The sequence below is a fragment of the Leucobacter sp. NPDC077196 genome, from assembly GCF_040687075.1.
Lineage (GTDB): Bacteria > Actinomycetota > Actinomycetes > Actinomycetales > Microbacteriaceae > Leucobacter.
The window spans coordinates 1-56,409 of the sequence record NZ_JBFBML010000009.1 but is presented as its reverse complement, the minus strand read 5'-3'; the positions used below and the strand labels follow the sequence as shown (position 1 = coordinate 56,409).

Annotated in this window: 49 protein-coding genes; 14 read left to right on the top strand and 35 right to left on the bottom strand. The window is 67.4% G+C overall.

What is annotated here, in order from left to right; all coding sequences use genetic code 11:
- Positions 1–40: 40 nt before the first annotated feature.
- The 3 genes from AB0O71_RS10375 to AB0O71_RS10365 form a co-directional block, all read right to left on the bottom strand.
- On the bottom strand, positions 41–1,642 hold the full coding sequence (locus AB0O71_RS10375; RefSeq protein WP_363744986.1) for an alpha/beta hydrolase: 1,602 nt from the start codon (positions 1,640–1,642) through the stop codon (positions 41–43).
- Positions 1,639–2,808: a DNA polymerase III subunit delta' gene (locus AB0O71_RS10370; RefSeq protein WP_363744984.1), complete on the bottom strand. Its 1,170-nt coding sequence runs from the start codon at positions 2,806–2,808 to the stop codon at positions 1,639–1,641. The genes AB0O71_RS10375 and AB0O71_RS10370 overlap by 4 nt, the downstream gene beginning before the upstream one ends.
- Before the next feature lie 253 nt (positions 2,809–3,061).
- Complete coding sequence (locus AB0O71_RS10365) at positions 3,062–3,688, bottom strand: YigZ family protein (protein ID WP_363744982.1); 627 nt, start codon at positions 3,686–3,688, stop codon at positions 3,062–3,064.
- A gap of 52 nt (positions 3,689–3,740) precedes the next feature.
- On the opposite strand from AB0O71_RS10365, the gene AB0O71_RS10360 reads away from it, so the two are divergent.
- Positions 3,741–4,121, top strand: a complete 381-nt coding sequence (locus AB0O71_RS10360) for an RNA-binding S4 domain-containing protein (protein WP_363744980.1) — start codon at positions 3,741–3,743, stop codon at positions 4,119–4,121.
- On the opposite strand, the gene AB0O71_RS10355 is transcribed toward AB0O71_RS10360, so the two are convergent.
- A complete protein-coding gene (locus AB0O71_RS10355) occupies positions 4,118–16,015 on the bottom strand; it encodes an isopeptide-forming domain-containing fimbrial protein (protein WP_363744978.1) in 11,898 nt (3,965 codons plus the stop codon). The two genes, AB0O71_RS10360 and AB0O71_RS10355, sit on opposite strands and share 4 nt — an antisense overlap.
- A 238-nt stretch (positions 16,016–16,253) precedes the next feature.
- Between AB0O71_RS10355 and AB0O71_RS10350 the strand changes: the two genes are divergently transcribed.
- Positions 16,254–17,270 (top strand): 3-methyladenine DNA glycosylase, encoded by a 1,017-nt coding sequence (locus tag AB0O71_RS10350; RefSeq protein WP_363744976.1) that lies wholly within the window; start codon positions 16,254–16,256, stop codon positions 17,268–17,270.
- Between the two features lie 74 nt (positions 17,271–17,344).
- On the opposite strand, the gene AB0O71_RS10345 is transcribed toward AB0O71_RS10350, so the two are convergent.
- Together AB0O71_RS10345 and AB0O71_RS10340 are read right to left on the bottom strand one after the other, a co-directional pair.
- On the bottom strand, positions 17,345–18,394 hold the full coding sequence (locus AB0O71_RS10345) for an Rv2578c family radical SAM protein (RefSeq protein WP_363744974.1): 1,050 nt from the start codon (positions 18,392–18,394) through the stop codon (positions 17,345–17,347).
- A 54-nt stretch (positions 18,395–18,448) separates the two neighbouring features.
- Positions 18,449–19,381, bottom strand: a complete 933-nt coding sequence (locus AB0O71_RS10340; protein WP_363744972.1) for an AraC family transcriptional regulator — start codon at positions 19,379–19,381, stop codon at positions 18,449–18,451.
- A 212-nt stretch (positions 19,382–19,593) separates the two neighbouring features.
- On the opposite strand from AB0O71_RS10340, the gene fdhA reads away from it, so the two are divergent.
- The gene (fdhA, locus tag AB0O71_RS10335; RefSeq protein ID WP_363744970.1) at positions 19,594–20,805 is read left to right on the top strand and encodes a formaldehyde dehydrogenase, glutathione-independent; all 1,212 of its coding nucleotides are present in this window, start codon (positions 19,594–19,596) and stop codon (positions 20,803–20,805) included.
- A 74-nt stretch (positions 20,806–20,879) separates the two neighbouring features.
- Here the strand turns inward: fdhA and AB0O71_RS10330 are convergent, their stop codons facing one another.
- The 5 genes from AB0O71_RS10330 to AB0O71_RS10310 form a co-directional block, all read right to left on the bottom strand.
- Entirely contained in the window at positions 20,880–21,182 is a 303-nt protein-coding gene (locus AB0O71_RS10330; RefSeq protein ID WP_363744968.1) for a chorismate mutase, read from the bottom strand.
- A 14-nt stretch (positions 21,183–21,196) separates the two neighbouring features.
- Complete coding sequence (locus AB0O71_RS10325; protein WP_363744966.1) at positions 21,197–22,483, bottom strand: adenylosuccinate synthase; 1,287 nt, start codon at positions 22,481–22,483, stop codon at positions 21,197–21,199.
- 106 nt (positions 22,484–22,589) lie between these two features.
- On the bottom strand, positions 22,590–23,006 hold the full coding sequence (locus AB0O71_RS10320; RefSeq protein ID WP_363744964.1) for a DUF3151 domain-containing protein: 417 nt from the start codon (positions 23,004–23,006) through the stop codon (positions 22,590–22,592).
- A 39-nt stretch (positions 23,007–23,045) separates the two neighbouring features.
- Entirely contained in the window at positions 23,046–23,795 is a 750-nt protein-coding gene (locus tag AB0O71_RS10315; RefSeq protein WP_363744962.1) for a hypothetical protein, read from the bottom strand.
- 40 nt (positions 23,796–23,835) lie between these two features.
- Positions 23,836–24,324, bottom strand: coding sequence for a YajQ family cyclic di-GMP-binding protein (locus AB0O71_RS10310; RefSeq protein ID WP_090153057.1), 489 nt, complete (start codon positions 24,322–24,324; stop codon positions 23,836–23,838).
- A 265-nt stretch (positions 24,325–24,589) separates the two neighbouring features.
- Between AB0O71_RS10310 and AB0O71_RS10305 the strand changes: the two genes are divergently transcribed.
- Positions 24,590–26,005 carry a dicarboxylate/amino acid:cation symporter gene (locus AB0O71_RS10305; RefSeq protein ID WP_363745064.1) on the top strand — a complete coding sequence of 472 codons (1,416 nt, stop codon included), beginning with the start codon at positions 24,590–24,592 and terminating at the stop codon, positions 26,003–26,005.
- Positions 26,006–26,123: 118 nt separating this feature from the next.
- Here the strand turns inward: AB0O71_RS10305 and AB0O71_RS10300 are convergent, their stop codons facing one another.
- Genes AB0O71_RS10300 through AB0O71_RS10290 form a run of 3 tightly spaced genes read right to left on the bottom strand, consistent with a single transcriptional unit; the run spans position 26,124 to position 28,101 of the window.
- The gene (locus AB0O71_RS10300; RefSeq protein ID WP_363744960.1) at positions 26,124–26,834 is read right to left on the bottom strand and encodes a hypothetical protein; all 711 of its coding nucleotides are present in this window, start codon (positions 26,832–26,834) and stop codon (positions 26,124–26,126) included.
- Entirely contained in the window at positions 26,831–27,745 is a 915-nt protein-coding gene (locus AB0O71_RS10295) for an ABC transporter ATP-binding protein (protein ID WP_363744958.1), read from the bottom strand. The genes AB0O71_RS10300 and AB0O71_RS10295 overlap by 4 nt, the downstream gene beginning before the upstream one ends.
- Complete coding sequence (locus AB0O71_RS10290) at positions 27,742–28,101, bottom strand: GntR family transcriptional regulator (protein ID WP_363744955.1); 360 nt, start codon at positions 28,099–28,101, stop codon at positions 27,742–27,744. Before AB0O71_RS10290 ends, AB0O71_RS10295 begins: the two co-directional genes overlap by 4 nt.
- Positions 28,102–28,296: 195 nt before the next feature.
- Between AB0O71_RS10290 and AB0O71_RS10285 the strand changes: the two genes are divergently transcribed.
- Positions 28,297–29,115 carry a siderophore-interacting protein gene (locus AB0O71_RS10285; protein WP_363744953.1) on the top strand — a complete coding sequence of 273 codons (819 nt, stop codon included), beginning with the start codon at positions 28,297–28,299 and terminating at the stop codon, positions 29,113–29,115.
- Positions 29,116–29,282: 167 nt separating this feature from the next.
- Here the strand turns inward: AB0O71_RS10285 and AB0O71_RS10280 are convergent, their stop codons facing one another.
- The 4 genes from AB0O71_RS10280 to AB0O71_RS10265 all read right to left on the bottom strand — a co-directional run bounded on the left by AB0O71_RS10280 (position 29,283) and on the right by AB0O71_RS10265 (position 33,179).
- Positions 29,283–29,921 (bottom strand): response regulator transcription factor, encoded by a 639-nt coding sequence (locus tag AB0O71_RS10280; protein ID WP_363744951.1) that lies wholly within the window; start codon positions 29,919–29,921, stop codon positions 29,283–29,285.
- Positions 29,921–31,192 (bottom strand): sensor histidine kinase, encoded by a 1,272-nt coding sequence (locus tag AB0O71_RS10275; RefSeq protein WP_363744949.1) that lies wholly within the window; start codon positions 31,190–31,192, stop codon positions 29,921–29,923. Before AB0O71_RS10275 ends, AB0O71_RS10280 begins: the two co-directional genes overlap by 1 nt.
- Positions 31,193–31,410: 218 nt before the next feature.
- Positions 31,411–32,295 carry an ABC transporter permease gene (locus AB0O71_RS10270; RefSeq protein ID WP_363745062.1) on the bottom strand — a complete coding sequence of 295 codons (885 nt, stop codon included), beginning with the start codon at positions 32,293–32,295 and terminating at the stop codon, positions 31,411–31,413.
- Positions 32,295–33,179 carry an ABC transporter ATP-binding protein gene (locus AB0O71_RS10265; protein WP_363744947.1) on the bottom strand — a complete coding sequence of 295 codons (885 nt, stop codon included), beginning with the start codon at positions 33,177–33,179 and terminating at the stop codon, positions 32,295–32,297. Before AB0O71_RS10265 ends, AB0O71_RS10270 begins: the two co-directional genes overlap by 1 nt.
- 138 nt (positions 33,180–33,317) lie before the next feature.
- Here AB0O71_RS10265 and AB0O71_RS10260 point away from each other — a divergent pair, with 138 nt between their 5' ends.
- Positions 33,318–34,388 carry a beta-eliminating lyase-related protein gene (locus tag AB0O71_RS10260; RefSeq protein WP_363744945.1) on the top strand — a complete coding sequence of 357 codons (1,071 nt, stop codon included), beginning with the start codon at positions 33,318–33,320 and terminating at the stop codon, positions 34,386–34,388.
- Positions 34,389–34,410: 22 nt separating this feature from the next.
- Here AB0O71_RS10260 and codB read toward each other — a convergent pair whose 3' ends face one another.
- From codB to AB0O71_RS10235, 5 genes are all read right to left on the bottom strand, one after another.
- Positions 34,411–35,700: a cytosine permease gene (codB, locus tag AB0O71_RS10255; protein WP_363744943.1), complete on the bottom strand. Its 1,290-nt coding sequence runs from the start codon at positions 35,698–35,700 to the stop codon at positions 34,411–34,413.
- On the bottom strand, positions 35,697–36,203 hold the full coding sequence (locus AB0O71_RS10250; RefSeq protein WP_363744941.1) for a nucleoside deaminase: 507 nt from the start codon (positions 36,201–36,203) through the stop codon (positions 35,697–35,699). Before AB0O71_RS10250 ends, codB begins: the two co-directional genes overlap by 4 nt.
- Before the next feature lie 119 nt (positions 36,204–36,322).
- On the bottom strand, positions 36,323–37,870 hold the full coding sequence (locus tag AB0O71_RS10245; RefSeq protein WP_363744939.1) for a tripartite tricarboxylate transporter permease: 1,548 nt from the start codon (positions 37,868–37,870) through the stop codon (positions 36,323–36,325).
- Positions 37,871–37,872: 2 nt separating this feature from the next.
- The gene (locus AB0O71_RS10240; RefSeq protein ID WP_363744936.1) at positions 37,873–38,532 is read right to left on the bottom strand and encodes a tripartite tricarboxylate transporter TctB family protein; all 660 of its coding nucleotides are present in this window, start codon (positions 38,530–38,532) and stop codon (positions 37,873–37,875) included.
- Entirely contained in the window at positions 38,529–39,530 is a 1,002-nt protein-coding gene (locus AB0O71_RS10235) for a tripartite tricarboxylate transporter substrate-binding protein (RefSeq protein ID WP_363744934.1), read from the bottom strand. The genes AB0O71_RS10240 and AB0O71_RS10235 overlap by 4 nt, the downstream gene beginning before the upstream one ends.
- A 167-nt stretch (positions 39,531–39,697) precedes the next feature.
- On the opposite strand from AB0O71_RS10235, the gene AB0O71_RS10230 reads away from it, so the two are divergent.
- Both AB0O71_RS10230 and AB0O71_RS10225 read left to right on the top strand, forming a co-directional pair.
- Entirely contained in the window at positions 39,698–40,933 is a 1,236-nt protein-coding gene (locus tag AB0O71_RS10230) for an ATP-binding protein (protein ID WP_363744932.1), read from the top strand.
- Positions 40,930–41,676 (top strand): response regulator, encoded by a 747-nt coding sequence (locus AB0O71_RS10225; protein WP_363744930.1) that lies wholly within the window; start codon positions 40,930–40,932, stop codon positions 41,674–41,676. Before AB0O71_RS10230 ends, AB0O71_RS10225 begins: the two co-directional genes overlap by 4 nt.
- 20 nt (positions 41,677–41,696) lie before the next feature.
- Here AB0O71_RS10225 and AB0O71_RS10220 read toward each other — a convergent pair whose 3' ends face one another.
- Entirely contained in the window at positions 41,697–42,311 is a 615-nt protein-coding gene (locus tag AB0O71_RS10220; protein ID WP_363744928.1) for a LysE/ArgO family amino acid transporter, read from the bottom strand.
- Between the two features lie 90 nt (positions 42,312–42,401).
- On the opposite strand from AB0O71_RS10220, the gene AB0O71_RS10215 reads away from it, so the two are divergent.
- The 3 genes from AB0O71_RS10215 (at position 42,402) to AB0O71_RS10205 (ending at position 44,959) form a co-directional block, all read left to right on the top strand.
- Entirely contained in the window at positions 42,402–43,283 is an 882-nt protein-coding gene (locus AB0O71_RS10215) for a LysR family transcriptional regulator ArgP (RefSeq protein ID WP_363744926.1), read from the top strand.
- A gap of 44 nt (positions 43,284–43,327) precedes the next feature.
- On the top strand, positions 43,328–44,302 hold the full coding sequence (locus tag AB0O71_RS10210; protein WP_363744924.1) for an AEC family transporter: 975 nt from the start codon (positions 43,328–43,330) through the stop codon (positions 44,300–44,302).
- A gap of 81 nt (positions 44,303–44,383) precedes the next feature.
- Complete coding sequence (locus tag AB0O71_RS10205; RefSeq protein ID WP_363744922.1) at positions 44,384–44,959, top strand: nitroreductase family protein; 576 nt, start codon at positions 44,384–44,386, stop codon at positions 44,957–44,959.
- A 54-nt stretch (positions 44,960–45,013) separates the two neighbouring features.
- Here AB0O71_RS10205 and AB0O71_RS10200 read toward each other — a convergent pair whose 3' ends face one another.
- From AB0O71_RS10200 to AB0O71_RS10160, 9 genes are all read right to left on the bottom strand, one after another.
- On the bottom strand, positions 45,014–45,433 hold the full coding sequence (locus AB0O71_RS10200) for a hypothetical protein (RefSeq protein ID WP_363744920.1): 420 nt from the start codon (positions 45,431–45,433) through the stop codon (positions 45,014–45,016).
- A gap of 3 nt (positions 45,434–45,436) precedes the next feature.
- Complete coding sequence (locus tag AB0O71_RS10195) at positions 45,437–46,228, bottom strand: uroporphyrinogen-III synthase (RefSeq protein WP_363744918.1); 792 nt, start codon at positions 46,226–46,228, stop codon at positions 45,437–45,439.
- A 170-nt stretch (positions 46,229–46,398) separates the two neighbouring features.
- Positions 46,399–46,659, bottom strand: a complete 261-nt coding sequence (locus AB0O71_RS10190) for a DUF3618 domain-containing protein (RefSeq protein ID WP_363744916.1) — start codon at positions 46,657–46,659, stop codon at positions 46,399–46,401.
- Entirely contained in the window at positions 46,656–47,120 is a 465-nt protein-coding gene (locus AB0O71_RS10185) for a phage holin family protein (RefSeq protein ID WP_363744914.1), read from the bottom strand. The genes AB0O71_RS10190 and AB0O71_RS10185 overlap by 4 nt, the downstream gene beginning before the upstream one ends.
- On the bottom strand, positions 47,117–47,530 hold the full coding sequence (locus tag AB0O71_RS10180) for a YtxH domain-containing protein (RefSeq protein ID WP_363744912.1): 414 nt from the start codon (positions 47,528–47,530) through the stop codon (positions 47,117–47,119). Before AB0O71_RS10180 ends, AB0O71_RS10185 begins: the two co-directional genes overlap by 4 nt.
- 109 nt (positions 47,531–47,639) lie before the next feature.
- Complete coding sequence (locus AB0O71_RS10175; protein WP_363744910.1) at positions 47,640–49,139, bottom strand: hypothetical protein; 1,500 nt, start codon at positions 49,137–49,139, stop codon at positions 47,640–47,642.
- Complete coding sequence (locus tag AB0O71_RS10170) at positions 49,132–50,295, bottom strand: type II CAAX endopeptidase family protein (RefSeq protein WP_363744908.1); 1,164 nt, start codon at positions 50,293–50,295, stop codon at positions 49,132–49,134. Before AB0O71_RS10170 ends, AB0O71_RS10175 begins: the two co-directional genes overlap by 8 nt.
- 315 nt (positions 50,296–50,610) lie before the next feature.
- A complete protein-coding gene (locus tag AB0O71_RS10165) occupies positions 50,611–51,996 on the bottom strand; it encodes a glycine--tRNA ligase (RefSeq protein WP_363744906.1) in 1,386 nt (461 codons plus the stop codon).
- Positions 51,997–52,131: 135 nt separating this feature from the next.
- Positions 52,132–52,593: a hypothetical protein gene (locus AB0O71_RS10160; RefSeq protein WP_363744904.1), complete on the bottom strand. Its 462-nt coding sequence runs from the start codon at positions 52,591–52,593 to the stop codon at positions 52,132–52,134.
- A 152-nt stretch (positions 52,594–52,745) separates the two neighbouring features.
- Between AB0O71_RS10160 and AB0O71_RS10155 the strand changes: the two genes are divergently transcribed.
- On the top strand, positions 52,746–53,675 hold the full coding sequence (locus AB0O71_RS10155; RefSeq protein WP_363744902.1) for a LysR family transcriptional regulator: 930 nt from the start codon (positions 52,746–52,748) through the stop codon (positions 53,673–53,675).
- 21 nt (positions 53,676–53,696) lie between these two features.
- Here AB0O71_RS10155 and AB0O71_RS10150 read toward each other — a convergent pair whose 3' ends face one another.
- On the bottom strand, positions 53,697–54,638 hold the full coding sequence (locus AB0O71_RS10150; protein WP_363744900.1) for an NAD(P)-dependent oxidoreductase: 942 nt from the start codon (positions 54,636–54,638) through the stop codon (positions 53,697–53,699).
- Positions 54,639–54,742: 104 nt separating this feature from the next.
- On the opposite strand from AB0O71_RS10150, the gene AB0O71_RS10145 reads away from it, so the two are divergent.
- Positions 54,743–55,525, top strand: coding sequence for an endo alpha-1,4 polygalactosaminidase (locus AB0O71_RS10145; protein ID WP_363744898.1), 783 nt, complete (start codon positions 54,743–54,745; stop codon positions 55,523–55,525).
- A 133-nt stretch (positions 55,526–55,658) separates the two neighbouring features.
- Positions 55,659–56,036 carry a hypothetical protein gene (locus AB0O71_RS10140; RefSeq protein ID WP_363744896.1) on the top strand — a complete coding sequence of 126 codons (378 nt, stop codon included), beginning with the start codon at positions 55,659–55,661 and terminating at the stop codon, positions 56,034–56,036.
- Positions 56,037–56,046: 10 nt separating this feature from the next.
- Here AB0O71_RS10140 and AB0O71_RS10135 read toward each other — a convergent pair whose 3' ends face one another.
- Positions 56,047–56,313 carry a helix-turn-helix transcriptional regulator gene (locus tag AB0O71_RS10135; RefSeq protein WP_363744894.1) on the bottom strand — a complete coding sequence of 89 codons (267 nt, stop codon included), beginning with the start codon at positions 56,311–56,313 and terminating at the stop codon, positions 56,047–56,049.
- Between the last annotated feature and the right edge of the window lie 96 nt (positions 56,314–56,409).

Genomic DNA, 56,409 nt, shown 5'->3' with positions numbered 1-56,409 from the left:
TCACTTTAGCACGTTCTGGCGACCGACTCGCGCACGCCGTTCACGAGCACTGCGGATCGGCACTCGGCACCGCACCGGTGAGCAGATAGTCGTCGACGACCTCGTTGACGCAGGCGCTTTCGCCGTACGCGGTGTGGCCCTCGCCGTTATAAGTGACGAGCACGCCGCTCTCGAGCTGCTCGGAGAGGGACTCGGCCCAGCGATACGGTGTCGCGGGATCGCCGGTGGTGCCGACGACGAGAATCGGATCGGCCCCCGCTCCGGTGACGGGCCCGCGTTCTGCGGTCGGCTGCTCGGGCCACGCCGCGCAGGCGAGGTCTCCGTACCCTTGGAACCGGCCGATCGTCGGTGCGATCTCCGCAAGCTCAGCGGCGTCGGCGCGCATCTGCTCGCGATCGAGATCGCCCGCGGGGTAATCGAGGCAGTTGATCGCCGAGAACGCCTCGGTCGAGTTGCTGAGGTACGTGCCGTTCTGCCGGTCGTAGTAAGAGTCTGCGAGGGCGAATCCGATGTCGGGATCCCGATTCGCGACCGCTGAGAAGAGCTCGTCGAGGTATCCCCAGTTACTCTCGGCGTAGAGCGGGGTGATGATCGCGGTGAGCATCGTCGACGCGGTGAAGGTGCGACCGTCTGACCCGGTCAACGGTGCATCGTCCACCTGGTCGAGCAGCGCGCTGATCTGCGCCATTCCGACGTCGGCCGGTGCGCTCAACGGGCAGTCGTCTCGGGAGAGGCAGTCGGTGACGTACGCGCGAAGCGCGGTCTCGAAACCGCGGGTCTGCTCGCGCACGACCTCCGAGAGGCTGGCCGAGGGATCCATCGCGCCGTCGAGCACCAGCCGGCCGACGCGGTCGGGGTACGCATCCGCGTACCGGGCCCCGATGTACGTTCCGTACGAGTACCCCAGGTAGGAGAGCTTCGGGTCACCGACGATCGCGCGCAGCATGTCGAGATCGCGCACCGTTTCAGCGGTGCTCACGTGCGCCAGCAGGTCGCCGGTCTGCTCGAGGCAGGCCACGCCGAACTCGCGCTCGTTCGCGAGCGCCGCCTCCATCCACGCGTCGCTGCCCACTTCGAGGTCTTCTTCGGCGGGGTCAACACCGAAGAGATACTCGTCCATTGCAGCAGCATTGAGACAGGTGATGGGCGAAGACGCCCCCACCCCTCGCGGGTCCCACGCGATCACGTCGTACGCCTCTTGCACCTCCGGCTGCACCGCGCCGCCGACACCGCCCGCGAGATAGTTGACGCCCGACGCACCCGGTCCGCCGGGATTCACGAAGAGCGTGCCGACCGCGTCGCCACCGAGGGCCTCCTGCTTCACGATACGGAGCGTGATGGTCTCCTCCGAGGGCTCCTCCCAGTCGAGCGGAGCGTGGACGACGGCGCATTTCAGGCCGTTCTCGCAGGCGGTCCAGTCGGGCTGCTGCGCGCCGAAACCCGCGACCGTGCCGTCGGGGAGCGGAGGGAGCTCCGGTTCACGAGAGGTCATCTGCTCCACGAGCGCAGCGATCGGCGCGCAACCGGTGAGCGCCAGGGCGGCGACGGTCGCGAGCGCGACTCCGGCGAGCAGGCGGCGTGCGCGTGCGGGGGCCGAGGTGCTCGCCGGCCGGATCACAGTGGGGCGCGGCAGATCACTCATCGGCGCGCTCCGTCGGCGAGAGCGTCGAGTTCGAGTGCGTCGGCGGTGCTCTGAGTGGCGAACAGTGCTTCGAGCACGAGCGCCGGCGTGATGCCGCGACCGAGGCGCTCCCGAGCGACCTCGACGGCCGCAACGACGGCCAGCGCGCGCTCGGGCCCCCAGCGTTCGGCGAGATCGATGATCGCCGTCTCGCGTTCGCGGTTGATGAGTTCAGGAGAGGCGTGCAGCGCGGTGAGGAGCACGTCTCGGAAGAGCGAGAGCAGGTCGGTGAGGATCCGGTCGATGCCATCGCGCAGGCTCCGCGTCGCGCGACGCTTCTGGTCTTCTTCGAGGGCGCGGATCTGGCTGCGCATTTGCGGAGGGATCGCCGCGCCGGCCGGCAGGCCGAGGCTGCGCAGCGCGTCGTCCCGCTCGCGCTGGTCGAGGGCCTCGGTGAGAGCGGCAGCATCGGCCTCCGCAACCTTGACGAGTGTTGCGGCAGCGCGCATACCGTCCCCGAGCGTCTGGACGCCGAGTGCGACGTCCATGGTGCGCTCGCGTCGCGCCAGTGCTTCGGCATCACTCGCGAGTCGCCGCGCCATGCCGATGTGATTCTGTGCAAGGCGCGCTGCCCGCTCAGCGACTTCGGCGTCGATGCCGTCCCGCTCGTGCAGCAAGTGCGCGATATCGTCTGCACTGGGCGTGACCAGCCGCAGTGATCGCGCGCGCGAACGAATGGTGGGCAGCAGGTCGGCCTCACTCGGCGCGCAGAGGATCCAGATGGTGCGCTCAGGCGGTTCTTCGAGCGCCTTCAGCAGCACGTTGGAGGTGCGCTCGGGCATGCGGTCTGCGTCCTCGATCACGATGACCCGGTATCGCCCCTCGGCCGGCGAGTAGTGGGCCGTGGTGACGATGTCGCGAGCAGCCCTGATGTCGATCAGCAGCTTCTGCGTCGTGAGTACACCGAGGTCGGGATGCGTGCGGGCGCGCACCTGGGCGAACACGGCTTCGCGATCCTGCCCGCGCGAAATGAGGGCTGCGGCAAATCGGAAGGCGAGATTCGAGCGCCCGGAACCGGGCGGGCCGGTGATGAGCCAGGCGTGCGAGGGCGACGCCTCGAGCGCTGCGGCAGCGTCGAGGGTGCGCACCGCCTCCGGTTGACCCACGATTTCTGCCCAGTACTCCACCCCGGAATCGTATCGCGCTCCACCGACACTGTGATGGACGCGAGTCAGCCCACCTCGCGCATCACTAGGGGGTGAAACCGCGGGTGAATAGTGCTCTTCAGCCTCCCGTGAGCAGCTTTCCCGGCATATGCTGTTCAGCGGTTGAAGATTCGTTCCCCCGAGTTCAAACCATCCTCTCGCGCGGTATTCCCCTATGGCGCGGGAGACACGCCCCCGGTCCTGTCCCCCAGGATTCCGGGGGCTTTTTCGTGCACTATCGGCGAAGGTCGACGTACCCCGCACTCCCCGTCTCGAACTCGGCCGACCCAGCGCTCAGCTCGGCCGCGAGCGATGCGAGCGCGGCGACCTCCGGCTCGGCGAGGGCGAAGTGCTGTGCGACCCTGTCGGTGTATTCGGCCGCGCCCACGGCGTACCCGCGACGGCGCGCTTCAGCCTCGATCTGGGGCGCGACGTCGTAGGCGCAGCGCACAGTCACGGATCGCCGCAGCCCGCGCGGCTGTCGCACCGCCCGCTGAGTCGCGCTCGCCACACTCGACCGGTAGGCGCGCGTCAACCCTCCAGCCCCGAGCAGCACGCCGCCGAAGTAGCGGGTGACCACCGCGACCACGTCGCTGAGACCTGCTGACACGAGCGCGTCGAGCATCGGGGCGCCGGCAGTGCCGCTCGGTTCGCCGTCGTCGTTCGACCGCTGCACGCGCCCATCGGGGCCGAGCACGAACGCCGAGCAGTGGTGCCGCGCCCTCGGGTGCTCCGCGCGAACGCGAGCGATCACATCGCGCGCTGCGGGCTCAGTCTCGACGCGCTCGAGCCGCACGAGAAAGCGTGACCGCGAGATCTCCTGCTCGGCCTCGACCGCAGCTGCGATCGTCTCGTACTCCATCGCCCTCACCTCGACTGGGGGCGCGCATCGCGCCCCGGCTACCATCGAGTCTATGGGCGGCGAAAGCGTACGGATAGACACGTGGGTGTGGGGCGTTCGCCTCGCGAAAACGCGGAGCCAGGCCACCACGGCCTGCCGCGCGGGCCACGTTCGCGTGAACGGCGCGACCGCGAAGGCGTCTCAGGCGGTGCGCCTCGGAGACGAGGTGCGGGTGCGCCAGCACGGCTTCGACAAGGTGTACCGCGTCACGGGTCTGCCTGTACGTCGCGGCAGCGCGGTCGAAGCGGCGAAGCACTTCGACGACCTCACCCCGCCCCCGCTGCCGCGCGTGGAGCGCCCGGCCGAGATCGTGCGCGATCGCGGCGCTGGCCGGCCGACGAAGCGCGAACGGCGCGACATCGACCGGCTCCGGGGCCGCGACAGCGAGGCCTAGCCTGCAGCCGCGGCCGCAGTCGCCTCACGGCGACGGCGCGCGAGCAGCAGGGCTCCTGCGCCGCCGAGCAGCAGGAGCAGCGCCGCCAGAGCTGCGAATGCCGCGGCGTCGGCACCCGTCGTCGGCAGTCCATCAGCCGCTGAAACCACCGCGGTGGCCGAGCTCGTGAGCTGCGCACCATCGGTCTGCGTGGTCGGCGTCTCCACAGTCACCGTGTTGGTGACCGAGGGGTACGCAGCCTGATCGACATGCACGAAGAGCGTGAACTCCGCGCGCTCACCGACCGCGAGCCCCTGCGGCAGAGTCCAGGTGACGGTCGATCCGGAGACCTGTGCGCCGTCGTCGGGCGATGATGCGAAGCGCAGCCCATCGGGAAGCGCGTCGGTCACCGTGATGGGGCCCGGGTCGAGCGTCGGCCCCTGGTTCTCGATTGCGATACGGTACTCGCCGATCTGCCCGACCTGGAAGTCGCCGACGGCGGTCTTCTCGGTCGTCAGAGTGGCCACCGGGTCGACCAACACCGCAGCGTTCGAGGCGTTGTTGACCGGGTTCTCATCGTCGGCGGCCGTCACCGAGGCGACGTTCGTCAGCCCATCGGCCGACACCACCGAATCGGCTACCACTGCTTCCAGCGTGATCTCGACGGTGTCGCCCACGGCGAGGCTCGCGCCCTCTGCGATCGGGGTCCAGGTGAGCTGCTGCGCACCCGATACCGAAGCGACCACAGGCTCCCCGGCTTCCGCGACGGCTCCAAGCTGCACGACCTGAGCAGTGCCAGGCGCGTAGGTCATACCGATCGGCAGCGCATCGGTGACCGTGATCGGACCTCGCGCGATACTCGGGCCCTCGTTGGTGACGAGCAGCCGGTACCCGACGGTGCCGCCGGCGTTCACGCGATCCTGCTCGCTCGTCTTCACGATCGAGAGATCGGCGCTCGCCTGCTCGGCGCTCGAATCACTGGCCGGCGGCCGGTTCATCGAGTTGGTTGCTGAAGCCTCCGCGACGTTCACGAGCGGCTCGCTCACATCGAGCGCCGGATCGGTGCCGTAGGTGACGATGAACGAGCGCAGCTGCTCGGGGCCGACCTGCTGCGTGCCCGAGAGCGCGAAGGTGTCCCATCCCTCGTTCGCCGCCCCGTCGGCATCGAGAGCACCGGCCGACCGGTTCCACTCGCCCGATTCGCTCGCGAAAGCGACGAAAGTGAGACCGGCGGGTACCTGATCCACGACGCTCACGTCGCGGGCATCGGCCGGCCCGTCGTTGCGCACCGTGACGCGATACGACACGTCGGTGCCCGGCACAACCTGCGGCACGGGCTCGAGCGAGGTCGCCGGCACCCAGACACCCTCGGACTGCACGACGCGCGTCTTCCAGAGCGTGAGGTTCGTGCGGTCATCCGGCGAGATCGACACTCCGTCGGAGTTGTTCTCGGGCTCGGGGTCGCTCGTCGCTCCGGGGTGCACCGCTGCGGTATTGACGATCTCTCCGCCGGTCCAGGCCGGGTCGATCACGCCGGTCACCGAGATGCTCGGCTCGCCGCCCACCAGGATCGAGGCTCCGGTGTACGTCCAGGTGATGGTGTCACCCGCGGTCGCCGAGTTCCAGCCGCCCGCATTCGAGAAGCTCGCCCGCCACAGGTCGCTCGACGGATCCTCAGCGAGCGCTGTGACGCCCTCGGGGATCGTATCCGTGATGGTGATGGGCTGCGCCTCGGTGCTGCGCGCGGTCGACGGGCCGAGGTTGCGCGGTTCGATGCTCCACGTGACCGCGGAGCCGGCCGTGATGTCCTCCGACGTCGTCACCACGCGCTTCGAGAGCGCGAGATCGGCTGATCCCACGACGTCGATGAGATCGGTATCGCGGTCGTTGAGCGGATTGTTGTCGTTCGGTCCGTCGACGAGCGCGACGTTCTCCACGCCTTCCGCTGGCACGAGATCCGCGTCGATCGACACCGTGAAGGTGACCACGACGGTGGCGTCCGGTGCGAGCGTCGCGCCCGAGGTCGCATCTGCCCAGGTGAGCGCATTGCCCGCGACCGTCGGTTCCAGCGCCGTCGCCTCGTCCCCGGCGACTGAGACCGCTGCGGACTCTGCAACGTAGGTGAAGCCGCTCGGCAACTCGTCAGTCACGGCGATGGGAGCGTCGGAGATGCTCGGCCCATGATTGGTGACGAGCAGCCGGTACTCGGCCGTTTCACCTGGAATCGCCGCCGCGTCGCCGGCCGGAGCGGTGTGCGACTTCTCGATTTCAAGATCCGCGCTGCGCGTCGAGGCGACACCCTCGGTGTCGCTCGCCGAGGCCGACTCTCCGCCGGCCGTCTTCCAGTTCACGGCGGTGACATCGACCGTGTTCACGAACGACTCGCCATTCGGCATCGCGGGGTCGGTGCCGTAGGTCACGACGAAGGATCGCGCACTCGCTGCGCCGGCCTGCTGCGTGCCGGCGAGCGCGAACGTGTCCCAGTCGTCGCTCTGGCCGGATGCCGTCGTTCCGCCCGCAGTACGGGCCCACTGGGCCGCACCCTCCGACTCGTGCGAGTCGTAGCTCAACCCCATCGGCACTTCGTCGACCACGCTGACTTCGCGCGCATCGGCCGGGCCGTCGTTGACGACGGTGACCCGATAGCTCACGTCGTCTCCGGGGAGGAACGTGGGAATCGGATCCTGCTCTGCAGCCACGACCCACTCACCATCGACCAGCACCACTCGGGTCTTGGCGATGCGCAGGGAGGTGGCGTCGCCCGGAGTGGCGGACACAGCGCTTTCGTTGTTGGACTCGCGGGGATCGCGGGTAGCTCCGGGGACGACCTCGGCCACGTTCTCGATCGCACCGCTCGTCCACGCGGCCTCGATGACGCCGGTGAGCGAGATGTCGTAGGCGCTGCCGTCGAAGTCCTCGCCCGAGCCGACCGGGTACTCCTCGCCCGTGAAGGTCCATGTAATGGTGTCGCCGGCTCGCGCCGGGAATTCGACGGACTCGCCGTCGCGTTCGACCGTCGCCGACCACAGTTCAGTCGAGGGATCCTCGACATTCGCGATTCCGGCGGGCAGCGTGTCGGTGACGGTGATGGGCGCCGACTCCGTGCTCACCGAGATCGAGGGTCCGACGTTGCGCGGCGCGATCGTCCAGGTGATGGGCTCGCCCGCAGTGATGCTCGCCACCGGGGTGGCGCTCTCGTCGAGAGACTTTGTCACCTCGAGATCGGCCAACGGCACGACCGTGATCGATTCGTCGTCGCACGCCGCCGCGAGTGCAACGGGCGACGTCTCTTCTGGCGACGCCGCGCACGCCTCGTTCGTCACCGACGTCTGCGTACCGATGCCGACCGTGACGAGCGCCGACAGTCGCAGTTGCGGGGCCGAAGCGCCCGGAAGCACCGTACCCGCATAGTTGGCGACGACCGTGGTCGTGCCATCGTCGTTGACCGTCGCCCGTGTCACGCTCCAGGCGTCGCCGGCGATGCTGCCCTCGACGTAGCTGAGGCCCGCCGGGAAGGTATCGGTCACCGTCAGCGTGTTCGACGACGACGGCCCGCTGTTGCTCGCGTCGAAGGTGAATGTGACGGTATCGCCGATCACGAATTCATCGGGATCGGCCGCCACGTGGCCCTTCTCGATGCCGACCTCCGCTGAACGGCTGACCGCCACATCGGCGGAGTCCTCGTTCGGGTGCGGATCGACTGCGGGTTCGGGGGTCTCGGATTCGACCGAGGCCGTGTTTGCGAGCGTGCCCGCACCGAGGGTCGGCGCGAACTGCGCCTCGAACTCGATGACGGGCGCGACGCCGCGATCCTCGTCGGATGCGGTGTCGGCCAGCAGGCCGCTCGCGAGGGTGAAGGTGACCACCTGCGGGGTCTCCCCGTCGGCTGCGGTCGCGCTGACCGCCCAGGGACCGACCGCGGTGAGCGACTCGGCGACTGTCACTCCGAGCGGAAGCGTGTCGGTCACCACGATCGGGCCAACGGCGTCGCTCGGGCCGAAGTTGCGCACCTGCAGGCGATACCAGACCGACTCGCCGGCGAGCACCCCTCCGTCAGCGACGACGTCGCCCTCAGGTGCGTCGATCACGTCTTTCACGATGCCCAGATCGGCAGCGGTGACGACCGTGATGGTCGCCTCGTCATCATCGGTCCGCGTGCCCGCGCTATCGCTCCAGGTGAGCGTGGCGGTGTTCTCCAGCTCGGTGCCCGCGGTGACCGTGGGGGCGATCGCAGCCGTCACCTGCAGGGTGCTGGTGCCGACCGGAAGGAGTCCATCGTTCTCGGCGTACTCGCACGTCGCGCTCTGCGCACCCGCGACGGATGCGTCGCAGTCCCAGCCGGTGCCCGATATCTCCACGAGCGTCAGCCCTGCGGGCAGTGCGTCGGCGATCTGGGCCGGAGCCGCTGATGGCCCGGCGTTCGTGACCTGCAGCGTGTACGTCGCCTCGCCGCCCGCGACGAAGGTCGCGCTGTCAGCGGTCTTCTCCACAGTCATAGATGCGGACCGCTCGATGTCGACGAGATCTTCGGCGTGGTTGTTGCCGGGATCCGTGTCGTTCGGCGCCGAGACATCGGCGGAGTTCAGCACGGCGGTCTGCGGCGCGAGGTCGGCGTCGACGTTTGCGATGAACGTGATCACCGAGGTTGCGCCCAGGGGCAGGTCGGCACCGGCGGTGACGTCGGCCCAGGTGAGCACGTTGTCTGCCGAAGTCGGCTCGAGTGCAGCCGCGGCCGCACCGTTGACCGCAACCGTGGCGCTGCCTGCACGGTAGGCGAACCCGTCGGGGAGCGTATCGGTGACGGCGATCGGGGCGTCCGAGTCGCTCGGGCCCTCATTGGTGACGACCAGCTGGTAGGTCACCGAGGCGCCCGCCTGAGCGGCCGCGCCGACTGCCGGTGCCGTGTGCGACTTCTCGATCGACACATCCGCGCGGCGGCTCGATCCCGTGCTGTCCGTCGCCTCTGGCTCGTTGGTCGCGTTGTCTGCTGAGGCGACGACCGTGTTGCTGATGGTGTTCAGCACCGACGGCGCCGAGGTGTAGGTCACCACGAACGAGCGCGTCGTCTGCGGGGCCTGAGCGCTCTGCAGTGTGAAGGTGTCGGTGGTGGCCGTGTGAGTGTCGCTCCAGGCGGTGGCGTCGAGCCCGACGTGGCTCGCGTAGCTCAAGCCTGCCGGTCGCGTGTCGACCACGCTCACGGCGCGCGCGTCAGCGGGGCCGTTGTTCGCGACGTCGACGCGGTAGCTCACTGGAGTGCCGGGCACGAACGGCTCGGCCGCCGTCGCCGGGCGCCAGGTGCCCTCGTCGTTGACTACGCGCGTCTTGGTCACCCCGAGCGCGGTGCTGTCGTCGGGTGTGACGCCGACCTCGGCGGTGTTGTTCGCCGTACCGTTCGCGGGTTCCGCCGTGGCACCGGGGGTCACGGTCGCCGAGTTCAGCAGCTCGCCGGTCTGCGAGGTCAGGATCGTGCCCGAGAGCGTCACCTGGGCCGTTGCGCCTACTGCCATCGATGCGCCCTGATAGGTCCAGACGATCTCCGTGCCCGCATCTACCCCGTCTTCGGGAATTGCGCTGCCATCGGCGAGAGTCGCCACCCAGTCGGTGTTGCTCGATGCGGTGACACCGGTCACGCCGGCAGGCACCGTATCCGTGATGGTGATCGGCGCGTCATCGCTCGCGACCGAGACCGACGGGCCGAGATTGCGTGCGGTGATCCCCCAGGAGATCGGGGAGCCCACGACGGGGGTCGCCGTATTGACGACCTTCTGGATCGCGAGATCGGCGATCGGGGTCAGCACCTGCTGCGCGGTCGACGTGTTGTCGCCCATGCGATTCTCGGCCTCGAACGTGCGGCCTATCACGTTGGCCGTGTTCGTCAGCTGGGCCGCCGCCGCAGTCGCGGCGTCGTTCGACGTGACGTTCGCAGTGAGCACGATGCGGTCGCTGCCGTCGGCCCACAGCCTGGTCGTCGAGAGGCCAACGGACATCGTGCCGTCAGCACGAACGGTCAGCGCCAGAGGCGTTCCCGTGACGTCGCTCGCGGTGGCGTAGTATCGCGCCGAGAATGCGCCGGTCGAGACCCCGGTCGGCTGCACGGTGGTATCGGTGAACACGAACGGGCCGAAGCTCGCATCGGGCCCCTGGTTCTTCACGGTCACCTGCCACTGGGGCTGAGCGTAGCGATTCGCAACGGTCGGCTGCCCGGGCACCCAGGTGCCGGTGGCGAGACCGTACAGGTTCGTCGGCTGTGCGCCCGAGTTCGTCACCCCTCCGATCGGCTGCTTCGAGACGACGAGATTGGCGTCGCGGAGGAAGGCGCTGTCGGTCGCGTTGGCATCCGTGTAGCTGCCCGAAGCGCTTCCGGTCGCATTACGGCGATCGGTGGTCACGGCGCTCAGCGTGTTCGTGTGGGGGTTGGAGCCACCGACGCCCGGTGCCGTGATCGCATCGGGATTGCTCGGCGTCGCCGTGTAGCGGACGGTGATGCTCTGGCCCGGCTGCAGCACGACTGGCGACGTCGCGTCGACCGCGTCAGCGCCGAACGTCCAGACGAGCGGACCTGAGGCTCCGCCCGAGGGCGGCGTCGCGGCGACCGTCGCTCCCGCGACCGTGATGCTCTTGGTCTCGGTGAAGGTCCAGTTCGCCGGAAGCGTGTCGGTCAGCACCACCTTCTGGGCGGCACCGGCGCTCGCGGTGTTCGTGGCCGTGAGCACCCACTCGAACGGCTCGCCGGCGTACGCCGTCTTCGAGGCGACGGCAGCGGCCTTCTTCAGTGTGACGTCGGGAAGGAGCGGAGTCACCGTCGCCTGGGCGGTCTGCGTCGAGGTGAAGCGCTCGCCGTTCGTGGGGTACGAGTCGTACCCTCTGATGCCCGCGGTGTTGTGCTTCGCGTCCGAGGTCAGGGTCGCCGACGGCGCGAAGGTCGCTTCGTAGGTGAGCGCCACGGTCGCGCCGGGCGCGACCGGCCCTGGAATGCTCCACGTGATCGTGTTGTCAGTTTTCGTGACCGCGCCCGCGGGGGCCGCGACCCCACCGATCTTGAAGCTTGACTCGTCGACGACGATGCCGGCCGGCACCTTATCCGTGATCTCGGCGTTGAACGCGTCGCTGCGGTTCACTCCCGTGCCGTTGGCCACGCGCACCTCGTAGGTGAAACGCTGGTCGACGTTCCCATTCGCACTGCTCGCGTACGCGCCGGTCGCGCCCGCGCGCTTCACACCCTTGGCGACCGTGAGCTGGGGGCGCAGGATGTTCACGTCGGCATCGCTCTCAAGCGTTTGGAACACCGCGTTCTGCGCGGTGCTCGACTTCCACTTGAAGTTCGCCGTGTTGCCGATCTGCGCGTTGGTGACGAGATCCTTCGTGATGAGCGCCTCGTAGCGCAGCACGATCACGCGAGCCTCATTGCTGCTCGCGATCGTGCCGCCGTTCGCCGCGTAGGCCCACGTGCGTGTATCGCTGCCCGCGGTGGAAACCGACCAGTCGGCAGTGACGTCTTCGTCGGCAGCGCCTTCGGCCTCGAGTGTCACCGTGGCGTTCGATATCGCCTGGCTCGTGTTGAGGCCGATGTCGTCGATGCGCACGTCGTAGTAGTTCACGAACGGCTTCAGTGCGACCCGCACCTCGTACTCGGCGGTGGCGCCGACGGGCGCGCTCGCAGTGGGAGCGAAGGCCGATCCGGATCCCTTGACCCGCACCTGCTTCGTGATTCCCGCGGTGTCGGCCGTGACCGTCGCCTCGCTCGACGCCGTGAGCGGTCCGCCTCGCTCGTAATCGACATCGATGGCGGCGGGCAGCGTGTGCCCCTGCACCTTGACGGTGTTCGTGTAGGCCTCTCCGGCCCCTGCCTGCGGGTCTAGCTGGGCTCGGTACGTGAGCGTTACGGCGCCCGGGATCTCGCGCAGCTCCGAAATGTCTGCCGCATCCCAGACGATCGTGCCGCCGGTGCCATCGACGGCCCCCGGAGCTGCAGCGACCGACGTCGAGGGCGCGGTCGCGCCGTTGACCGTGAAGGAGTCGCGGTCGACCCTGAGTCCGGGCGGGAGCTCGTCGATGACGACGTTATCGTAACTCTTCGGAGCCGAGGCTCCGTTGGAGACCACGATGGTGAAGGTGACCGGCTGGTCGACGTTGACGCCGACTGTCTGGCTCGCCGACTTGGTAACGGCGAGCTTCGGTTCGACCAGTGCGACCGCTTCTTCCGCTGTGTGCTCGATGGGCGCCCCGCTGGCAGGGTTGTCGAACGTGAAGGTCGCAGCGTTCAGCAGGTCTCCGGGCTGCGCACCCCCGCCGACCCACATGGTGAGCTGCACGCGGAACTTCTCGGGTTCAGCGCCGTCGTTCGTGTAGGTCGCGGGGAACGTCAATGCGCCGGTGTCGGTGTCGCAGATGAATCCCGCAAGTGCACCGCCCGTCCCGCAGGAGTCCGCGGTCGTGCCGGTGTTGCCGGGGCCGAAGAATTGTCCACTTCCCGCGACGACCGTGGTCGAGACGGAATCGCCCCCCGAGGTCAGCGTGCCGCGGTCGGTCAGCGATGCACCGGTCACCGTCGTGTTCGCAGGGATCGTCACGGCGTACTCAAAGGTGGCGTACTCGCCCTGCACGATCGCGCCTGCGCCGTTGTTCGGATCGGAGACATCGGCGGTGCTCGGAGAGACCTGCGTCGAGACGAGCGTCTTCTCCACGGCGGCGTCGGGAAGGTGCACCTCGGCTGAGTCGTACGTGTCGGCATCGCCGAACCCGACCTCGTCGGTATCAGGCGTGCGGGTGGTCAACAGCTGGCCGCCGTCCTGCTGCTGCGGCACGACCGTGGTCGCCGCGGCCGAGGAGCCCGGATGTGGGATGTCATAGCTGACGATGCCCGCGGTGTTCTCGTAGCTCTGCGTGAGCTGGGCAGCTGCGCCACCGGAGCCGTCGGGAACGTTGAGCGTGTACCCGAGGGTCAGCCCCCGCGTCACCGCTGCGCTCGTCTCCGTGGCGGCCTCCGAGCCGGGCACGTCGCTCGAGATATTCCAGATGACGACGGATCGGTCGGCGTACTCGGTGCTCAGCTGCGGTCCATCACTCGGCACGGTATCCACTGCGGTCGCCGTGAAGTCGCTCGGGTCGAGCGCGGTCTCGGGCGATCCCGCCGCGCCGCTGTCGTAGAGATCCGCCGTGAAGCTGCCTCCGGCCACATCAGCGGCGGTCACGCCCTCCGGCAGCACGTCCCAGATCACGTAGCCGTTGGTGGTGTTCTGCGGCGTCGTGACGTCGATGCGGTACGTCACCGAGTCGCCCTGCGCGACGGTCTCGTCGGTGCCCCCCTCGCCGAACGCCCGGTTCGAGCTGCCGTTCGCATAGGTGTTGGTTTTGATGCCCTTCTGCAGCGTCGCGCCCCAGTCGAGATCGATCGTGGCGTCGGAGCGCCGGAAGGTGAGCTCGCCGTCGACGTTCACCTGCTGGTACTTCGCATGGTTCGCCGGGTTGTCGACGTCGTCGGCCGAAGCCGACTGCGCGGTCACGACGCCCTCGAGGTAGACCGTCAGGGAGCTGTCGAGCGGCATGAAGCGGAAGTCGCCGCGCTGCTCGCCCAGGTCCCAGGAGATATGCGGGCCGTCCACGCTGGGGGCTGGGATATAGGCCTGCGGGAATCCGCTGTCGGTGCGATCCTTCGGGGTCGTCGCGTCTGCAGCGCCGAGCACACCCGTGTAGGCGTACTTCGCCTGCACGAAGTCGACCCCCGGCGGCAGGTAGTCGTCGAGCACGGGGTTGCGGGTGTCGATTCCCTCGGTGAAGGGCACCTGAATGCGATACCAGACGTGGTCCCCCGGGGAGAACGGCATCGACGCCTGCTTCTGCCAGGCGGCGGGATCGGAGACGCTCTGCTCGAGCGACCGTCCGCGCTCCAGCACCTCCTTCTCGATGCCGGTGAAGTGCGACGAAATGGTCGCCTGCGAGTCGTCGAGCGGATACCGCTCATCGCCGACGCGCTCCAGCAGCGCCGGATCGGCGGCGATGTCGGCGATGGGAGAAGTGGTCCCCGTGATCGACACCCGGTTGGTGAGCCGGTCGCCCGAGCTCGTGCTGCCCTGCGCCCCCGTGTAGTTGGGACGCTGCATGAGCGTGTAGCGCACGTCGGCGGTGCCATTCGCGGCAAGCGCATCGATTGCGAACACGACGGTGAACTGGCCCGAGTCTTCGTTGAACTCGATCGACTCCACTGTGGCGTTGTCGACCGTTGCACCCGTTTCGGCGTTCGGGTAGTCGCACGCGGAACTCGGCACGACGTCTTCGCTCCACTCGGCGGCGTCGCTGTAGGTCTGCACCGCGTCACCGGTCTTGATCGTGAGCTGCGGCTGCTGGGACTGGGCTGGGAAGGCCGGGCAGAGGCCGTTCGGAATCACGTCGGTGAGCCGGACGTCCTGCGCATCGACGTACTCGCTCGCACGCACCTGCAATGCGTAGTCGGCGAGGGCCCCGGTCGTGAAGGCGTCCTCTTCCACGCTCTTGATCACGTGCAGGTCGACGGCTTCCACGGTCTCGGTGTCGGCGTCGGAGGTGGTGCGCAGCCCCTCGTCGTCGTTGAACACCGGGCCGGTGAACGCACCCGATGCGACGGCCGCGTTGGTCAGCGCCTTCGCGTTGGCCGGGTTCGCGGCATCCTCGCTGCCGTGCCGCGTGGACGGGCCGGTGTTGTTGTCGAGATTCGCACCCTGCACGCCGGTAGCGGGATCCGGCGCATCGCCGGTCCACATCGCGTTCTCGAACAGCGGCACCGCGGCGTAGTACTTCAGCTCGATGGAGCCGGAGGTCGCAGGCGCGTCGGGGAAGGACTGCGCGGTTCCGCCGGTGAGGTCGCTCAGGGCCCAGGTGACCTTCGTGTAGACACCAGCCCCCGCGAGCCCGAGCGCGGTGGCCTCGGCTGCCGACAGCTGCACGGTCTCGACGCGCTCCGCTGCAGGGGAGGCGAGCGGGCTCTGACCCGGAATGCGGCGGGGCTGCCCGTCGACGGAGTACTCCCCCGAACCAGCAGCGGAATTGTCGCCGCCGGCGATCCCGAGATACTCGAGACCGGCGGGCAGATAATCGGTGACCGTCACGCCTTCGGTGGCGGCCTGACCGGTGTTCTCGACCTTGATCGTGTACACGGTGGGGTGATCGTGCACCCCACGCAGCAGCTCCCGTTCGGGGCTCGGCTCCGACTTCGTGACGCGAAGTGCGCGCACGTCGGGCTGCGAGAAGTCACGGTCAAGGCCCGGGTTCGACGTGTGATCGGTGGTTTTCGCCTTGCTCTCGGAGCCGTCGAACGTCGGCAAACGCGACGGGTCGGTGCTCGTGTAGGCGGTGGCGTTGAAGTTGATGGTGCTGCCGACGGGGTACGCACCTGCATCGGGACGCACCTTCACGTTGAGCGCGACCGTTCCGCCCTGCGGCAGATCGTCGATGTTCGCCCATACCCACATCTGCTGACCGGCGGGCACCGCGCACCGGTTCGCCGGGCCAGCAGGGTCGAGCGTGGATGCGGGAATCAGGCCGCTCGCGGCGCAGCTCTCCGCCGTCGCGGCGCCGGTGCGCGATGCGTTCGGAAGCACCTCGAGCGGGCCGTACACCTTCGTCGGCTTCTGCGATCCGGCCCCGTCGACGAACGAGACGGACTCGGGCAGCAGTGCCGAGACACCGAGGTTGAACTGCTTGCCTCCGTCGGCGTTCGAGATCTCGACCGTGAACGCGGCGTCCTCACCGGCGAGGATGAAGTTCTTCTCGCCTGCTCCGGTGCTCGCGACCGACACTTCGGGAGCCCACTCCGCTGCGGCGGCTTGCTGGGCGCCGATGCCGACGGCGACGAGGGATCCTGCGACAACCGCACCGGTCGCGATGCTGGCGATCAGGGAGCGAATGCGACTCCGCTTCGGAGCCACGACTGCTTCGACCATGTTGTCCACTTTTCCCTTTGCGCGCACGTCTGCGCCCCGCCCCTACGAAGTTCGACTCGACGCCCGGTGCACCGTTCGCGTCGACCGGTGGTGCAGGCGCAGAGCGCTCCCCACCACAAACTCGTCAAGCTAAACAGGTGCGGCACGGGTGACCGGCGACTTCAGCAGAACTTCACCCCCTTTTTCACCCCTGCGCGCTGCAACGCCGTGTGCGGGTTCCGAGCGTTACACTCGCTGGGTGCCGGCTCCCGTTGTTCTCGCGTCATCCGAGTGGTGTGCACGTGCGGAATCCCATGCGAGCCGGGCCCGCGCGCTCACCGCCGCACACCTCGACCGGCGGCTCCGGCACGAGCGTCACCCGGTCGAGGATTTCCTCTGGACCTACTACTCCGTGAAGCCGTCCGAGCTCGCGAAATGGCACCCCGGTGCTGGGGTGCAGCTGGCAGAGGCGCCGGATCGCGCGACGTGGAAGCACTACCGCGCGGTCGGCACGGATCCGGTCAGTGTTGGCAACGCCGACCGTGGTGTCGGCGCTGCAGAGGTTGATGTGAATGCGTTCTTCGCGCGCCGCGGCGGCACGGTCGACTACGTGGAGCGGCTGCTGAGCGAGACGGTCTCCCGGCCGCCCCGATTCGGATGCTTCGGTCTGCACGAGTGGGCGATGGTCTATCGCATGACGCCCGAGCAGCTGCGCCACACCTCGCTCCCCCTCCGCATCGGGCACGCGGCGACCGACCACGTCGTCGAGACGCACTCGATCGGGTGCTCCCATTTCGACGCGTACCGCTTCTTCACCCCCGATGCCGCACCGCTCAACACGATGCGCCCGACACGCGAGACGCAGTCCGAGACCGAGCAGTCGGGCTGCCTGCACGCCGGCATGGACGTGTACAAGTGGACGGCGAAATTGGGGCCGATCGTTCCCGGGGAGGTGCTGCTCGATGCCTTCGTGCTGGCCCGCGATATTCGCGAAGTCGACATGCGCGCCTCCCCCTACGATGTGAGCGCGTTCACCGGCGCAGACGGGCGGGTGCTGACCGCCGTGGCGATCGAGACCCCGGAGGGCAAGCGCGAGTACGCGCACCTCCAGCGCGGCTTCGCCGAACGCGGCGATGCGCTGCGTCGACGCGTGCTCGACGCGATCGCGGCCGCTCGCGCCGCCGCCGCGTCCGATGCGGCCGCTCGCGCCGCCGCGCCCAATGCGAGCGGGGTCACTGTTGGTGGGTGTCGCACGGGAGACACGCACGAAGAGTGACCCCGCTCGCACGCGGCGCAGCCGCAGTGAGGGCGCAGCCGCAGGCGCAGCGGCTAATGGCGGTGGCGGGCGCGTCAGAAGAGTGTGGGCGCGGGCACGCCGGGGGTCGCCTCCGCCGCCGCGTTCTGCGCGAGCGTGCGCGTGCGCGACGTGCCCGTGCGCTCGAGGCCGTATCTCGAGATGAGCGGCCGGATGCGGGCGGCGAGCTCCACTCGGTACGCCTGCGGCGCCCGGCTCGAAGCGCCCGGGTACAACGACCGGTAGAGCGGCAGGAGCTCGCGGTGCTCCCGTTCGAGCCATTCGAGAAACCACGGCTTCACGTGCGATCGCAAGTGCAGCGCTCCGTAGACGACGGATCTCGCCCCGGCATCGCGAATGTCTCTGATCAAGCGCTCGAGCTGGTCCGGTCCATCCGTCAGACCGGGGAGCACGGGCATGATGAAGACGTCGGCCGCGAGGCCCGCGTCCCGGGCGGCCGCGATCGTGTCGAGCCGCGCGCGAGTGGTCGGAGTGCCCGGCTCGATCGACTGCTGCAGTTCGTGGTCGCCGACGGCGATCGACATCGCCAGTTCGACGGGCACCCGTTCACTGGCGTCGACCAGCATCGGCAGGTCCCGCCGAAGCAGCGTGCCCTTCGTCAGGATCGACATGGGCGTGCCACTCGCGGCGAGCGCTGAGATGATGCCGGGCATGAGACGGTACCGCCCCTCGGCCCGCTGGTACGGGTCGGTGTTCGTCCCGAGCGCCACGCACTGGCGTCCCCACGACGGCCGAGCCAGTTCCCGGCCCAGTACCTCGGCCACGTTGACCTTCACGACGATCTGCGCGTCGAAGTCTTTGCCAGTGTCGAAATCGAGATACCGATGCGAGCCGCGGGCGAAGCAGTACACGCACGCGTGCGAGCATCCCCGGTACGGGTTGATCGTCCAGGAGAACGGCATCGACGATTCACCCGGCACACGGTTCAACGCGCTCTTCGCGAGCACTTCGTGGAACGCCATGCCTGCGTATTCCGGGGATCGGACAGTGCGGAGATGCCCGGGAACCGCCGCCACCTGTGACATCGACAGGCCGGCCAGCGCCCCATCCTCGGATGCCGCGACCGACTGCCCACTCCACCTCATGCAGGTATTCGAACATACGTTCGAATGAATTGCAAACGAACCGCCCGCCTGCGGTTACCCCTCGGGCGAGCCGGCCACGCCTCGGCGCCACTGCGTGGGCGAGCAACCGTAGGTGCGCGTGAACGCCCGGATGAACGTCGCGGAGTCGGAGTACCCCGATTCACCGGCGATCGCGCGCACCGTCATGCCCGTGCGCCCCCGCTCCTCGAGCAGCTCCGTCGCACGACTCAAGCGAACGCGCCGCAAGTACGCCGCGGGCGAGTCCGCCGCTTCGGCAAAGAGGGCATGCACCTGACGCACCGAGAGAAAATGATGCGCTGCGAGGCGATCGACCGTGACGCCGGGATCACCGCAGTGCTCTCGCAGCCAGCGCTGCAGCACCGCGAGGCGCGCGCGGCGATCCTCATCGGGCGCCTCCTCCTTCGCCAGCGCCCGCATCACGACAGCGAGCGTGTCGCTCACGGCCCGCGCGATACCCGCCCCCGAGCGGGCGTCGAGTGAGAGCTGCCGCGATTGCAGACTGAACAGCAGCGCGCGCAGCGCCGCCTGGCCGGGTACGGAAGATCCGGTCGAACGCGCGACCGAACTGCCGATCGCGCGATCGGAAAGCCCCAGCGACTCCCGGGTCAGCTGCAGCACGATGAGATCCTGCCCGAGCGTCGGCACTGACATGCGATACGGCTCCGCCACATCGACGAACGCCAACGCACCGGCGCCGAGTCGCGCGCCGCGGCCGCGCTGCGACAGCGTCCAGGATCCGCGCAACTGCATCATCACGAGCAGGTGATCGGCGGCATCGGCGTCGACGAGTGCGCGTGGCCGCTCGGCCTCGTGCGCGTCGAACGCCACGCGACTCACCCACATCGACGGGGAGATGCGGCGCTGGGCGATTCGCGCCGAGAACCGAGGCCCCTCCGCACGGCATTGGAGCGGGACGAACATGCGACTGGCCAGGCGCTGCCACGCCTCGATCCCGTGAACGCTCATCGGCTCCATTGGCATCCCCCGGCGCTTCGACACTGCTTGCTGCAACCTGTCATCACGCACCCGATCAGCGCCGCTCACTCGCGCAGATACTGCCAATGCTCGTGCAGAGGCGGCACATACCGACGGGCATTCGGTGCCATACCGTGGTGTTACCGGTGATGCTACACGGTACGCAGCGGCGCAGCGAAGCGCCTCGTCAGAATGGAGTCTCCATGTCAGGCAACAGAATCGTCGTCTACAAGGGCCCGGGCGAAGTGGCGGTCGAGAACTTCGACTACCCGACGCTGGAGCTGCCGCAAGAAGTCGCTGAGGGGCTCGGGATCAAGCGATCCGCCCCGCACGCCGTGATTCTCAAGCTCGTCACGACCAACATCTGCGGCAGCGACCAGCACATGGTGCGCGGCCGCACTACGGCGCCCGTCGGCCAGACGCTCGGCCACGAGATCACGGGCGAGGTCGTCGAGGTCGGCGACGACGTGCTCTTCCACAGCGTCGGCGATATCTGCTCCGTGCCGTTCAACATCGCCTGCGGCCGCTGTCGCATGTGCAACGAGGGCCAGACCGGGATCTGCCTGAACGTGAACCCCGCGCGTGCGGGCGCAGCCTACGGGTACGTCGACATGGGCGGCTGGCTCGGCGGTCAGGCCGAGTACGTCATGATCCCCTACGCCGACTTCAACCTTCTGAAGTTCCCGGACCGCGATGAGGCCCTCGAGAAGATTCTCGACCTCACGATGCTCTCCGACATCTTCCCGACCGGCTACCACGGGGCGGTCTCGGCGGGCGTCACCACCGGATCGACCGTCTACGTGGCGGGTGCCGGGCCGGTCGGCCTCGCAGCGGCGTACTCCGCGCAACTGCTCGGCGCCGCGACGGTCATTGTCGGCGACATGAACGCCGACCGCCTGCGCCAGGCCGAGAGCTTCGGCTGCGCCGCGGCAGACCTCTCGAAGGGCGACGCACTCGCCGACATCATCGCCGACATCGTGGGTGAGCCAGAGGTGGACGCCGCCGTCGACGCCGTCGGGTTCGAAGCGCGAGGGCACGGTCATGACGCGGCAGAGGCCCCGGCGACCGTGCTCAACGACGTCATGAGCGTCGCCCGGGCGGGCGCATCACTCGGCATTCCCGGGCTCTACGTCACGGGCGACCCCGGGGCCGTCGACGAGGCGGCGAAGCACGGGCAGATCGGCGTGCGCCTCGGCCTCGGCTGGGCGAAGTCGCACCGCCTTGTGACGGGTCAGTGCCCGGTCAAGAAGTACAACCGGCAGCTGATGAACCTGATTCTCGCCGACCGCGCGCATATCGCGAAGGCCGTCGGCGCGACCACCATCAGCCTCGATCAGGCAGCCGAGGGCTATGCGCAGTTCGACGCGGGCGCCGCGCAGAAGTTCGTGATCGATCCGCACGGCATGGTGTCGTAGCGGCAAGCGGCATCAGTGATGCGCGGCGCACGTTCTCATCGACGTGCGCCGCGCATCACTGCGTCGGGGCCGACTTACGCGTTGTGCTCGTCGGCGATCTGCGTGTGGTGCTGAATCACCTCGGCGACGACGAAGTTGAACCACTTCTCGGCGAACTCCGGGTCGAGGTGCGCGTCTGCAGCGAGCCCTTTGAGTCGGTCGATCTGACGCGATTCCCGCGAGGGATCGGCGGCCGGCATGTCGTGCTCCGCCTTCAACTGCCCGACCTCCTGCGTGCAGCGGAATCGCTCGGCGAGCAAGTGCACCAGCGCCGCATCGATGTTGTCGATGCTCGATCGCAGCCGTTCGAGGCGTTCGAGGGGGGTCGGCTCGCTCATGCGCGATCCTCCGCTTATCCCAGGAGGTCGTGCAGCACCACGACCTGATCGCGCTCGGGGCCGACGCCGACGGCCGAGATGCGCGATCCGCTCATGCCCTCAAGCGCGATGATGTAGTCCTGTGCGTTCTTGGGCAGATCCTCGAAGCGACGGGCACCCGAGATGTCCTCGTTCCAGCCCGGGAACTCCTCATAGATGGGCTTCGCGTGGTGGAAGTCGCTCTGGTTCACCGGCATCTCATCGTGCCGCACGCCGTTGACGTCGTAGGCGACGCACACCGGAATCGTTTTGAGGCCGGAGAGCACGTCGAGCTTCGTCAGCACGAAGTCGGTGACGCCGTTGATGCGTGCGGCATAGCGGGCCATGGGCGCGTCGTACCAGCCGCAGCGCCGGGGCCGCCCCGTGGTGGTGCCGAACTCGAACCCTTGCTTGCGCAGGTAGTCGCCCGACTCGTCGAACAGCTCGGTCGGGAATGGTCCCGCGCCCACGCGCGTGGTGTACGCCTTGACGACGGAGATCACACGGTCGAGCGCGTGCGGCGGCAGCCCCGAACCGGTGCTCGCGCCGCCGGCCGTCGCGTTCGAGGAGGTGACGAACGGGTAGGTGCCGTGGTCGATGTCGAGCATGGTGGCCTGGCCGGCCTCGAAGAGCACCGTCTTGTCGTCTTGCATCGCCTCGTGCAGCAGCAGCGCCGTGTCGCACACCATCGGCTCGAGCATCTCGCGGTAGCTGAGCAGGTCTTCCACGACCTCGTCGGCGGAGATGGCGCGGCGGTTGTAGATCTTGACGAGCACCTGGTTCTTGAACTCGAGCGCGGCCTCGACCTTCTGCCGCAGAATGCCCTCGTCGAAGATGTCTTGGATGCGGATGCCGACGCGGTTGATCTTGTCGGCGTACGCAGGGCCGATGCCGCGACCCGTGGTGCCGATCTGGCGCTTGCCGAGGAAGCGCTCCGTCACCTTGTCGAGCGTGCGGTGGTACGCGGTGATGACGTGAGCGTTCGCGCTGACCTTGAGGCGCGAGACGTCGACGCCCCGGCCGCCGAGCGCTTCGAGTTCACCGCGGAGCACCTCGAGGTCGACGACGACGCCGTTCGAGATCACCGGCGTCACGCCGGGGGTCAGGATCCCTGACGGGAGCAGGTGCAACGCGTACTTCTCGGCCCCCACGACAACGGTGTGACCGGCGTTGTTACCGCCGTTGAACTTGACGACGTAGTCGACGCGGCTGCCGAGGAGGTCGGTCGCCCGACCCTTCCCCTCGTCGCCCCACTGGGCACCGGTGATGAGCACTGCGGGCATTTCAGCCCCTTCCTTCGGCAACGGCACGTACCGGCCCAGTCTAGCGAAGGGCCGCCGTCTCCCGGCGGAGCCCGCCGTCCGGCGACGAATCGCCGGGGCGGAACGCTCAGTGCTCTCGTTCGATCGCGGTGATCGCCGCCGGGTCGGCGCCGTCGAGGAACTCCGTGAGCCGCTCCACCTCGCTCGTCTCCCCGATGCGCTCGGCAGCGCGTCGCAGCGCGTACAGCGCGCGCAATACGCCGCGATTGGGCTCGTGAGACCACGGGACGGGGCCCGCCCCGCGCCATCCGGCCTTGCGCAGCGCGTCGAGCCCGCGGTGATAGCCGACTCGCGCAAACGCGTACGCCTCGATCTCGCGCCCCTCGGCGTCGGCTGCATCGGCGAGCAGCGCCCAGACGAGCGGCGACTCCGGGTGCTCGCGCACGACGGCATCGAGGCCGCGCTCCGAGTCGAGCGCCTGCGACACCGCGGTGTCGGCAGACAGAAGAGTGGGTTCTGGTTCGAGCAGATTCGCGCCGATCATCCTGTCAGTGTAGCGATGCGGCTCCGAGGAGACGCCGGTTCACGCCTGCAGCCGCATCGACATGAGGATGCGCTTGAGCGTCGCATACTCTTCCGTCTGCATGAAGGCCTCGGCTTCCGCGCGACTCGCGAATACGCGCCCGCTCGACGTGCTGTCGACCTGCATCCAGTCGGCGGCGACAACGGAATTCGACGGCGTCGCCCCGGTGCCGCCGAGCAGCCGGTTGTAATACATGCAGCTATCACGCGGGGTGAAGTTCGCGAGCGACAGGCTGGCCACGGCACCGTCTCCGAGGTTGGAGACCCGGTACACGAACCGCGCGTCCGTGGTCGGCGCGCCAGCCTCGTCGGTGGGTTCCGGCACGAACCCCGCGATCTCGACCGGCTCCGAGTCGAGCTCCTCGATGCGCAGGGTGGCCATGTCTGTGGCGCAGGCGCCGCCGAGTCCCGTCACCTGGTTCGAGAAGTAGAGCTGTGCGGCTCCCTCCGGGTCCACGACCTGCGCTTGGAAGAAGCCCATGTCGTCGTTGGCGGAGGGCAGGCGCACCAGCGACCACCCCGGCGGTAGCTCGAAGCTCACGGGACCCGCCGCGTCACCTGCGCGCTCCCACGGCTCCGGAGTGGGCTCCGACGTCGGTGTCGGTTCCGGCGTCTCGGTCGGAGTGGCAGAGGGATCGGACGTCGACGGAGCGCTCGTCGCTCCGGGCGCAGTCGAGGGCTCGGTCGCGCACCCGGTCAGGAGGATCGCGCTGCACAGCACCGCGGCAGCGCAGGTGAGGATCGTTCGCATGCGCTCACCGTAGCGTCGACCGTTCCGCTGCCGCGAGCGGCTAGCGGTAATTCACGAACTGCAGAGCGACATCGATGTCAGCGCCCTTGAGCAGCGCCATCGTCGCCTGCAGGTCATCGCGGCTCTTGGAGGAGACGCGCAGCTCGTCGCCCTGAATCTGCGACTTGACGCCCTTCGGGCCCTCGTCGCGGATCAGCTTGTTCAGCTTCTTCGCGGTGGCCTGATCGATGCCTTCCTTCAGCTGCGCGTCGATGCGGTACTCCTTGCCGCTGGCGTAGGGCTCACCGGTGTCGAGCGCCTTCAGTGACAGACCGCGCTTGATGAACTTCGAGTGCAGCACATCGAGCACGGCGTTCGCGCGCTCTTCCGTGTTCGCCTTGATCTGCACTTTCTCACCCGAAAGCGAGACGTCGGCGCCGACGCCCTTGAAGTCGTAGCGCTGCTCGACCTCCTTGCGCGCCTGGTTCACCGCGTTCTCGACCTCCATCGAGTCGATCTTGCTCACCACGTCAAACGAAGAATCAGCCATGCCCCCAGCGTACCCGAGGGGCGGCACCGCCACCCCACTCCGGATCCGGGTCGCTCTGGGAGGGTGTCGGCGCCCGAAAGGACCGCGACACCCTCCGCAAGTGACCCGCCACGTGATTTGCAACAGAATGTAATGACACATATTCGCGGAACGAATGATTTGCTAAGCTGTCCGGGTTCCGCACGCCACATTGCACTCGAAAGGACTCCTCGCCGTGTCTGCAACTCAGGCTGCCCCGCATCGGGCGCGCCGCCTCCCCCGCTGGATGACGTCGTTCGGGTGGCAGATCCTCGCCGCCCTCGTCATCGGCCTCGTGCTCGGCGGCATCGCCATGTCACTCGGCCCCGATGCCGAAGACAATCCCAATGGCCTGCACGCGACGCTGGACACGATCGGCAGCAGCTACGTCTCGCTGCTGCGCGCCGCGGTGATCCCTCTCGTCTTCACGGCCATCGTGTCGAGCATCGTCGGGCTCCGCAAGGTGACGAACGCGGCCCGCCTGGCTGGCCAGACTCTGCTCTGGTTCGCCATCACCGCGCTGATCGCGGTGACCATCGGCATCGTGCTCGGCGTCACGCTGCAACCCGGCTCGACGGCATCGCAGACCGCGCTGACCCCCGAAGCGCCCGGTTCGGTCGGCACCTGGTGGAACTTCCTCACCGGCCTCGTCCCCGCGAACTTCCTCGGACTCGGCGTTTCTGGCAGCGTCGATGTCGACAGCGGCGCGCTCTCGGCGAGCCCGAGCTTCAATGTGCTGCAGGTCATCGTGATCTCGGCCGCCGTGGGCATCGCAGCGCTCAAGATCGGCGAGAAGGCCGAGCCGTTCATCGTACTCACGGAATCAGCACTCGCGATCATTCAGAAGATCCTCTGGTGGATCATCCGGCTCGCCCCGATCGGCACGATCGGCCTCATCGGCAACGCCGTCGCCGAGTACGGCTGGAACCAGATGGGCACGCTCACGTGGTTCGTCGCGGTGCTGTACCTCGGCCTCGCACTGGTGCTCTTCGTGGTCTACCCGATTCTCGTGAAATCGCACGGTCTCTCCGTGAAGCAGTACTTCTCAGGAGTGTGGCCGGCGGTGCAGCTCGGCTTCGTGAGCCGCTCGTCCATCGGCACACTGCCGCTCACCCAGCGCGTCACCGAGCGCAACCTCGGTGTGCCGCGCGGCTACGCCTCCTTCGCCGTGCCGCTCGGAGCAACGACCAAGATGGACGGGTGCGCCGCAATTTACCCGGCAGTCGCGGCGATCTTCATCGCGCAGTTCTTCGGCATCGACCTCACGATCGTGCAGTACCTGCTGATCGTCATCGTCTCGGTGGTCGGCTCCGCGGCAACTGCCGGCACCACGGGCGCGACGGTGATGCTCACGCTCACGCTGTCGACGCTCGGGCTGCCGCTCGAGGGAGTCGGCCTGCTGCTGGCGGTCGACCCCATCATCGACATGGGTCGCACCGCGGTGAACGTCGCCGGGCAGGCCCTGGTCCCCGCGATCGTTGCGAAGCGCGAGGGCATCATCGACCTCGACCTGTACAACGCCCCCCGCGAGGGTCTGGCCTTCGACAACACCGATGTCGAAACGGCAAGCGCGTCGAGCGAGGCGCCTCAAGCAGAAGAAGCAGGCAGAGAAGCAGCAGGCAGAGAAGCAGCAGGCCGAGAAGCAGCAGTGCGCCAGAGCTGACACCCGGCCGGTGAGAGCCGGGGGGGGGGGCGCAACGACAGCGACGGGCGCCGGGCGGGTTCTGCATCGAACCCACCCGGCGCCCGCACCGCGTCGTGCCGCATGAAAGCGGCGGCGGTTATCGCACCGCTGCCCGGCGCATGGCGAACCAGGTGACGATGAGCGCCAGCACGATCGCTCCAATCGCTCCGAGCGCGATATCCGATCGGGTGATGCCCATCACGATCTCGGGCAGCTGCGGTGCGAAGACCAGCAGCAGCGCCGCGAGCGCGAGCCCCACGGAGGCCCCCACGATCGCCGGGCCCTTCGCGCCGAAGCGCACCCAGATCGCGCCGAAGAACCCGCCGATGGTCAGGCAGAAGAGCACTCCGAGGAACCCGGTGGCCGCGAGCACCCATGGATCGCCCGAGCCGAGCAGGTAGACGTCGAGCACGTACACCGACATGAACCAGTGGTCGGTGGCGAGCTCGATGCCGAGCAGTGCCACGAGCAGCAGCGAGATGTACGCCGCCTGCAGCACGTTCGAGAGCATCGTGCCGAGAATGAAGTTGCGGCGCGTGGTGCCGAGTGTCAGGGCGAAGGGGTAGGTCGTCGCCACGGCCTGCACGCCGTAGTAGATGAGGAAGCCGGGCAGCGACCAGACCACGCCGCCGTTCTGACGGGCTCCGTCGATGTACTCCGCGCCTCCCGAGCTCCCCGTCGCGCGTTGAATGGCGATCGCAATCACGATCGAGATCACCATGACGAGCGCGAGAATGAACACCGGGACCGAGACGAAGCTCCCGATCTTGTTCATGTGCAAGCGTGTCACGTTCATGATGCGGTTCATGCTGCGCTCCGTTCCGTGTGCAGTTCCGCCTCGTCGTCGACGGCGGTGTCGCCGAGACCGTAGGCGGCGACGAGGTCTTGCAGTGAGACGGTGGTGAGTTCGAGACCGCCGGCAGCTGCACGGTGCTGCGCTGCCATCGGCGCGTCGACGACGGCCGTCGCGAGCCCACCGATACGACGGCGCGAGAGGACCGGCAGCCCGACGAGGAAGTCGTCGACCTCGCTGGCCTTGCCCGCGACCTGGAAGGCGCTTCCGCGCATCTCGTCGACGTCTTCGTGTCTCACGATGCGCCCCTGATCGATCACGACCACGCGTTCGAGCAGACGGTCCATCTCGTCGATGAGGTGCGTCGAGAGCACGATGGTGCGCGGGTGCTCTGCGTAGTCGTGCAGCAGCTCGTCGTAGAAGATCGCACGCGCCGTCGCATCGAGCCCGAGGTACGGCTCGTCGAAGAAGGTGATGGGAGAGCGGGAGGCGAGGCCGAGCACGATGCCGAGCGCCGACATCTGCCCCCGCGAGTACTTCTTGATGATCGTCTTGCTCGGGATGCGGAATGCATCGATGAGGCGGTCCGCGACCTCCTGGTTCCAGTTCGGGAACGAGAAGCGTGCAGCCCGCGTGGCGAGCTTCAGCGTGTAGTCGTCGGGGTAGCGCTGGTTGTCGCGCACGAAGCACATGCGCTCGATGGTCTCTGCCCGTTCGAAGGGATCATGCCCATCGACCTCGACGGTGCCCGAGCTGGGGCGATCCTGCGCCGTGATCAGCGACATGAGCGTGGTCTTGCCCGCGCCGTTGCGTCCCAGCAATCCGGTGATGGTGTTCGCGTGAATCTGCACCGTGACGTCGTCGAGGGCGGTGGCACCTCGGTAGCGTCGTGTGAGCCCGCGGGTCTCAATGGCGATCTGGGTCATTGTTCCGCTTCCTGTTCGATGAGTCGAATAACGTCGGTGTGGGTGAGGCCGAGAGCGGCCGCTTCGTGGAGCAGGGGGCGCACGAACCGCTCCGTGAGACCGTGCTGCCGATCCCTGGCGATGCGCGCCCGGGCCCCCTCGGCGACGAACATGCCGATGCCGCGTTTCTTATAGAGGATCCCCTGGTCGACCAGCAGGCTGAGCCCCTTGCCTGCTGTAGCTGGGTTGATGCGCATGTGGGCGGCGAGCTCGTTCGTCGATGGAACCTGCTCGTCCTCGTCGTAGGTGCCGCGCAGAATATCGTCTGCGAGACGGTCGGCGAGCTGGAGGAAGATCGGACGATTATCATCGAACACTCCTCACCTCGTTTCAGTCGGGTGCTATGGCCGAAATTCCGGCCCAAGCTTGTTTGGTTAGTTACTTCACTAATGAACCTACATACCGCCGCTGAGTCTGTCAATGACGACTTGCAGGACATTCATCTGATGAACTAGCGTTGAGGTGCTCCGGCCGCGTCATGCCGTCGACCCCCTCGAACCGAAGGACCTGCCATGCCCTCGAGCAACATCGTCGTCGCCCACGCCGAGACCGGGCTCGTCACCGCCGAGGTCGTGCGGGCCGACCGCATCTCTCCGAGCTTCGTGCGCCTCACGATCGGCGGCGACGACCTCTCGGGCTGGCGGCACCTCGGCTTCGACCAGTGGTTCCGGCTCGCAATGCCGATTGCAGGTGAGGCGACTCGCTTCGACCGCATGTCCGACCGCTTCGACACCCGCGGCTACCTGAAGTACCTCGCCCTGCCGAAGGCGACGCGGCCCGAGATCCGCAACTACACCGTGCGCGAATTTCGGCCCGATATCAACGAGATGGACATCGATTTCGTCGCCCACGAATCCGAGGATCCGGCCCATGCCGGCGTCGCTGCACCATGGGCGGTTTCGCTTCCCGTCGGGGATCGGGTCGCTCTGATCGATCAAGGGTGCGGCTACCGTGCGGTGACCGGCACTGATCGAGTGGTGCTGGTGGGCGATGAGAGCGCGCTGCCCGCGGTGCTCGGCATTCTGCGCGATATCGATCCGAAGAGCTCCGGCCACGCGATCATCGAGGTGCCCGAGCTCGAGGATCGCCAGGCCGTCGCGGCTCCCAACGGCGTCGACGTGCAGTGGATCGTTCGACAGCCGGGCGCGCACCCCGGAGCTGCAGCTCTCGACGCGCTCCGCGAACTGCCGGCGTCCGCCACGGCAGGCCCCGTCTCAGCATTCGTCGCCGGCGAGCAGGCGTTGGCCACCGGTGGTCGCCGACACCTTGTCAACGAGCGCGAAGTCGCCAAGCAGGCTGTCGACTTCTGCGGGTACTGGCGCCAGCGATAGGCATGCGAATTACATCCGTGTAATTCTTCACAGATGATCGCTCATTCTGTGCACAACTCCATCGATAGCTCGACGCGCAACTCGCAAGTTCCGCAGGATCAAGCCGTTTCAGCGGGTTCTTCGGCATGAATCACCCGGGTGTAGTTATCCACAGGACCAGCGGTGGGTCAGAGGATCCCGTGTTCCATCGCGCGCGTCACGGCTCGTGTCCGGTCTGAGACGCCGAGTTTCTCGAACGCTCGCAGCAGATGCGTTTTCACGGTCGATTCTCCGATGAACAACGTCCCCGCGATCTCCGGGTTGCTCAATCCCGCACTTACCAGCCGCAGAATCTCGACCTCGCGCGGGGTGAGTCGCGGCCCACGCTCGAGATGCTCCCGAGTACCCGAGTGCGCACGTGCGACGAGCTGAGCCGCGATCGACGGCGCCAGCACGGTCTGCCCGGCGGCAACCGCGCGCACCCCTGCCGCGAGCTCCTCGGCGGGGGCCGCCTTCACCAGGTACCCGTTGGCTCCGGCCTCGATGGCGGCGAGGATCTGGTCGTCCTCCTCGTATGTCGTGAAGACGAGCACCCGCGGGGGCGATGCCGTGAGGCGGGTGAGTCGCCGGGTGGCCTCGACGCCGCCCATTCCCGGCATCCGGAGATCCATGAGCACGACGTCCGGACGCGCCGCCGACACCAGGTCGAGCGCAGCTTCACCCGAGTCCGCCTCGCCGACCACCTCGAAATCAGGCTCGGTCGCGAGCAGACCCGCGATACCGGCACGCACGATCGGGTGATCGTCCACGACCAGAATGCGCACCATCAACGAACTCCTTCTCGCTCGTGACCGGGAGCGGCCGCCGCAACAGTCGCGGGCAGTCGCACTTCCAGGCGAGCGCCGCGCTCGGGCCCCCGCCCGAATCGCACCTCCCCGCCCACTCCCCTGATGCGATCGGCGAGGCCGGTGAGGCCGTACCCGCCGTCGGAGACAGGATTTCCCACCGTACCGGGCCCCACCCCGTCATCGTCGACGCGCAGCACGACGTCGCCGTCGGCGGCGCGCGTCAACGTAATGGCGACCGTGCCGGCACGCGCGTGCTTGCGCGCGTTCGCGAGCCCCTCCTGGGTGGCGCGCAACAGCATCACTTGCCGCTCTCGGTCGAGATGCAATGATGCGAGATCGCAGTGCACCCGCAGACCCGTGTCCGCTCTCAGACGCGTCGCGGTGCGCTCGATCGCCGCTTCGAGACCGCCATCGCCAAGCGGTTGCGTCGTGGCGACCAGCGCTCTCGCCTCCTGCAGCGATTCACGGGCGGCCGAACGCACTCGCTCGAGCCGGTCCTGCGCAGCGGAGATATCGTCTGCGGCGAGCGCGCGATCCGCCTGCTCGCTGAGCATCACCAACCCCGTAAGCGTCTGCGTGAGGGTGTCGTGCAGGTCGCGCGAGATCCGCTCGCGCTCCGCTGCGGCCCCCGCGGCTTCTGAGAGCGCCGCCACCTCGTGTTGCGAATGCCGCAGGGCGTCCGCGAGCTCCCGATGACGCTCGCCCTGCGCGTGGATTCCGGTGATCCACGTTCCCATGACCACCGCGAAGATGAGCGAGAGGGCTGAAACGGCGAACGCGCCCCAGAAACCGCCGACGCGATCGAACGGTTCGCCCGACCCCACGAAACCGATGCACACGGCGATGGCGAGGGCTGCGCTCCAGGCAACCGCAGCGCGGTAGCGGCGCGCGATGGTCCAGATCAGCGGGTAACCGATCGTCTGCAAGGTGGCGTAGGAAGCGACGCCGAAGGTCGCAACACCGATCAATACCATCAACCCGACCACGAAGACCGCATCGGTCGCGCGCGGTGGCAGGTCGAGCACGGCTCTGAACATCACCCGACGCCCCGCTGCGAGATACCAGACCGCGAGCAGCGCCAGCGGCGCGAAGGTCCAGATGGCCTGCGCCCTCGTCGGCGTCTCGCCGTCGAACTGGAGCTCGCGACCGCCGACCAGCGCCATCACGGTGAGCGTAACGGCAACGCCGGCGTCCCACCAGCGCAGGGGAAAGCGTCCCGAGGCAATCGACGGCGTCTCGGTCGGGCTCATGGCATCACTCTCTCACGCCCCGCGCGTCGGGGGCCGAACTTCGCCTATGACCGCCGCTCACCCCGCGCTTCGCTCCGTAGGCTGCCGCCGTGGGCGGCACCAGCGGCGATCGCGAATGCTCACGCATTCGCCTATGACCGCCGCTCACCCCGCGCTCCGCTCCGTAGGCTGCCGCCGTGGGCGGCACCAGCGGCGATCGCGAATGCTCACGCATTCGCCTATGACCGCCGCTGCCATCTGAACGTGAGGAGGCTGAGCACGAGGCCGACCACGAGCCACGCCCCGAGGTTCAGGGCGACCAGACCGAGATCCCACGACTCCCCGAGCTCCTGCAACTTGAAGTGGTCGGGCAAGAACACCGAGCGCATGCCCTGCGCCAACCATTTCAGAGGAAACAAGCTCGCCACCTGCTGCAACCATTCAGGCAGCATCGAGAACTGCAGGTACACACCCGAGATGAACTGCAGCAGCAGCACGATCGGCAGAATCACCGCCGTTGCGCTGCGTGACGAGCGGGGCAGCGCGGAGAGCGCGACGCCGAGCAGGGCCATTGCGACGATCCCGAGCCCGAAGAGCCATGCGAGGCGCAGCCACAGCTTGGGCTCCGTGGGCAGCTCGACCTGGAACGCGACAACGGCGAACGCGATGAGCAGTGCCAGTTGCGCGAGAGCCGTCACGAGGATCATGCCGATCTTGCCGATGAAGTAGCTCACCGGCGAGAGCGGCGTACCTCCGAGGCGCCGCAACCAACCATCGCTGCGCTCGCGCGCAATATCCGTTGCGAGGTTCTGCACACCGATGAGCAGCAGCCCTGCCGCCACCATGCCGGGAAGGTAGTAGGCGGCCATCGTCACACCGCCGGTCCCATCGTCAAGCACACCCACTTCTCCGGTCGATTGGAACGCCACGCCGAAGATGCCGAGCAGCACCAGCGGAAAGAGGAAGGTGAAGAACACGGCGTCGGGAGTGCGAAAGTACCCACGCAGCTCGAAACCGATGTTCGCGAATCCCGCGCGCAGGATCCCGGGAAGTCGCGCGCCGGACACCCGCGAAGGGAGGGGCGCGCTCGAGCGCTCCACCGTCGGCACCGCATCATTCGTCATCATCGTTCTGCTCCGTTCGCGCCGATCAGGTCCAGGTAGATGTCTTCGAGCGCCGGCCGACGCACCTCGAGTTCGGCCGGCCCGCCGGCGAGCCCGACCTCGCGCGCCTCGTGCATCAATCGTTCGACGAGCACTCCCGGCGTGGCACTGCGCTCCGCGTGCTGCACGCCCGCCGTGTCGCGCCAGCTCACGATCGGCGTGCGTGCTTCCGCGCCGCCGAGCAGATCGGGCGTCGCTTCGGCGACGATCGTGCCGCCCGAGAGCACGCCGACGCGATCCGCAAGGTATTCGGCCTCATCCAGGTAGTGGGTCGTGAGGAGCACCGCAGCGCCCTCGCCCGTCAACCCGTCGAGCATCGCCCAAAACTGGCGCCGCGCTTCGGGGTCGAAGCCGGTCGTCGGCTCGTCGAGGAAGACGAGTTCGGGTCGCCCTACGATGCCGAGCGCGACGTCGAGCCGCCGCTGCTGGCCGCCTGAAAGTTTCGTCGCCCGTGTCTTCGCCTGCTCCGTGAGCCCTACGAGATCAAGCACCTCGTCGACGCCGCGGGGGTTCGGGTAGAGCGTTGCGAAGTGCGAGATCAGTTCGCGCGGGGTGTAGGGGCCGGCGTCGCCGGTCGACTGCGCGACGATGCCGATCCTCGACTTCCATGACCGTGTCGCCGAGAGCGGGTGCTCGCCGAGCACCGAGATCTCCCCGCTCGTCGCCCGCCGCACCCCCTCGAGCACCTCGATCGCCGTGCTCTTGCCCGCGCCGTTCGGCCCGAGCAGCGCATAGGTCTCACCGCGAGCGATGTCGAGGTCGACGCCGTCGAGCACCCGTCGCGATCCGTAGTGCTTCGTGAGACCGCGCACCGAGACGGCCGCGGAGCTGAGTGTGCTGTTCATGCTTCCAGAGTGCCCGTCGAGGCGGCTGACGGGAACGACCGGATGGGCGACCTGGTGTCCACCGATCGGAGGACGCGCGCCGGGTTCCGCGTGGGGTCCGCGCTCCCGCCGCGGGCTCGCCGAGCGTAGGCTGGAGCGATGAGCCAGCACGCCGCATCGCCTGAAGCAGCCACCGCGCCAGTCTCCCGCGCGTTCGCCTCCGACAACTGGTCGGGCGCCCACCCAGAGGTGATCGAGGCGCTCGCGCTCGCGAACACGGGCCACGTCCCCGCGTACGGCGGCGACCCGTTCACGGCCCGCTTCCAAGAGGTGGCTCGCGAACTGTTCGGCGCCGAGGCGGAGGCGTTTCCCGTCTTCAACGGCACCGGCGCGAACGTGCTCGCACTGCAGGCCGCGCTCCCCCGTTGGGGCGCCGTCATCTGCGCTCGCACCGCGCACATCAACACCGACGAGGCCGGCGCCCCCGAGAAGACCGGCGGTCTCAAACTCTTCGGCATCGAGACGCCCGACGGCAAGCTCACCCCCGAACTCGTGGCTCGCGAGGCGTGGGGCTTCGGCAGCGAGCACCGGTCTCAGGCGGGCGCGGTGTCGATCTCGCAAGTGACCGAGCTCGGCACCGTTTACACCCCCGATGAGATCCGCGCCCTCGCGGACCAGGCGCACGAACTCGGCATGGTGCTGCACGTCGACGGATCCCGGCTCGGCAACGCGGCCGCGCACCTCGGCACGTCGCTGCGCGAGATCACCACCGACGTCGGCGTCGACCTGCTGAGCCTGGGCGGCACGAAGAACGGTCTGTTAGGTGCGGAGGCCGTCGTCGTGCTGCGTCCGGAAGCTGCTGACGGGATCCGCTATCTGCGCAAGATCGACCTGCAGCTCGCCTCGAAGATGCGCTTCATCTCGGCGCAGCTCGTCGCGCTGTACGAGGACGAGCTGTGGCTGCGCTCCGCAACGCGTGCGAACGAACTCGCGCAGTGCCTGGCGACCGGGATACGTCGACTCGAAGACGCCGTTCCCGGGATCAGGATCACCCAGCCCATCGAGTCCAACGCCGTTTTCGTTGAGCTGCCGGCCGACGTGGCGACGCGAGCCCAGTCCGCGTTCGCATTCGGAGCGTGGCCGACGCAGCCCGGGCTCTACCGCCTGATGTGCGCGTTCGACACGACCGAGGCGGACGTCGACGCACTGCTGGCCGCGCTCGCCGGCTGACTCGCTCAGCCCGCGAGCGACCTCACCCCGCGAGCGGCCGCCGGGGCGACAGCCGTGCCAGGGCGAATGACAGCACCAGGGCGGCAACGACGCCGATGATCGGAGGAATCCCGATCCCGAACTCGCCGGCGAACCAGGCGAGCGCGCACGAGATCGCGTAGACGCCCAGGTTGACCCAGTTCGCGCGCGGCAGCGCCTCCCCCTCTGGCATCTGGGTGCGCCGCCACCGCGCGAGGTAATCGCCGATGATGACGCCGCCAAGGGGCGGGATGAACGTGCCGAGCAGCCCGAGGTACTGGGGCAGGTGCTCGTTGACGCCGAAGAGCGCGAGCACGGTGCCGATGATCGAGCCGATGATCACGAACCGGGTCTTGCTCGGCTTCTCGAAGAGCTCCGCGCCGGCCACGCCGAAGGAGTACGCCGCGTCGGCATTCGACTTCCACAGGTTACCGAAGAGCAGGAAGAGCCCCCAGCCGACGAGGCCGAGGTTGAAGAGCACGAGCACGAAGTCGCCCTCGCCGAACGTGATCGCACCGACTGCGCCGAAGAAGATCATCAGCCCATTGCCGATCAAGAAGCCGATGACGCACGCGAGCACCGCCTGGCGCCCGGTGCGGCCGAAGCGCGTCCAATTGGGAGCCTGCGTTCCCGCCGAGACGAATGTTCCCACGACCGTGGTGACGGCGACCGCGATCGGCATCGACATCGATGCATCCGGCTGCACGGCGGCGAGACCGACCCAGCCGCCCACCTCGTCGAGCGACCGGAACATCACCCAGAACGCCAGGATGAGGATCAGCGGGGTCGAGATCAGGGACACCCAGTACATGCCCCGGTAGCCGTAGACGGCGGTCGCGCACATGAGCGCGCTCACCACCACCATGACCGCGGCTTTCGCGGCGAAACTCTCCCACCCGAACGCCTGCGCGGTGAGCTCACCGATCGTTCCGATGACGACGCCGTACCAGCCGATCTGCGTTCCTCCGAGCAGGATTGATGCGAGCTTCGACCCGCGGGTGCCGAGCGTGTAGCGCGCCATCACCACGGTGGTGAGCCCCGTACGTGCGCCGATCCACCCGAGAATCGCGACGTAGGCTCCGAGCACCGCCGAACCGAGCAGGATCACGAGGAGCAGATCGTTCAGCGCGAACGACTGCCCGAGCGCGGCTCCGGCGAGCATGGTCGGCGTGAAGATGGTGAAGCCGAGCAGCACCACCATGAGCGAGAAGAACCCCTTGCGCGCGTGCTGCGGCACGGGGGTGACCGGGTAGTCCCGGTCGATGACCGCCTCGGTCTCGGGTGCTGCGCTCACTCGCCGACCCGGGCACCGCCGGCGAGTTCGTCGGTCTCGATGCCGATGTCTTCCGCCCAGATCTCGGGGCGTTCGCGCATCATGCGATCCATCAGGTCGATGCAGGTCGCGTCATCGGCGATCACGAGCTCGGTGCCATTGCTCGCGAGCCAGGATTCGGAGACTTCGAAGCTGCGGTGCTCGCCGATGACGATGCGCGGGATCTCGTACAGGATGGCGGTGCCCGCGCACATCGTGCACGGCGACAGCGTCGTGTAGAGGGTGCATTCGCGGTAGACGCTCGCCGGCAGACGACCAGCGGTCTCGAGGCAGTCGGTTTCGCCGTGGCGGATCACGCTGCCCATCTGCACGCGCCGGTTTCGGCCGACGGCGAGCACCTCGGGCCCGTCAGCGCCGTGCCGCACGAGCGCGGCGCCGATCGGCACTCCGCCCTCCTCCCATCCGAGTTGCGCCTGTTCGATGGCGAGGTCGAGGTACGTGCGGTCTTCAGCGGAAATCGGCATGACTGCAATCGTATCGTCGCGCGGGACCGCGTCGTTCGCCACCCCAGCGCGTGCTCGGTCAGAGAGGCGGCTTCGGTGAGGCGCTTCGTCATTCAAAGGTCTCACCGAAGCCGCATCTCTCACCGAGCCTCGACGCTGGCCTCCGATTCGCGTTCGGCCGCCTCAGCCCTCGCGCGGCGCCGACCGACGATCCGGCCCCGCACCGCGAAGACGAGCACGAGCAGCAGCAGTGCGTAGAGCGTCAGTGTGATCGGCCCCTGCACCAGCACCGAGAAGTCGCCGCCCGCGCTCATGGCGGCGTCGCGCAGGCTCGTCTCGGCGAGCGGGCCGAGCACCATCCCGATGATCAGCGGCGCGATCGGGAAGTCGAGTGCGCGCATCAGGAACCCGACGAATGCGATGCCGAGCAGCAGGAACAAGTCGAAGATCGATCCCGAGGTTGCGTAGATGCCGAGCGCGCAGAACAGCGTGATACCCGCGTACAGGTACGGTCGCGGGATCAGCAGCAGCTTCGCCCACAGCATCGCGAACGGCAGGTTCAAGATGAGCAGCACGATCATGGCGATGAAGAAGCTCGCGAGCAGCACCCAGACGAGATCGGGAGCGCGCTCGAAGAGCAGCGGACCGGGCTGCAGGCCGTACTGGCGGAACGCGGCGAGCATGATCGCGGCGGTCGCCGAGATCGGGAGCCCCAGCGCGAGCAGTGCGCCCATCGCCATACCGGTGGTCGAGTTGCCGGCGGCCTCGGGAGCGGCGAGACCGCGGATCGCGCCCGTGCCGAAGCGGGGCGTCTTTCGACGCGCGTCGAGGCGCTTCTCGAGACCGTACGCGAGGAATGTGGGGATCTCCGAGCCGCCGGCCGGCACGATGCCGAACGGGACGCCGATCGCCGTGCCGCGCAGCCAGGCGGGCATTGCCTCGCGGAACTCCGCCTTCGACAGCCATGGACGCCCCTTGGGCTTGATGATGGCCTTGTCGTTCATATGCCGTTCGAGGCACGCGACGTAGATGACTTCGCCGAGCGCGAGCACCGCGACCGTCACTGTAACGAGAGAGACGCCGTCGAAGAGGAACGGGGAGTCGAGCGTGAAGCGCGGTGCACCCGAGGCGCCGTCGATCCCGATCACCGCGATGCCGAGGCCGATGAAGAGCGCTGCGAGGCCCTTCACCGCATTATCGGTCACCACCGATGAGGTTGCGACGAATGCGAACACCGCGAGCGCGAAGAACTCGGCCGGGCCGAAGCTCGAGGAGAAGTCGGCGAGCGCTGGCGCGAGAAACACGACGAGGATCGATGCGATGAAGCCGCCGATGAATGCCCCGATCGCGGCGGTCGCGAGCGCCTGCGCGGCCTTGCCTTTCAGCGCCATCTTGTGACCCTCGAACGTCGAGGCGATCGCCGAGGCCTGGCCCGGCGTGTTCATCAGGATGCCCATGGTCGAGTCGCCGAAGAGCCCGCCGAAGTACACACCGGCGAACATGATGAACGCGGCCGTCGGCTCGAGCGAGAAGGTGACGGGCAGCAGCAGCGCCACCGCCATCGACGATCCCAGGCCGGGCATGACTCCGACGGCGGTGCCGAGGAGGCAACCGACGAGCACCCACACGAGGTTCTGCCAGGTGAGGGCTCCGGCGAAGCCCTCCATCAGAAGCTGCAGCGATTCCATGGTCAGAACCCCCCACCCAGAATGCCCGAGGGCAGTGACATGCCGAGCGCCATGTCGAACGCGATGTAGGCGAGCGAGCTCACCGTGAAGCCGGCGACGAGGCTTGCGATCGGCTTTCGCGACCCGAACCCGCGCGCGATGCACCAGAAGAGCAGACCGGCCGCGATGATCCAGCCGAGCACGTCGAGCAGCAGCGCGAACGCGGCGAACGATCCGATCACCCAGGCGAGCGACCGCCAATCGATCTTGACCGCGCGCGCTCCGTCGCTCGCGGCTCCGTCGCTCTCCGCTGTCCCGATGCGCTCCGCAGCGTCATCGTGCTCCGCCGAGAGCAACTCGAAATCGTCGACGAGGCGCGTCGCCGCAGCGCGGGCGGCGCTCTCGGCACGCAGTTGCTTCGCGGCAGAGACGACGAGCAGGATCGCGAAGAGCACGAGCCCGCTCGCGATGATCGCTGGGAAGAAGCGCGGGCCGGGGAAGGCGGTGCCCTCGGGCACCCGCATGGTGAGCATGCCGAAGCCGAGATACGCGGCGAACGCGAGCAGCAGCGCGGGCATGATGAGGTGCCTGAGCCAGGCCGTCGTGCGCGGGCTGCCCGCCGAGAAGCGAATCTCCTCACCGACGACGGCGGACATCGCGGTCGGATTGTTGGTCGGCGTCATTGCCCCATCTCCTCGTACAGGCGAGCGATGCGGGCGCGTTCCTCGACGAGGAAGGCGCCCAATTCGTCGCCGGTGATGACCTGTTCGGTCCAGTGGTATCGCTCGACGGCGTCTGCCCACTCCGGCGTCGCCAGCGTGTCTTCGACCAGGCCGCTCAGGCCCGCCGTCTCGTCTTCGGTGAGCCCCGCGGGTGCGGCGAGCATGCGCCAGTTCGCCAGCGTGATGTCGTACCCCTGCTCGCGCGCCGTCGGAATGTCGATGCCCTCGATGGGCTCCTCTGCGACGATCGCGAGTGCGCGGAGCCGGCCCGACTCGATCTGGTCGATGTTGTCGGGGTACCCGCCGGTCGCGGCCTGAGCCGTGCCATTCAGCAGGGCGGCGACGGCCTCGCCGCCGCCATCCGAGGAGATGTATGTGGTCTCGGTGGGCTCGATCCCTGCGGCGAGCGCGAGATCGGTGACAACGAGCTGATCGAAGGAGCCGCCCCCGGTCCATGGAATCGACTTCGGATCGTCGCGCCAGGCCTCGACGAGGTCGTCCAGGGTCTCATAGGGGGAGTCGGCGGGAACGACGATGACGTCGTACTCCTCGAACACGACGGCGAGCGAGGTGACATCGTCGAGCGTCGCGTCGGATCCGTACTGGATCGTCGCGGCGAGCAGCCCGGTTCCGCCCACGAGCATCGTGTTCGCTTCCCCCTCGAGCGTGGAGAGATTGCCCAGCGCGATCGTGCCGCCTGCGCCAGGCATGTTGACGACCTGCACATTGGCGCTCAGCCCGTTCGCGCGCTGGGCCTGCTGCATCTCGCGGGCCACGGTATCCCAACCGCCACCGGCCGCGGCCGGCGCGATGATCGTGAGCGACGATTGGATGTCGCTGCCGGCCGCGGCCGAGCTGAACGATCCGAAGGCGGCCACCCCGACCGCCGTGGCGGCGATCGCGCCACCGATAGTGCGGAGCACCGTGCGGCGCACAGTTCGCTGCGGTGTAACTGTCATCTTCACTCCTCCGTGCGGACGCCGTTGTGCCACACTGACGCCTAATAAGATGTCAACCATTTCCCGTGCGCGCAGGCACCGCGCGATTTGTGCTCATAAGTACTCACAGCGCTCACGGCCGAGGCGACGCAGCCGGGGCGGCGAACGCGGTGACAGGAGGTTCAGCGATGGCGCACTGGTCGACGTCGCGATTCGTGCGGCTCGCGATCTTGCTGCTCCCGACCCTGCTCGTCTTGGCGAGTGTGGGGGTCACGACGAGCATCGCTGTCTCGGTGCAGGAAACGAGTATTCGCGAGGCAACCGGCGAGCGCGTGCGCGACGTCGCGATGAGCCTGGCGCAGTTGGACCAGGTGCGCACGGTGCTCGCACGCACGGGTGACGATGTCGGTGACGCCACCCGCGAGCTGCAGCCGCTCGCAGACGTGGTCGAGCAGGCAGCCGGTGTCGACTACCTCGTCGTCACCGACGATCGCGGTATTCGCATCACCCACCCGACACCCGCCTTGCGCGGTGGGCATGTGTCGACGTCGATCGACGACGTGCTTGCGGGGAACGAGTTCCTGGGCACAGAACGCGGCACCATCGGCAGCACGCTGCGCGCGAAGGTGCCCGTGCGCGGTGCGTCGGGCGAGGTCATCGGATCCCTCTCCGTCGGGATCCTGGAATCACGCATCGCTGCTGACTTCGAGGAGGCGCTGCGTCAGCTGCTCCCCTGGGCCGTCGGCGCCCTGCTCCTCGGAACGCTCGCGAGCTCTGCGCTCGCGGCGTTTCTCGAACGGCGGTTCCGCCGCCTCGACGCACTCGCGCGCGAATCGGAGAGCATGCAGCGCACGGCCGCGGCGCTGCGAGAGCAGACCCATGAGTTTCACACGCGCCTCCACGTGATCCACGGTCTCGTCTCGCACGGCGACACGGCAGAAGCGCTCGCGTACATCGCTGTAGCTGCCCCCATCGATGACAACAGCGACGCCGCCGCAACGCGACATCCGCTGCTTCGCGCAACGCTCGACGCGCTGCGCGCCGAACTCGGTGGGCTCGGAGCGGTACTCGAGACCACCATCGACGTCGACTCGGATGTCGACGACGATGTGACCCTCGTGCTGGCGAACCTGTGCCGCAATGCGGGCGAAGCGGGTGCGACGCACGTGAGGTGCGCGCTCGTCGAGGTCGACGGCCTGCTCCACGGCGAAGTCGCCGACAACGGCCCGGGGATCGCGGCGAACGCCGCCGACCGCGTCTTCGCTCGCGGGGTCACATCAAAACTCGATCCCGCCGGGCTCGGGCGAGGCATCGGGCTCGATCTCGTGCGCCGCGTCATCGCCGACCGCGACGGTACGCTCGAGCTCGGCCGCTCGGATCTCGGTGGCGCCCGATTCCGTTTCGAGATCGGAGCGCGCACATGAACCAACGAGAACCCGAGGCGATCCGCGTGCTCGTCGTCGATGACGACCCCGGCGCTCGCAAACTGCACGGGCTCTACATCTCGCGGGCTCCAGGTTTCGTGGTCACCGCCACGGTGGGCACGGGCCGCGCTGCCGTGTTGCACAGTCTGCGCGGCGATGTCGACCTCGTGCTCCTCGACATGCGTCTGCCCGACGTCAGCGGCATCGAGGTGCTGAACCGATTGCGCACCGTGCGCGACGCGTCACCTGACGTGCTCGTCATCAGTTCGTCGCGAGATCAAGTCACGGTGCGGCAGGCACTCGCCGCTCGCGTCATCGGGTACCTGGTGAAGCCGTTCACCGAGCACGCGCTGCACGCTCGCCTCGACGACTACCGCACCGAGCGCCGGGAGATCGGAGCCGCCGCACGAGATGTGACGCTGGGCCAGGGCGAGATCGATCGCCTGCAGACGACCGGCCGCATCGTGACTCCCGCGGCTGCCGACCTTGCACGCGATTCGAAACCGGCCGCGCTCCCGAAAGGCATCTCCGAGGTCACCCTGTCGACGGTGCTCTCGGCGCTCGATCCCGTGGCCCCGCTCTCCGCAGCCGAGCTCGCTAACCGGTGCGAGATCTCTCGTGCTACCGCCCGGCGCTACCTGGATCATCTGGTGGAGATCGGAGCGATCGACCTCGCGCACCGCTACGGCAAGCGCGGACGCCCCGAGGTGCTGTACCGCCTGGTGCCGCCGCCAGAGGGTTAGCCCCCTCCCGGTTCCGAGCCTCAGGCGCCGATGCCCCCGAAGGCGATGCGCGCTGCGATGACCAGCATCGTGACGGCGACCACGGAGTCGAGGATGCGCCAGGATCGCGGCGTCTCGAAGAAGCGCGTCAGCGCTCGGGCGCCGTAGCCGAGGAGGAAGAACCAGCACAGGCTCGCGAGGGCGCCGCCCAGCACGAACCACCAGCGATCCGGATCCCCCTGCGCGTTTCCCAGCGACCCCATCAGCACCATCGTGTCGAGGTACACATGCGGGTTGAGCAGCGTGATCGCCAGACACGCCGTCAGGGTCTGGCGCAGCGGCGCGGCGTCGGCCCGCCCCGTGACCATCCCAGCGGGGCGCATCGCGCGACGCGCCGCCGACCACGCGTACCAGAGCAGAAATGCGACGCCGCCCCAGCGCACGATCTCGAGGAGCACCGGCGCGCGCTCGACGACGTAACCGATTCCCGCGACACCGAGAAACTCGAGGATCGCATCGGCGAACCCGCAGATGAGCACGACAGGCAGCACATGCTCGCGCCTGATGCCCTGTCGCAGCACGAACGCGTTCTGCGCGCCGATCGCCACGATGAGCGACAAGCCGCTGCCGGCGCCGATGAGAAATGGAATGATCACGATCCGAACGTACGCGGGCGGAGACCACGTTCGCGAATTTAGCCTGCGTGTATTTGCTTCATCATCATGAATCCTGCTTAAGATCGCACTATGGACTTCCCGGTCGAGCACCTCACCACGTTCGCGGCGATCATCGAAGAGGGGAGCTTCGAGGGCGCGGCGAGGCGCCTGCACATCACCCCGTCCGCGATCAGCCAGCGGGTGCGCGCGATGGAGCAGCGCGTCGGAACGGTGCTCGTGCAGCGCACCCGTCCGGTGACCGTGACCGCAGCAGGGGCCGTGGTGCTGCGAGCGGCCCGGCAAGTGCAGCGCATCGCCTCGGATGCCGCAGCCGAACTCGGGTCGAACGACGCGACGGGAACGCTCATTCCCATCGTTGTGAATGCGGATTCGCTCGCCACGTGGTTCGTTCCCGCCCTCGCACGGGCCACGCGCGAGACCGGAGCGACGTTCGAAGTGCTGCGCGCCGACGAGACCATCTCCACCGAGCGTTTGCGCAGCGGTGCGGCAATGGCAGCCCTCACCGCCACCGCCCGAGCGGTGCCGGGGTGCACGTCGACGCGTATCGGCAGTGATCGGTACTTCGCCGTGGCGAGCCCCGAGTTCGCCGCGCGTCACTTCGAGAGCGGCGTCACGGCTTCGGCACTCGCCACGGCACCCCAGCTCGAGTTCGACCGGCACGACATGTTCCAGCAGCGATTCATTCGCCGCGTGACCCGGGCCGGTATCGAACCGCCCCGCCACTTCATCCCGTCCTCGGCCGAGTTCGCGCTCGCCATCGAACTCGGCATGGGGTGGGGCATGCTTCCCGAGCTGCAGTGCACCGTCGGCATCGCGGACGGGCGCCTCGTTGCGCTCGGCGAACGGCCGATCCTGATGCCCCTGTTCTGGCAGCGATGGAAGCTCGACTCGCCAGTGCTCGACGGACTCTCGCGGGTGATCGCAGAGGAAGCCGCCGCTGCCCTCGGGTGAACTCCGCACGCCCCTCTAGGATGAGAGGAGCCGAGAGGAGCTGAATGTTCGGAGTGTTGCAGGGATTCGCGCTCATTCTCGGGATCATCGGCGCCGGATACCTCACCGCTCGGTTCGGCGTCGTGCAAGGGGATCAGCGTCGCGTACTGAACAACGTCGCCTTCTTCGTCGCGACCCCGGCATTGCTCTTCACTGTGCTGCGGCAGAGCGATCCCAGCATCATCCTCTCGCCAGTCATTCTCATCACGAGCCTGGCGGCCATCATCGTCGCGACCGTCTTCGTCATCGCCTCCCGCCTCTGGTTCAGACGAGACCTCGCAACCACGACACTGGGAGCGGCGTGCTCGGGGTACGTCAACGCGAACAATCTCGGGTTGCCCGTTGCCGTCTACATCTTGGGCGATGCCGCCTACGTTGCGCCGCTCATTCTCGTGCAGCTCATCTTCTTCGCGCCGACCATTCTGTCGATGCTCGAGGCGACGCGTACCGGCAGGCTTGTCGATGTTGACGCCGACGCCGACGGGCCGGCGCCGCGACGGCGCGGTGCGCTGCGCGGGGCCTTCGCCGCGCTCGGCAGGGCCGCTTCGAACCCGATCATCATCGCGTCGGTGCTCGGCCTGATCGTCGCGCTCATCGGGCTGCCCATTCCCGAGATCGTCTCGGCTCCGCTCGAGATGCTCGGCGATGCCGCCATTCCGATGGTCTTGCTCAGTTTCGGCATCTCGCTCCGCGGGCAGCGCGCGTTGCAGCGGGGCACTGGCCGTGCGGCAGTCTTCACGGCCTCCGCGCTCAAGCTCCTCCTCATGCCCGTCATCGCCTGGAGTCTCGCCGTCGCATTCGGCCTCGGTGCGCACGAAATCTTTGTCGCGACGATCATTGCCGCGTTGCCGACGGCTCAGAACGTCTACAACTACGCGGCCACCTATCGGCGGGCGGAAACGACGGTGCGCGACACGGTGTTCCTCACCACGTTCGCGTCCTTGCCCATCATCGCCGCAATCGCCTGGCTCCTCGGCTAGAAAGACCCCGGGAATAGTCGTCGGGCCGCACTCGTTGCAGTCATCTGGAAACACCGTACGCACGACCTGAGGAGCCACATCGTGAGCCCGCGCACCGCCATTACCAGCGCCCCCGTCATCGAATCCCTCGCTGAGCGATGGAGCCCGCGCGCTTTCGATCCGACGCACGCGTTCCCCGAAGGTGCGCTCCGCGGCCTCCTCGAAGCGGCTCGCTGGGCGCCGAGCGCGAACAACACTCAGCCCTGGCGATTCATCATCGCCCGCAGGGGCGGCGCGCACTTCGCGCGGATCACCGAAACCCTTGCCGGGTTCAACCGCGAGTGGGCGGTGCATGCCGGTGCCCTCATCGTGAACGTGGCAGAGACCGCCGACGCTGCGGGCAATGTTCGCCCCTGGGCCGAGTACGACCTCGGCCAAGCGGTGGCGCACTTGAGCGTGCAGGCCACCTCGGAAGGGCTGCACCTGCACCAGCTCGGCGGGTTCGACCGCGATGCCATCCGCGAGGCATTCGACCTGGAGGAGCGCCTCGTGCCCGTCTCGATCAGCGCGATCGGCAAACTCGGCGCGGCCGAATCGCTTTCAGAGGTGCTCCGGGAACGGGAGATCGCTCCCCGCACGCGACTCGATCTCGAATCGCTCGTGCTTGCGCGGGGCTGATTCGCCGTCGAAGGGTAATCTGCGCCGTCGGGCCCGGTGTGTAAGGGCCCGACGTCAGGCTTCCGTGTCGACCTCGGTGGCGCCGCCATCGAGCCGCAGGGCCTGAATCAGTTCACCGGCGTGCACCGTGGAGACGATCACGCGCGAGAAGTGATCGAACTCTCCCCGCCAACCGTGGTCCTCTTCAGACCCCTCGGGATTCTCGAGGTCGATGACCACCGCCTTGCGACCGCTCCGCACCAGCACGAAATCGCGCCCGGTGAAGTTGCGCCAGGTTCCGGCCGCCAGCCGACCGGGGAGCGCAGCGCCGGGAGCTCGTACTCCGCGCACCCAGACCCAGGGGTCGTCGGTGACGATGGCGGACGTGATAGCCGACCGATCGAGTTCGATGTCGCGGCGTCGCATTGCCGCGAACTTCTCGGATGCAGTCAGGCGGATGACCACGCGATCGGGATGCACCTCAACTCGCGCCATCGGTCAGTCCAGCATGTCGCTCTGATCGATGACGGATTCGACCGTCTCGATGAGCGCGCGCTTCAGCGCATACTCGGGATGCGACGGGTCGTCCGCGTCAGCGGGGAGCCCGAGTTCGGCAGCTGCCTCGAGCGTGTTCACGCCCACGCACGCGACGATTGTGTCAGCCGGTATGTCGGGGAACTGCGCCGCGACTTCTTCGGCGATCTTCGCCGAGGCGACGAGCATGGCATTGATGCGACCTGACTCGATGTCTTCACGAATGTGCACGGAAGCGGGAACGCCAACGGTGCGAAAGGCAAGCACCTGCGTCACGTCGTGCCCACGGTTCATGAGCCCCTCGGTGAGCACCGGAATCGCCACGTCGGAGCGCAGCGTCAGTACTTTGAGCACCGAGTCGGTATCGATCTCGCTCCACTCCTCGAGGAGCGCGTGGGTGCTGTTCTCCTCGCTCGGTGTGCGCGTGATCGGATACCCGGCGTCGGTGAACGCGACAGCGGTCGCCTCTCCCACGAGGGCCACGCTCGTATCGGGGTGGATGACGGCGTTGTGATGCTTGAGCACGTCTGCCACGGTCGAACTCGTGGCGGTGAGCCAGTCGAAGGCGCCGGCCTCGAGAGCTTTCAGCGCATCGACGAGCTTGTCTTCTTCGCTCGTGTGGGCGAAGTCGACGAGCGGTGCGATGACCGTGTGCGCCCCGCGCTCACGGAGGGCCCTCGAGACCAGATCGCCCCAGGTACCGCCCCGAGGAACGAGCACCCGAAGGCCACTGAGCGGCTTCGCCTCAGCAGACATACACCCCACTCACTCGATACCAATACGAACGAACCGCGCCCGCAACGCGTGCTCGCGGGCTGGCCCCTCACGGAAATCCATTGTCCCTATTCTTACCCTGCCACCCCGCCGAAGCAAAACGACGGGGTCTCCCGGGGTGAACGAAACAGAACTGTGACCTGACGAAAGGTTCAGCTGAACCGTCTGGCGACGGCCGAAGCGACGCCCCACACAGCGAGCCCCGCGAGCACCGCGGCACCGGCGACCCCGGCGGCGAAGCCGACGGGGTTCTCCCGCTGCTCCTCCGCAAGGCGCGACTTCGCATCGGCGATGGAGTCGTCCACCCGCTGCGCGTAGTTCAAGCGAACCTTGAGCTGCGACAGTGTGTCGTACAACTCAGAGCGTGCCTGCGCCGCTTCGGCGATGCCGTGCCGCTTCTCTTCCGAGCTCATCGCCAGTTCCCTTCTTCGCCGACGCGCGGCATTTCGCGGCTCGAGTGAGGCGGTACCGGCGGTTCGGCGTTGACGCGCACCTCGCCGATCGCAGACAGATCTCCTCCGACCCGGTCCAATGTCTCCTCGGGCACGGGATTCCCGCGCTTGATCAGCGCGACGCCGCCGAGGATCGCCAAGGCTGCGAGCAGCAACAGCCCCGCGGCAACGACCAGCGCTGCCAGCCACCACGGCCAGACCAGCGCCAGGGCCGCGATGGCCGCGATGACCAGCGCCTCGAGCATGAAGAACAAGAAGAAGAGGGCGACCACAATGGCCCCGGCGCCGATACCCGCACGCTTCGCCTTCGTGATGATCTCACGCTTGGCATTCTGATACTCGATTTTCGCCAGACTGACAATCTGGTGCGGCAGGCGGGTCAGCAGTTCAAAGGTGCCGGCCTCGTCCTTCTTTCGACTCATGCGTTCCCCCCGTCCGCCTCCGCGGACGTGCTCGTCTCCGCCGCAGCTCCTTGCGCAGGCTTGGAGGTGCTGCTCGGTGCTGGCTTCGGGGTGCTGGTCGGCTGAGCGGGCGCTGCAGAGGCATGTTGTGACGACGAGCCACTGTGCGACGGCTGCGACGATGACGAGCGACCCTGCCCGCCGACGATCGATGCGAACGCGTTCTTGCCCGCGCGCAATGCCGAGTCCTTCACGTTCTCAATGGTTCCGCGCGTCGCGTCGCGTACAGCGTCGACACCCTGCTGAACAGGCGCAGTGTTCCACACCTGCTCTGCGCCACGCTTGATCTGCTCGTAGCGCTCGCGCCCGGCACGTGACCCCAGCACGTACCCCACAGCTGCGCCGAGAACGAATGCGATCTTGCCCTTCATGATGCCTCCAGTTCGTGGCGTTTTCTGGTCCTCGCCCAGCCTACTCCCGGTGCAGGTGCGACGCATACGATGCTGCGTCCCCCACAACGTCCCGCTCGGTTCGCGGGGATCACTCGGCGATGCCCGTGAGACGGCGGCGCATGTGCACCGACACCTCCCGAGCGTCGCTGACGGCTGCGGCGATGTCTCCACTATGCACCTCCGGCCCCACCCTGATACAAGTGGATTCCCCTGCTCGCACCGAAGTGGTATGGAGACGCGCGGCGTCGCGAGCTTCCACGGTGGCGAACGGGGCCGGCACTGATTGCACATTCATGCGCGCTCCGTCGACGCGCCGAGCGCCCACTGCCTCGAGTGCGTGGTGCATCAGGTCGTCGAGCAGCACCTGGGGAGCCATGACATTCTCCGAATGGTGATCATCCACCGAGAACGCTGGCCCACTCATCCGGATTCGCCATTCGGCTCCCGTGGTAGCACTGACCGTTCGCTCCCACCGCACGCTCCAGCAATCTCCGTTCGGCGCCGTGACAATCTCAAGCGCGGCCCGGTTCAGCTCACCCGACGCATCGGAATCGGCAGGGTCGCGCCCAGCGAGACCATGCCCCCCGAAATCGGGCTCGGTGACAGCTGCGTCGGCGATCCAGCGCATCGACTGTCGCTCGCCCAGCGCTGCATCGGTCAGCACTGCATCGCTCTGCACTGCATCGCTCAGTGCGCCGGGCAGCCGAACTGCCCGATCGCCCAGAACGACGGCGCGCGCCGTGATCTGGTTGCCTGATTCGTCGAGCATCCAGTGTTCGCCTCGGTGTGCTTCGCGATCGCCATCGTCCGCGATGCTGCGCAGGCTAGTGACGGGTGCGTCCGCCACCTGGACGCCGTACAGCGCCAGCCGTTCGAGCAGAGCTTCACGGAGCGCCTGCCACCCACCGGCCGGGCGTACACGAGTTTCACGTGCAACATGTCGTTGCGCATATGCGAGCGCTGCACCGCACAACGAGCCGGCGGTGGTCAGGTCTTCGTTGAGCCCGGGCACCGCGATAGCGACATCGACTTCGTCGGCGAGCACGCCGAACCTGGCAAGGACGAACGGTTCAACGAGTCGATCCAGGGCTTTCCGGCCGATCCGGGTCCGCACAAGAGTACCGAGCGAGCGGGTCTTCCCAATGGTCAACACGGGCCGCACGCGGTCGAGAAACGCTCGGGTCGCCCCGCCTCTGCCGAGCACCGCAATGCTCGCTTGGGAAAGCGGAACCGCAGGAACGCCGAGCACCGCAGGCATGGGCTGAGGAGTCCATTCACGGTCGGCTCCGCGCAAGAGCACCTGAACCGGAGGTTCGAGGACGGGTCGCGCAACCGCCACCGGAGCTCCGCCCGGCGAAAGCGGCGAGGCCACGTGATCGAGAAATGCGCGTAACGATCCGTCAGCATCCGTCACGTCATCGGGCGAGAAGCCGCCGTCAGCCTCATCGCCTCCCGCCGACTCAGCGCGCGATCCGTCGCGACCCACCGCCACAGCTCGACCGACGCGCACCGTCAAACCCACTTCAGCGAACTCAAGGGCCGCAGCCAGCTCGGCCGGGCCCTGGCCGATCACGTAGACATCAACCATGTTGCTGCGGCCCCTGCGGTGCCTGCGGTGCCTGCGGTGCCTGGTACTCGACAGTCGGGTCAACGGGCACAGCAGGCACGGTCACGGGAACCTGTATCAGGTCGATGCGCGAACGGCCGTACCCGTGCTTGCGGAAGGTGCGCAGCACAAGCCAGATGAAGAGGGCATACCCCACGAGCGAACCGATGAACGACCCGGGTCCGCCAGTCGCCTCGACCTGAGCCGTCTCCCCGCCCACGGCGAAGGTCATGAACCCGAACGCAATCAGATTATTGACGATATGAATGGCAATCGCCGCTTCCAAACCGCCCGTGCGCCACGTCAGCCAGCCCGCGACGAGCCCCAGCGCGCCGACCGAGAGGAGCCCCCAGATGTCGTAGATATGCGCGAGGGCAAACCCGACCGAGGGAATGATGATCCCGAACCAGGGACTCTTCAGCCAGGAGCCGAGCACCTGCATGAACAACCCACGGAAGACGACTTCTTCAGCCGTCGCCTGCAGCGGCACGAGGAGCACGATGATGATCAGCGAAGTCCACGCCGCGATCCAGTCGAAGTCAGCGGAGGAGTTCGTCGCGGAGACAGGCTCACTCAGCGATGCGGGATTCATCGCGATCTCGATAGCGATGCCCGCAATATTCATCACGATGACGGCGAGCAATGCCACGAGCGAGAGCCTGCCCAGCATGCCCCCCCGCAGTCGTCCGGCCACCGACCAGATGCGCCCAGTCGGCCGCATACCGAGAGTCAGCATCGCGAGGATCACCGACGGGATCATGATGATGATTGACACCAGGCTGAGCAGCACCGACACCGGAACCTGAGTGTCGAGCACGTCGCCCTCGCCAGACACGACGCCCTCGAGGTAGGAGGGGTCCGTCATCAGGATCGGAATGAAAGCGATGCTGATGACAACGGTGAAGATGCCGAAGTAGACGGCGGAGAGCAGCAGCAGCAAGAGCGGCTTCCACCAACGGTAATTGGCTACGCCGCGCAGCAGGCGGTGATACTCGAGCGGTTCCGTCTCCACGGTCTGCAGCGCCATCGGCGGACGCACCCAGCCCCATTCGGGCGCCGGCAGCTGCGGGGCGGACGCAGGCTGCTGGGGGGCGGGGAGCTCAGGGCGTTCGGGGGGCTCGGATCCGATGCTCGTCATGATTCCTATCCTCTCATCCACCACCCGCACGCGCCCGGGGAGGGGCGTCAGGCTATGACGCGGAATCCCCACCGACGCGCAGAGCCCCTATCGAACGCACGTGATTGCGATAGGGACTCGGCAAGGCCACAGGGTCTCGGCCGAAACACTTCGCGTTTCGCTAGGCTCCCACCCCTCGCTGCGCTCCGTGGGCTGACGCTCCGCGTCACCGGAGCCGACCGAAACGCAACGCGTTTCGCTAGGCTCCCACCCCTCGCTGCGCTCCATGGGCTGACGCTCCGCGTCACCGGAGCCGACCGAAACGCAACGCGTTTGCTAGGCTCCGCGCAAGCGCTCGGCGAGGAAGGCGTGCAGCTCCGCGCGCGGCACGCGCACCTGCTCCATCGTGTCGCGCTCGCGCACGGTCACCGCGTCATCGTCAAGCGAATCGAAGTCGACCGTCACGCAGAACGGCGTACCGATCTCATCCTGGCGCCGGTAGCGACGCCCGATGGCTCCCGAATCGTCGAAGTCGACGTTCCAGTCGTCGCGAAGATCTTGTGCGATCTCGCGCGCGAGCGGAGACAGCGCCTCGTTGCGACTCAATGGCAGCACGGCGGCCTTGATGGGTGCGAGGCGCGGGTCGAGCGCGAGCAACGTGCGCTTGTCCGTGCCGCCCTTCGCGTTTACCACTTCCTCCTCGCGATAGGCGTCGACGAGGAAGGCCATGAGCGAACGCGTCAGACCGGCCGCCGGCTCGATCACGTACGGGGTGTAGCGCTCGTTCTTCGTCTGGTCGAAGAAGTTGAGATCCTTGCCCGAGTGCTTCGAGTGCGTCGACAGGTCGAAATCCGTGCGGTTTGCGATGCCCTCGAGCTCACCCCACTCGCCCCCGGTGAAGCCGAAGCGGTACTCGATGTCGGCGGTGCGCTTCGAGTAGTGGGAGAGCTTCTCCTTCGGGTGCTCGAAGAACCGCAGGTTCTCGGGGTCGATGCCGAGGCCGACGTACCACGCCATGCGCTCGTTCATCCAGTACTCCTGCCACTCCTCGTCAGTACCCGGCTCGACGAAGAATTCCATCTCCATCTGCTCGAACTCGCGGGTGCGGAAGATGAAGTTGCCGGGGGTGATCTCGTTTCGGAAGCTCTTTCCGATCTGCCCGATACCGAATGGTGGCTTCATCCGAGCCGCCTGAAGCACGTTCGCGAAGTTCACGAAGATCCCCTGGGCGGTCTCGGGCCGGAGGTAGTGCATGCCCGCCTCGTCGTCAACCGGGCCGAGGTAGGTCTTCAGCAGACCGGAGAACGCGCGCGGCTCCGTCCACTGGCCGCGCGTGCCGCAGTTCGTGCAGACGATCTCGGCGAGGCCGTCCTTCGGCGCTCGGCCCTTCTTCTCCTCGAACGCCTCGATGAGGTGATCTTCGCGGTAGCGCTTGTGACAGTGCAGGCACTCGATCAGCGGATCGCTGAAGACCTCGACGTGCCCCGAGGCCTCCCAGACCTGCTTCGGCAGAATGACGCTCGAGTCGATACCGACGACATCGTCGCGCTTCTGCACCATCGCCTTCCACCACTGGCGCTTGATGTTCTCTTTGAGCGCGGTGCCGAGGGGGCCGTAATCCCACGCAGAGCGTGAGCCGCCGTAGATCTCACCCGCTTGAAAGACGAAGCCGCGGTGGCGGGCGAGGGCGATGACCTTATCGAGGCGGGACTGCTCAGCCATAGTTTTGTATCACTCCAAGGTGCAAGCGGGGATCTTGGCGCCGATGCGCTCGTGACGCACCGGCCGAAAGGTCCAGTCTACCGATGGCGAGCGATCGACCCGTCGGTACGTTGTCGGAGGCTCGACGGTGCCGATCTACGCGGCGAGCGCCCGTGGCTGCGCAACGCGCGCGTCGCCGATAGCTTGCGCCATTCCAGCGTCTCCGCTTCGCGGCAGCCAGGGGAGACTGATCGGGGCGGCAATGGTGTTGCTGGGGTCCCACGGCGACTGCGGCATCGGCAGCACAGGCAGCGGCGTCGTCATCACCGACACGGACACCGGCACCGGCACCGTCTGGGTGAGCGCTGCTTCAGGCCTGCGTTTGAAGGTGGCATAGAGACCGTAGGCGCCCATGAGGCCCCAGACGATATTCGACGCGAACGACGGCCAGGCCCCGTAAGCGAGTGCGCCGCCGGCTGCGAGCAGGCCCCCGGTGGCGTTGAGCATCAGATAGCTTCTCGTCGAAGGCGACCAGGTTCCACGCAGCATCAGTACATACGCGACGAATGTGCCCAGCGTGCCCACCCAGCCCAGAATGCTTCCCATCAACGCGTCCACCGCCGCTCCTTTCCCGTTCGTTTTCCGGCACGCCGCAGAGACCTTGATCGAGGTGCAGACTCGTTCTGCGGGGTGCGACACGTCTATTTTCAAGCGCCGATTCATCCAGCACAATCGAATCTTTTGAGATGCCGGATGTAGAATTTCTTAATATGAGAATCGCGGTCTCCCGGCTTCCGTTTCTGTTGCAGATCGCTCGAAGCGGCGGGGTCCTGGCGGCCGCAGAAGCTCTGAATCTCACACCGTCGGCGGTGTCGCAGCAGCTCGCGCGACTCGAGGCGGAGGTCGGGGTGCCGCTTGTACTCCGCAGCCCGCGGGGCGTCACACTGACCGCTGCCGGGCGCGAGCTGGTCGAACTCGCCGAAAACGTGGAGCGCGAAGTGAACGAGGCGGCACTCCGGGTCGGAGCAGCGAGCGAGATGCCGAGCGGCACGGTGCGCTGCGGCGCGTTCCAGAGCTTCTTGAGCGGTGTCATCGCGCCGGCGCTTCCGCGCTGGCGTACCGAGCTGGCCGGCGTGCACCTCGAAGCAGTCGAAGGAGACCTCCCCGACCTTCTGCGCGGGCTTCGCACAGCTGCATTCGATCTCGTCGCAATCGAGCGCGACGAATCCATTCCGCCTCCCCCACTCGGGCCGGGCGTGCGCGAGGTGGCGCTGCTCGACGACCCATGGGTGCTCGTCGCACCCGCCGGCACACAAGCGACTATGGGAGTCATCGAGCTGGATCAGCTTCGCTTGCCGTGGCTCGAGGTTGACCGGAGCTCGGGTGTGCACCACGCGGCGCAGCGTGTACGAGATCGCATTGCATCGTCAGCGAGTTCACCGCACCGCTACGCGAGCCATCAGTCAGCGCTCGCCCTCATCGCGGCCGGGGAAGGCGTAGCACTCCTCCCCCAACTCGCGCTGCAGGAGTTCTCATTGACCGGCGTTGAGACGCACGAGCTCCCCGGGCTCGGCAAGCGGCACATTTCATTGCGCTATCGTGTCGGGCGCAAGCCCGATCCTGCTGTCGGCGCAGCCGTCGAGTTCTTCCAGCTGCTCACGGCACCTCGTGAGATTGTGCAGGATCACCAGCACCGTTGAGCGATCAGCGGTGCTGGTTGTTCACTCCCATGTACCGAGCACGAGATTCTCAGGCGAATCCCCCTGCTGCAGGTGAGCGATCTGTCGCCGGATCAATGCCGACATGCGCGGCAGCATCGCGCTCGAGTCGCCCCCGACGTGCGGCGTAATGAGCACATTCGGGGCGCTCCAGAGCGGATGTCCGTGTGGAAGCGGCTCGGGATCGGTAACGTCGAGGGCAGCTCGTAGTCGACCAGCCCGCAGCTCTTCGATCAGCGCATCGGTGTCGACCACCGGCCCCCGTGCCACGTTGACGAGCAACGCGTCGTCGGGGAGCGCGGCAAGCGCTGCGGCGTCGATGAGTCCCCGAGTTTCGTCGGTCAACGGCACGGCGAGCATGACGATCTCCGCTTCGGCAAGACTCTCATGCAGAGATGCGAACCCGCGGACTTCGACCGTGGCACCGGCCATATTCTTCTCTTGTCGCGCCGTGCGCGCCAGTCGCGTGATCTCAACCTCGAAGCCGGCGAGGCGCGCTTCGATCGCTTTCGATACGCCCCCGTAGCCGATCAGCAGCACTCTGCGATCGGCAAGGCTCGGCAGCGACCGGAGCTGCCAACGATGCTCATCGCTATCCCGCACGAACTGAGGAATTCCGCGTTGAGCGGCCAGGGCAAGGCTGAGCGCAAGCTCGGCGGTCGAGCCCTCATGCACCGTTGCAGCGTTCGCGAGCGGGATACCGCCCGGCAAATGCTTCGTGACGCCGTTGTACCCGATCGACTGCCACTGCACCAATCGCGCCTCGACCCCCGCAAGCTGCGCGAGAGGCCGCGCTCCGCCCCAATACGGAGGCACAACGATATCGATTCGTCGACGCGGCGCGGGATCATCGAGATCCCATTCGACGAATTCCACACCGTCGAGCTCGCCCACCGCCTCGCGGAGTCCGGGATCGGTCGGCAGGGATACGACGAGGCGATTCATGGCTGCGAGTCTAGCGGGAGCGGTAGCATCGAGGTCTCGGAAGGCCGAAGGGGCGAACATTGGTGGGACACGGTCTGGGCCGCAGCGCTGCCCTACTCTGCAGCATGGTGTTGTTGTGCGCAGGCTGCTCAGCTGCAGACGAAGGTACGTCAGCGAACGTCTCGGTACTGCTGCCTCCCGGCGACGCGACTCCCGACTATCAACTCGGAGGCGCGTACCCACCCAGGCCCGATGTCGATGTCGTCACCCGAGATCGTCGCGCTGATCCGGATCCCTCCCGGTACTCCATCTGTTACGTGAATGGTTTTCAAACGCAGCCTGGGGAACGCGGCCTCTGGCCCGAGGAGACACTACTCCACGATGGCGCCCATTTCGTCACGGATCCTGACTGGCCCGACGAGACCCTCTTGGACACCTCCGAGTCGTCGCGCACAGCCATTCTCAAGATCGTCACGCCGTGGATTACCGGTTGCGCAGACGACGGTTTCGATGCCGTGGAGTTCGACAATCTCGACACCTACACCCGGAGCAACGACGCGCTGGCGCGCGAAGACAACCTGGCGCTCGCAGCGGCTTACGTGGAAATCGCCCACGGAGCCGGTCTCGCTGCAGCGCAGAAGAACTCCGCTGAAGACGCGGCGCAACTGCAAGCGACAGCAGGGTTCGACTTCGCGGTGAGTGAGGAATGCGCGGCATTTCGGGAGTGCAACGCGTACACCGACGTGTACGGCACAAATGTCATCGATATCGAATACGACGATGCACTTCCACGCTCATTCGCAGCTATGTGCGCGGACCCCGAAACACCCGGCGCCGTCGTGCTGCGCGATCGGCAACTGTCGATGCCGGGGGCAGCAGCATACGTTCGGGAGACTTGCACGCAGTAGCGTAGTCGCCGCCAGGACGAGTGTCGGTGGCATGCGGCAGAATGTCAGTGTAGACCATGCGTCACACGGGCTCGCCTCCATGACGGCGGGCAATGCGGGGGCACAGCGACGCTGAGATGAAGTGGAGCAGTCCATGGCGCCCGAATCCGCCCTCGCCAACACCCCGTTCGTCATCGCCCTGTTCGACGACATCGACCCATCAGGTTCCACTGTGCTCTACGGAGATGATGCCGAGATCTGGGACTGGCTTTCGCGCAGCGAATCATTCGCACCCGGGGCTGAGGCCGCTGAGTTGCCCATCCCGGGTACCGACAAGATCGCGCACGTCTCCGTATGGGCACCGCGAACCGACAAAGCCCAACACCTCGCCAGAGTTCCCGGCACCGGCAGGGCTCATCCGAGCCTCATCGAGCTCCACCTCGGGAGAACGGACACAGTGGAGTTCCGCGCGACGTATGCACGGCTCGTCCGCGCGCTTCCACCCGGGCGCGTGTTCGAAGGCTGCTGGTGACCTGCGGCCGCTACGGTCGAGCGGACTCGTCGACTGCGGCTGTCCCCATCTCGAGCGACACGAGCGCAACTAACTCAGAAAGCGGCACGTTGAGCGCGCCAGCTATACGCACCATGACGTCAAGCGTCGGATTGCGCCGGCCGCTTTCGATACCGCTGACGTACGTGCGATCGAGCCCGGCGTGAAGCGCAAAGGCCTCCTGCGAGCTCCACCCACGAGCGAGCCGCAACTCGCGCAGACGAGTGCCGAAGACTTTGCGATGCGCAGGAATATCCACTCTGGCGAGTAGTCGTTTAAGGTACTCCTCGTCCACCTAGTTGGTACTCGGTTCCGGGAAGAGGGTACTGGCCCGCAGCATTACCCGCCTTGGGCC

Excerpts from the sequence above, each read along its gene's own strand:
- AB0O71_RS10280 (WP_363744951.1), bottom strand. The coding sequence starts at position 29,921 with ATGGTGCGCATTCTGGTCGTGGACGATCACCCGATCGTGCGTGCCGGT.
- AB0O71_RS10295 (WP_363744958.1), bottom strand. The coding sequence starts at position 27,745 with ATGACCCAGATCGCCATTGAGACCCGCGGGCTCACACGACGCTACCGA.
- AB0O71_RS10195 (WP_363744918.1), bottom strand. The coding sequence starts at position 46,228 with ATGTCTGCTGAGGCGAAGCCGCTCAGTGGCCTTCGGGTGCTCGTTCCT.
- AB0O71_RS10225 (WP_363744930.1), top strand. The coding sequence starts at position 40,930 with ATGAACCAACGAGAACCCGAGGCGATCCGCGTGCTCGTCGTCGATGAC.
- AB0O71_RS10240 (WP_363744936.1), bottom strand. The coding sequence starts at position 38,532 with ATGACGCCGACCAACAATCCGACCGCGATGTCCGCCGTCGTCGGTGAG.
- AB0O71_RS10285 (WP_363744953.1), top strand. The coding sequence starts at position 28,297 with ATGCCCTCGAGCAACATCGTCGTCGCCCACGCCGAGACCGGGCTCGTC.
- AB0O71_RS10200 (WP_363744920.1), bottom strand. The coding sequence starts at position 45,433 with ATGGCGCGAGTTGAGGTGCATCCCGATCGCGTGGTCATCCGCCTGACT.
- AB0O71_RS10275 (WP_363744949.1), bottom strand. The coding sequence starts at position 31,192 with ATGAGCCCGACCGAGACGCCGTCGATTGCCTCGGGACGCTTTCCCCTG.
- AB0O71_RS10250 (WP_363744941.1), bottom strand. The coding sequence starts at position 36,203 with ATGCCGATTTCCGCTGAAGACCGCACGTACCTCGACCTCGCCATCGAA.
- AB0O71_RS10145 (WP_363744898.1), top strand. The coding sequence starts at position 54,743 with ATGGTGTTGTTGTGCGCAGGCTGCTCAGCTGCAGACGAAGGTACGTCA.
- AB0O71_RS10300 (WP_363744960.1), bottom strand. The coding sequence starts at position 26,834 with ATGAACCGCATCATGAACGTGACACGCTTGCACATGAACAAGATCGGG.
- AB0O71_RS10340 (WP_363744972.1), bottom strand. The coding sequence starts at position 19,381 with ATGAGCGTTCACGGGATCGAGGCGTGGCAGCGCCTGGCCAGTCGCATG.
- AB0O71_RS10245 (WP_363744939.1), bottom strand. The coding sequence starts at position 37,870 with ATGGAATCGCTGCAGCTTCTGATGGAGGGCTTCGCCGGAGCCCTCACC.
- AB0O71_RS10320 (WP_363744964.1), bottom strand. The coding sequence starts at position 23,006 with ATGATCGGCGCGAATCTGCTCGAACCAGAACCCACTCTTCTGTCTGCC.
- fdhA (WP_363744970.1), top strand. The coding sequence starts at position 19,594 with ATGTCAGGCAACAGAATCGTCGTCTACAAGGGCCCGGGCGAAGTGGCG.
- AB0O71_RS10375 (WP_363744986.1), bottom strand. The coding sequence starts at position 1,642 with ATGAGTGATCTGCCGCGCCCCACTGTGATCCGGCCGGCGAGCACCTCG.
- AB0O71_RS10230 (WP_363744932.1), top strand. The coding sequence starts at position 39,698 with ATGGCGCACTGGTCGACGTCGCGATTCGTGCGGCTCGCGATCTTGCTG.
- AB0O71_RS10150 (WP_363744900.1), bottom strand. The coding sequence starts at position 54,638 with ATGAATCGCCTCGTCGTATCCCTGCCGACCGATCCCGGACTCCGCGAG.
- AB0O71_RS10165 (WP_363744906.1), bottom strand. The coding sequence starts at position 51,996 with ATGGCTGAGCAGTCCCGCCTCGATAAGGTCATCGCCCTCGCCCGCCAC.
- AB0O71_RS10355 (WP_363744978.1), bottom strand. The coding sequence starts at position 16,015 with ATGGTCGAAGCAGTCGTGGCTCCGAAGCGGAGTCGCATTCGCTCCCTG.
- AB0O71_RS10175 (WP_363744910.1), bottom strand. The coding sequence starts at position 49,139 with ATGGTTGATGTCTACGTGATCGGCCAGGGCCCGGCCGAGCTGGCTGCG.
- AB0O71_RS10210 (WP_363744924.1), top strand. The coding sequence starts at position 43,328 with ATGTTCGGAGTGTTGCAGGGATTCGCGCTCATTCTCGGGATCATCGGC.
- AB0O71_RS10330 (WP_363744968.1), bottom strand. The coding sequence starts at position 21,182 with ATGAGCGAGCCGACCCCCCTCGAACGCCTCGAACGGCTGCGATCGAGC.
- AB0O71_RS10315 (WP_363744962.1), bottom strand. The coding sequence starts at position 23,795 with ATGCGAACGATCCTCACCTGCGCTGCCGCGGTGCTGTGCAGCGCGATC.
- AB0O71_RS10235 (WP_363744934.1), bottom strand. The coding sequence starts at position 39,530 with ATGACAGTTACACCGCAGCGAACTGTGCGCCGCACGGTGCTCCGCACT.
- AB0O71_RS10365 (WP_363744982.1), bottom strand. The coding sequence starts at position 3,688 with ATGGAGTACGAGACGATCGCAGCTGCGGTCGAGGCCGAGCAGGAGATC.
- AB0O71_RS10140 (WP_363744896.1), top strand. The coding sequence starts at position 55,659 with ATGGCGCCCGAATCCGCCCTCGCCAACACCCCGTTCGTCATCGCCCTG.
- AB0O71_RS10345 (WP_363744974.1), bottom strand. The coding sequence starts at position 18,394 with ATGAGGTGGAGTGGGCAGTCGGTCGCGGCATCCGAGGATGGGGCGCTG.
- AB0O71_RS10185 (WP_363744914.1), bottom strand. The coding sequence starts at position 47,120 with ATGAGTCGAAAGAAGGACGAGGCCGGCACCTTTGAACTGCTGACCCGC.
- AB0O71_RS10310 (WP_090153057.1), bottom strand. The coding sequence starts at position 24,324 with ATGGCTGATTCTTCGTTTGACGTGGTGAGCAAGATCGACTCGATGGAG.
- AB0O71_RS10190 (WP_363744916.1), bottom strand. The coding sequence starts at position 46,659 with ATGAGCTCGGAAGAGAAGCGGCACGGCATCGCCGAAGCGGCGCAGGCA.
- AB0O71_RS10180 (WP_363744912.1), bottom strand. The coding sequence starts at position 47,530 with ATGAAGGGCAAGATCGCATTCGTTCTCGGCGCAGCTGTGGGGTACGTG.
- AB0O71_RS10325 (WP_363744966.1), bottom strand. The coding sequence starts at position 22,483 with ATGCCCGCAGTGCTCATCACCGGTGCCCAGTGGGGCGACGAGGGGAAG.
- AB0O71_RS10360 (WP_363744980.1), top strand. The coding sequence starts at position 3,741 with ATGGGCGGCGAAAGCGTACGGATAGACACGTGGGTGTGGGGCGTTCGC.
- AB0O71_RS10265 (WP_363744947.1), bottom strand. The coding sequence starts at position 33,179 with ATGAACAGCACACTCAGCTCCGCGGCCGTCTCGGTGCGCGGTCTCACG.
- AB0O71_RS10215 (WP_363744926.1), top strand. The coding sequence starts at position 42,402 with ATGGACTTCCCGGTCGAGCACCTCACCACGTTCGCGGCGATCATCGAA.
- AB0O71_RS10260 (WP_363744945.1), top strand. The coding sequence starts at position 33,318 with ATGAGCCAGCACGCCGCATCGCCTGAAGCAGCCACCGCGCCAGTCTCC.
- AB0O71_RS10270 (WP_363745062.1), bottom strand. The coding sequence starts at position 32,295 with ATGACGAATGATGCGGTGCCGACGGTGGAGCGCTCGAGCGCGCCCCTC.
- AB0O71_RS10170 (WP_363744908.1), bottom strand. The coding sequence starts at position 50,295 with ATGACGAGCATCGGATCCGAGCCCCCCGAACGCCCTGAGCTCCCCGCC.
- AB0O71_RS10305 (WP_363745064.1), top strand. The coding sequence starts at position 24,590 with ATGACGTCGTTCGGGTGGCAGATCCTCGCCGCCCTCGTCATCGGCCTC.
- AB0O71_RS10155 (WP_363744902.1), top strand. The coding sequence starts at position 52,746 with ATGAGAATCGCGGTCTCCCGGCTTCCGTTTCTGTTGCAGATCGCTCGA.